This is a genomic window from Ruegeria sp. A4, from assembly GCF_056543025.1.
This window is the reverse complement of sequence record NZ_JBQGAW010000001.1, coordinates 1810412-1854333: the sequence shown is the minus strand read 5'-3', so window position 1 is coordinate 1854333 and position 43922 is coordinate 1810412. Positions and strand designations below refer to the sequence as shown.

The window sequence follows — 43922 nt, the reverse complement described above, 5'->3', positions numbered from 1 at the left end:
AGTTCTACTTCCGTACGACGGACGTGACCGGCACCGTGACCCTGGCCGAAGGCACCGAGATGGTCATGCCCGGCGACAACGTGTCGTTCGGTGTTGAGCTGATCGCGCCGATCGCGATGGAAAACGGCCTGCGTTTCGCGATCCGCGAAGGCGGCCGCACCGTCGGTGCCGGCGTCGTGTCGAAAATCATCGAGTAATTCGCGCAAGCGAATGATCAGACGGAAAGGGCGCCCCGCGGGGCGCCCTTTTTCAGTTTCGGAAACGCACACCGAGATGTTACCCTTTTCCGTATTGAAACATTGCAATTCGAAAGAGGTTATAAGATGCACGTAACGGCACGTTCACTCTGTCTTGCCGCAGCAATCGCGTTTTCATCCACCTCGGCATCGTCCCAACAAATCGCGGATCGCATTTATCTTGGCGGTCCAATCGTCACGATGAATGACGAAGGCCCCTCCGCCGAAGCGGTTGCAGTCAAAGACGGGCGTATTCTGGCCGTCGGATCGCTGTCTGATCTATCTGCGTATCAAGGTGATGGAACGGAAACCTTCGATCTGAACGGACGCGCGATGCTGCCGGGCTTTGTGGACAGCCACGGGCATGTTGTCATGGGAGGTTTGCAGGCACTGTCAGCCAACCTTCTCGCGCCGCCGGATGGAGATGTCGTTGATATCGCAAGCCTGCAATCAACACTGTCCAACTGGGCCGCTGAGAATGCGGAAGCCGTTGAGCAGGTGAAAATGATCGTTGGCTTTGGTTACGACAACGCGCAGCTGAAAGAGCTGCGTCACCCGACACGGCAAGAACTGGATATGGTGTCCCAAGACTTGCCGGTCATCATCATTCATCAATCCGGGCATTTGGGGGTCGCAAATTCAAAAGCTCTGGAGTTGGCAGGTATCACCGCCACCTCAGAAGCACCTCCGGGCGGTGTGATTCAGCGCGATGAAGCTGGTGAGCCTAACGGCGTTCTGGAAGAATACGCGTTCTTTTCGGTTCTTGTTCCCATGCTTGGAAATCTGGGTGAGAAAGGCTTGGCGGCATTCGCGAAGGCCGGAACAGAGCTTTGGGCTAAGTTTGGATATACAACCGGACAAGAAGGCCGATCGTCCGGTGAGATTGTCGAGGTTCTCAGGAAAGTTGCAGCCGAAGAAGGGCTGCCCATCGATGTGGTCGCGTTTCCAGACGTTTTGGAAGCTCGGGAGTTCATCGGAGAAAACACATCAGCAGACTACGAGAACCGGGTCCGGGTTGGGGGTTGCAAGCTGACAATCGACGGTTCACCGCAGGGTTTCACAGCCTTGCGGGATCGACCCTATTACAATCCGGTTGGAAATTATGCCGCCGGGTATGCCGGATATGCCGCCATAACGATGGAGCAGCTTCAGGACGCGGTGAACTGGTGTTATGAGAACGGCTTCCAGATCCTTGTGCATTCCAACGGCGAAGGAGCATCCGATATGCTGATTGCGGCCCTTGAAGAAGCGCAGATCAAGTATGGCGACCCAGGCAACCGCCCCGTTCTGATACACGGCCAGTTTCTGAGGGAGGATCAGGTTGCCAGTTTCAAACGGCTTGGCGTGTTCCCGTCGCTTTTCCCGATGCACACGTTCTATTGGGGCGATTGGCACCGGGATCATACTGTGGGACCGGTCAATGCCGACAACATCTCACCCACGGGATGGCTGCGAGAAAGGGACATGATGTTCGGCACACATCACGATGCCCCGGTCGCGTTTCCCGACAGTATGCGGGTTCTTGCCGCGACGGTCACTCGCCGCACCCGTTCGGGCGACATATTGGGGCCGCATCAAAGGGTGGACGTCATGACTGCACTTAAGGCCATGACTATTTGGCCTGCGTGGCAGCATTTTGAGGAAAACGAGAAGGGGTCGATTGAAGTCGGAAAAGTTGCAGACTTTGTGATCTTGTCTGACGATCCTACGACGGTCGACCCAGAGACCCTAGCCGAGCTCAAAGTGCTTGTAACCGTCAAAGGTGATGAGGTTGTTTACGAAGCTGAAGAAGGTGTCAGAGAGGGAAAGATGCGTTTTTCTCCATTTTCCAGTGACCCAGTTATTGCGCATCTTTTTATGCACGCGGTTTACCAAGGAATGAAGGTCGAAAGTCCATGGTTAACCAATGGCGTTTCTGGAGGTGAATAGAAGGTTTTCATTCTGGCATTTGCCTCTTGCAAAAACGCTCAGGTCGCTTTAGTACGCGCGAGTTCTCAATAAGAACATCAAGGCGGGGTGATTCCCGCCTTTTGGGTTCGATGAGGGTTGGCGATGCGCGTCTGTCCTCCTCTCAACTCCAACGCCTGAATAAAAGGCTGTTAATATGCAAAGCCAAAACATCCGTATTCGGCTGAAGGCATTTGACTATCGCGTTCTGGATGCCAGCACGCAAGAGATCGTCAACACTGCCAAGCGGACCGGCGCGAACGTGCGCGGACCGATCCCGCTGCCGAACAAGATCGAGAAGTTCACGGTTCTCCGTGGCCCTCACGTTGACAAGAAATCCCGCGACCAGTTCGAGATCCGCACTCACAAGCGTCTTCTCGACATCGTTGATCCGACCCCCCAGACCGTTGACGCGCTGATGAAGCTCGACCTCGCTGCTGGTGTGGACGTCGAGATCAAGTTGCAGTCGTAATCGGAGGGTATGAGAATGCGCTCTGGTATTATCGCAAAAAAAGTTGGCATGACCCGCCTGTTCATGGAAGACGGCAAGCAGATCCCTGTGACCGTTCTTCACCTGGACAACCTGCAGGTCGTTGCACAGCGGACCGCTGACAAAGATGGCTACACTGCCGTTCAGCTGGGCGCCGGTGCTGCCAAGGCAAAACGCACCTCGAAAGCCATGCGCGGTCACTATGCCGCTGCCAAGGTCGAGCCCAAGCGTAAGCTGGCCGAGTTCCGCGTCTCCGAAGATGGCCTGATCGAAGTGGGTGCCGAGATTTCGGCAGAACACTTCCTGGAAGGTCAGAAGGTTGACGTTTCGGGCACCTCGATCGGTAAAGGCTTTGCCGGTGCGATGAAGCGCCACAACTTCGGTGGTCTGCGCGCCTCGCACGGTGTTTCGATCAGCCACCGTTCGCACGGTTCGACCGGTCAGTGTCAGGACCCGGGCAAGGTGTTCAAAGGCAAGAAGATGGCCGGTCACATGGGTGCTGCCCGTGTAACGACCCAGAACCTGGAAGTCGTCAAAACCGACGCCGAGCGTGGTCTGGTCTTCATCAAAGGCGCCGTTCCCGGACCGAAATCGGGCTGGGTCACCGTCAAGGACGCCGTGAAGAAGAAAGCACCGGAAGGCCTGCCTTTCCCGGCTGCTGTGAAATCGGCTGCATCTGATGCACCTGCGGAAGAAGCTCCCGCGGAAGGTGGTGAAGCATGAAACTTGATGTAATCAAACTGGACGGCGGCAAAGCCGGCGACATCGAGCTGAACGCCGATCTGTTCGGTCTCGAGCCGCGTGCGGACATCCTGCACCGTGTGGTCCGTTGGCAGCGCAACAACGCGCAGGCCGGCACCCACAAGGTCAAGACCCGCTCGGAAACCAGCTACTCGACCAAGAAGATCTATCGCCAGAAGGGCACCGGTGGCGCACGCCATGGTGACCGCAACGCGCCGATCTTCCGCAAGGGTGGCATCTACAAGGGCCCGACCCCTCGTTCGCACGGCCACGACCTGCCGAAGAAGTTCCGCAAGCTTGGCCTGCGCCACGCTCTGTCGGCCAAAGCCAAAGCAGGTGAACTGGTTGTGATCGAGAACGCCGAAGCCGAAGGCAAGACCGCCGCTCTGGCCAAACAGGTTGCAAACCTGGGCTGGAAACGCGCTCTGGTCATCGACGGTGCGACCGTGAACGAAGGTTTCCTGAAGGCGTCGCGCAACATCGAAGGTCTGGATATCCTGCCGTCGATGGGTGCAAACGTTTATGACATCCTCAAGCGTGACACCCTGGTGCTCACCAAAGCGGCTGTCGAAGCACTGGAGGCTCGACTGAAATGAGCGCGAAGGCAGAACACTACGACGTGATCCGCAAGCCGATCATCACCGAAAAGTCGACCATGGCGTCCGAAAACGGCGCGGTTGTCTTCGAAGTGGCGATCGACAGCAACAAGCCGCAGATCAAAGAGGCCGTTGAGGCTCTGTTTGGTGTGAAGGTCAAAGCGGTGAACACCACCGTGACCAAAGGCAAGGTCAAGCGGTTCCGCGGCCAGTTGGGCAAGCGGAAAGACGTCAAGAAGGCCTATGTGACCCTGGAAGAGGGTAACACCATCGACGTGACCACCGGTCTCTGATCGGACCCGTCGTTTAGAAAATCAGAACCCCCGCGAGAGCGGGGGTTTTTTTTTGGCACAGACTGTGTACTCTGCGCCCTTAGCGGCTTCCTATTCAGCTTGCTTGCGCGCGGTTTCGATGAAGGCCTGCCAGCCATCCGACTTGCCAAAGGCGCGCATCTTTTCGTGCAGCAAGGGGCCGTAGATTTCCCACATACGTTTTCGCAGCTCTTTCCCCTTGTCGGTGATCTTCAGGACTTTACCCCGCCGGTCACCGTCAAAGGACACAAATGTGATCAGTCCTTCTGCAACCAGGCGCCTGCTCAAATGGGACAGGTTCGATTGCTCGAATATGGTGTCCTGAGCCAGCTCGTAGGGGCGCAGTTGGCCGCCGTGCCGCTCGAGGGACCAAAGGATATCGTACCATTTCAAAGGTGGCAGGCCAGCGTCTTTCAAGGCGGCACTGATTTCAAACTGGATGAGCCGTGTCGTCCGGTTCAGCTGGAGCCATGCAGGGGTGTCCACCCAGCATGGCGAATTCACCAAAGTCGAAGGTGTGCTGGATCTGAACGCGGATGATGTCGAGGCATCGACACTGAACGTGACGATCGACACAAACAGCCTGTCCTCGGGGTTTGGGCCTTTGGACGATCACCTTAAGTCAGCGGATTTTCTCGAGGTCGAAACCTATCCGGAAATCACTTTCGTCAGTACGAGAATTGAACGGACGGGCGACACCACGGCGGATGTGACCGGCGACCTCACCATTCATGGTGTAACCAAACCTGTAACTCTGAAAGCCACGCTGACTCACCAAGGCCCGCATCCGCTGGGCGGTGCCATTGAATACTATCAAGGCGACTGGGTGGCGTTCTCGGCAGAAGCTGAGATTGACCACACGGAGTTTGGTGTCGGACCATTCTCGACCGGGCCGATCACCATCCTCATCGACACCGAGATGAAGGCTGACGGGTAAGAATGGTAAGTCAGCCCGCTGGCGCTACATTAATGCTATGGCTGACTCAAAGAACACACCGCAGCATGGAAGAAAGCAGCACACATTGCTACGACGCTTGCTGGGTGGTTTCACGACCTCGGCAGTTCAAACTGATGAGGTCGCTTTCGTCTCTGATCCAACAGCTGAACGTGAGCAGGTGCTGGAGAAGATGCGCGCTTTTAACGGTGAGCCGTATTTCCAGATAGCAGATGAAAAGCTGGGGCTCTTGTCGGTATTTGATGATCTGAAATACGATCGGGCGGATGTGGACATGATCTCTCCGGCGATGCGTAAGCATGTTGTAACCAAGCTTGGTCCGTTGGGGTTTCGGCAGATTTCCGGTACGGTGCTGGAGCACGTGAAAGCCGACACGCGTGTACATATTCCAAAGTTCCACGCCCTCGGCGCGTCGCCCTTTGACATTACGCGCTACACAGACAAGCGCGCTCAGGATTATTGCTTGCTGACCCCGACGCAGGTGGCTTGCCAGTTCATCGATCACTATGTGTTGGACGACGCAGTGCAGCGGATCGAAGCGCTTGTTGAGAAGCACCCAATTAATCTGCTAAAGCTGGCGGATTATCTGGAAGGCAAACCCAAGCACCGTGCGTTTCGCGAGGTTCTCGGCCATATCAAGCTCAAACAGCGGATTGCAGTGGAGTCTGAACCACTCTGCCGCAGGCGGTCTTTGGGGTAGGGCGTCAGAAGGTCAGGGGTCAGGGAAACGTATGTTGCGGGAGCCCACGGTTGGAAACCGCCGTAGAGCCGGATTTTAGCTCCGTACAGCGGCATTGTGATCTTCAGTGGGCCTCTTATCCTGCTGTTACGCGTCTACTGGTCGTGCTGTGAGCCAACGCGTGATACAAAAAAAGGCGCCATTCGGCGCCTTTGTGTATTTCTGCGGATTATCCGCGATTAAGAGCAGTAAACATGTTTGTGCGCAATATCTGCAATGTCGCAGCGGCGGATGCCGATGTCATCCAGTTCGCGGTTGGTCAGGCTTTGCAGTTCGCGGTATGTGCGCTGATATTCAGCGGCCCGTTTGCGTGCGGTTTTGATCCGTTCGATCATGTCCATGATCCGGGTGCCGAAGTTGAAGCCGGTATTTGTCAGTGTTGCGGTTGTCATTTCTGTGTTCCTTTCTCAAATCAGGGCGAATTCCCTGACGTTACCTTTTGTGTTCCTTGTTTGGACAAGGCTGAGATAGGGTTAATAGTTATCGCTAACAATACAGGTTTGGGTCTAGCCGCTATGCGTTTTCGGTATGACAAAGGTTGATCCCAACGCAATACGGATCGCGCAAGACATTCGGAATATTATGTACTTGCGTCAGAAGCATTCAGAAACTGCTGTAACGGCGCTTCTCCTATTGAACGCAGGCCGTGTGGCAGTGCTAACGCCTTGTGATAAAGCTGTACGAAATGGCCTAATAACCGACTATTTCCTAATCTTCCCCTCGTATCGCTCTTTTTGTTCATTAACCAGAATCAGTTTGCCGTTGTTCACGACGTAAAGATCAAACCGGGGGTTTTGATATCCAATGCAACGCATTCCGTTGTCATAGAATTTGTATGAGTTTGCTTTCCATGTTTGGCCATCCCTTTTGTAGGAATAGGTTCCGTCGGAAAAATATGTTTCTGTGTCTTTGCCAGTGTAAACGACTTTGCGTCCCGCTAGGTTGTTTTGGAGCCAGGCTGCATTCACTCTCTGGTCGCCGTCTGAGAAATAGCTTTTCGAAAGTTTTGGAGCCTTGTTAGGGCAGGCTGCGTGCGCTGAGACACCAATGGCCGTCGCGCAGAGCGCGGATAGGAACAGTTTCATCTTTTCTCACTCTTTAATCAAAATGGATCAAAACGATACGTCAGACGCAGTTAAACGCAAGAAAAAACGCCCCTGAAAAATATCAGGGGCGTTTCATACTCTGCGAAGATTTAGCGCTTAGCCGCGCTCTTCGACGATCTCTACCAGATGCGGGATCTTGCGGATCATGCCGCGGACCGAAGGAGTATCTTCCAGCTCACGGGTTTTGTGCATCTTGTTCAGGCCCAGGCCGATCAGGGTTGCGCGCTGTTCAGCGGGGCGGCGGATCGGGGAACCGATCTGCTTGACGACGATGGTTTTTGCCATGGGTCGCTCTCCTTATGCTTCTGCTTCAGCAGCAGCCGGTGCTTCGTCCCGCTTGGGCAGGATGTCGGCAACCTTTTTGCCACGACGTGCGGCAACCGAACGCGGGCTCTGCTCTTTTTGCAGGCCGTTGATGGTGGCGCGGATCATGTTGTACGGGTTCTGCGAGCCCAGCGACTTGGACACAACGTCCTTGACGCCCAGCATTTCGAACACGGCACGCATCGGACCACCGGCGATGATACCAGTACCTTCAGGTGCGGTGCGCATAACCACTTTACCGGCGCCGTGACGGCCCTCGATGTCGTGGTGCAGGGTCCGACCTTCGCGCAGTTGCACGCGGATCATCTGACGCTTGGCTTGTTCGGTCGCCTTGCGGATGGCCTCGGGTACTTCTTTCGCTTTACCCTTGCCAAAGCCCACGCGGCCTTTCTGATCGCCGACAACCACCAGAGCGGCGAAGCCAAAGCGCTTACCACCTTTTACGGTTTTCGACACGCGGTTGATCGCAACCAGACGATCTGCAAATTCCGGTGCTTCCTCACGGTCGCGGCCACGGCCCCGACGGTTTTCACGTTCTGCCATTTGGCATCCCTTTTCTCATGTGGCGCATACGGCGCCGTTTCTTCAATCCAAGTGAGCCCCGACTGTTGCCGAGGCCCCCGGATCATCGGGGCGGATCGAAACCCGCCCGCAGGTCTTAGATCTTCAGACCACCTTCACGCGCGGCGTCGGCCAGAGCCTTCACTTTGCCGTGGAACAGGAAGCCACCACGATCGAAATAGGCCTCTTCGACGCCTGCCTTCTTGGCACGCTCTGCGATGGCCGCGCCGACTTTGGTCGCCGCATCGATGTTGTTTTTGCCAACAACGCCCAGATCCTTTTCCAGGGTCGAGGCCGAGGCCAGGGTCACGCCACGTACGTCGTCGATCAACTGAACAGAGATGTTCTTGTTCGAACGGTGTACCGACAGACGCGGACGACCCGCGTTGACCTTGCGAAGTTTGTTCCGAACGCGCAGGCGGCGCTTCAGAAACAGGGTTCTTTTGCTGTTTGCCATTGTGTTCGTCCTTACTTCTTCTTGCCTTCCTTGCGGAAGATGAACTCGCCCTTGTAGCGGATGCCTTTGCCTTTGTAAGGCTCGGGGCGGCGCCACTCGCGGATTTTCGCCGCGGTTTCGCCCACCAGCTGCTGGTCGATACCTTCCACAACGATTTCGGTCTGCTTCGGCGCGGTGATGGTGACACCTTCCGGAGCAGTGAAATCAACATCGTGGCTGTAGCCCAGGTTCAGTTTCAGGGTGTTGCCCTGCATCTGAGCCCGGTAACCAACACCCTGGATCTCCAGCTCTTTTTTGAAGCCGGTCGTCACACCGGTTACCAGGTTGGCAACCATGGTGCGGCTCATGCCCCACTGCTGGCGGGCACGCTTGGACATGCCACGGGGGTCGATCTTGACCACGTTGTCTTCAACCGACAGCGTCACGTCGTCGGTGGCGGTGAAGCTGCGGGTGCCTTTCGGACCTTTGACTTCGATGGTCTGGCCGGACACAGAGGCGGTAACGCCGCTGGGCAGCTCGACCGGTTTTTTACCAATACGAGACATTGCAGACCTCCTTAGAAGACGGTGCAGAGCACTTCGCCGCCAACATTGTTGGAGCGAGCGTTTGCGTCCGACATCACACCTTTCGGAGTGCTGACAATCGACACACCCAGACCCTGACGGACCTGCGGGATGTCATTGACGCCCATGTATACGCGACGGCCAGGCTTCGAGACCCGCTTCAGTTCGCGAATGACAGGGGTGCCTTCGTAGTACTTCAGGCTGATTTCGATGGCCGGATGACCGTTTTCACCGGTCGTCTTTTCATAGCCACGGATGTAGCCTTCGTCCGCCAGCACGTCCAGAACCCAACCGCGCAGCTTGGAAGCCGGGGTGGAAACGGTGGACTTGCCGCGCATTTGCGCGTTGCGGATACGGGTGAGCATATCGCCGATAGGATCATTCATATCTATGTCTCCCTTACCAGCTCGATTTCACCATGCCGGGGATCTGACCAGCAGAACCCAGCTCGCGCAGCGCGATACGGCTGACCTTCAGCTTACGGTAGTAAGCGTGGGGACGACCTGTCAGCTGACAGCGGTTGTGCAGACGTGTGGCCGAGCTGTTGCGCGGCAGCTTCGCCAGTTTCAGACGCGCTTTGAAGCGCTCTTCCATCGGCTTGCTCTCGTCATTCGCGATTTCTTTCAGCTCGGCACGCTTCGCGGCATATTTGGCCACCAGGCGTTCGCGCTTCTTTTCGCGTTCGATCATTGCTTTTTTAGCCATGTCTCAATCCTCCCGGCGCTTATGCGTTGAACGGCATGTTGAACGCTTTCAACAGTGCCTTTGCTTCAGCGTCGGTTTTCGCTGTGGTGGCAATTACGATATCCATGCCCCAGACCTCGTCGACCTTGTCGAAATCGATTTCCGGGAAAACGATGTGCTCTTTCATGCCCATGGCAAAGTTGCCCTGACCATCGAAAGAAGGCTTTACACCGCGGAAGTCACGAACGCGCGGCAGCGCGATGGTGATCAGACGATCCAGGAATTCGTACATCCGGTCACCACGCAGGGTCACTTTCGCGCCCAGCGGCATGTCCTCACGGACGCGGAAGCCCGCGATCGACTTCTTCGCCTTGGTTGCAACGGCCTTTTGACCGGCAATCGCAGTCAGATCCTCGACCGCAGCTTTCGCTTTCTTCGAGTCTTTGACGGCCTCGGCACCACAGCCGATGTTCAGAACGATCTTCTCCAGCTTGGGCAGCTGCATGTCGTTCTTGTAACCGAACTCTTCTTTCAGAGCGGCACGGATGGTTTCAACGTACTGAGTTTTCAGACGCGGGGTGTAGGTTGCGTTATCAAGCATCGATCACGTCCCCTGTGGTCTTGGCAAAGCGGACCTTCTTGTCACCTTCCATGCGGAAGCCAACGCGGGTCGCTTTGCCGTTCTTGTCCAGCAGTGCCAGGTTCGACAGGTCGATCGGGTTTGCCTGAGGCAGACGACCACCTTGCGAGTTTTGCGACTGGCGGGTGTGACGGATGGCGATGTTGATGCCATCAACAACAGCTTTTCCGGCTTTGGGGTCAACCGAGGAAATGGTGCCCTCTTTGCCCTTGTCCTTGCCGGCCAGCACGACGACCTTGTCGCCTTTGCGGAGTTTAGCAGCCATGATTACAGCACCTCCGGAGCCAGCGAGATGATTTTCATGAAGTTCTTGCCGCGCAGTTCACGAACAACGGGGCCAAAGATACGGGTACCGATCGGCTCGTTGTTGTTGTTCAGGATGACGGCGGCGTTGCGATCGAAACGGATCGCGGTGCCGTCTTCGCGACGGACTTCCTTGGCGGTGCGCACGACGACGGCCTTGCGGACGTCACCTTTCTTCACGCGGCCGCGCGGGATGGCTTCCTTCACCGAGACGACAATGATGTCGCCGACGGAGGCGTATTTACGCTTGGAACCACCCAGGACCTTGATGCACTGAACTCGGCGAGCGCCGGAGTTGTCAGCGACATCCAGATTGGTCTGCATCTGGATCATGTGGTTTCTCCCGACCTGTGGGGGCTGGTCTTGTTAATTCCCCCAGGGTTTCGACAAATGGAAAGGTCTGGGGGCTTACGCCTCCAGAACCTCCCAACGTTTCGTCTTCGATTTCGGCGCGCATTCGATGATGCGTACGGTGTCGCCGACCTTGAAGGCGTTCTTTTCGTCATGAGCCCGGTATTTCTTGGACTTACGAACGGTTTTGTGCAGCAGCGGGTGCTTGAAACGGCGTTCAACCGAAACAGTCACGGTCTGCTCGTTGGCGTCGCTGGTTACTACTCCGGACAGGATACGCTTGGGCATGGGATTACTCCTCCGATGCCGCGGCAGCGGCCTTTTCGTTCAGAATGGTTTTGACGCGGGCAGCATTGCGGCGGGCCGCTTTGATACCAGCCGTATTTTCCAGCTGACCGGTTGCCTGTTGAAAGCGCAGATTAAAGCTTTCTTTCTTCAGGTTGGCCAGTTCCTCGCGGAGCTGGTCCGGGGTCTTTTCACGCAGTTCTTGGGCGTTCATCGCCTTTTTCCTTTGCTCAAAACACCAGAAGGCCCCGTACACGGGTCACCTTGGACCTGGTGGATGAATGATAGACATGCGAATCGCCCGACAACGCCGGGCGAAACGCAGGATGCCGCCGTATAAGGGTTTAGGGAGTGGGGGGCAAGGGAAAGTTTCTCTGCCGATTTCAATGTGTGAATTGAATCAGCATCGGGCCATACCGGTCGCTGGAATGAACCGCAGAACATTGCCGCGACCTAAGGTGAAAATTTAGTGTTTCCCTCAGCAGGTTTGCCAACCTAACATCGGTCTGCCATTATTGCGACCATTAAAAAGTGAGGTGTTTTATGCAAAATTCTAAATTAGCTACATTCACATTCGCGGCCCTGATGTGTGCGTCCACTACAATAGCCGCCCCCGACGGCAAATGGACCCTGACCATCAATTCCAGCCGCCCTTGGCAGATGGATATTGCGGTCACAAACAACACACCGCAGGTGCTTGCCGCTCATGGGATCACACCGGAAGGCATTAAAGTCAGAAAGGTCACGGACGATCGGCTTCAATTCGACGCCATAATTTCCAAACAAGGCAGTTGCTCATCCGGAAGTGTGATGAAATTTGATCTCAAATTCAAAAATGGCGCCTATAAATCCGGGTCTGTGAATGGAAATTGCATTGGATTCCCCAAGTTCCGTGCGCGGGTCAGCGCAAAGTAGCAAGTCAGTGACTCAGACCCAGATGAAGCCGAAACCGGCATTGCTTTTTGTCCCGATTTCCTTCCTTCAGCGCGCGCTCGGCTCAATAGCCAAGTCTCGCCATGGTTCGGCGAGTGATTTCCTCGAAGGACCAAGCATCTGGCACGCGGGGCAGCCACAACTTTCCGTGCTCACCGCTAAGGAAAAGAGCCGTTCTTGACCCGCGGAAACCTTGGATACCTTCCAGCCTCAAGTCACTGACTACGCCTTCGGAATCCAAAACAACCACGCGTTGGGTAGTGATTACGTACACGGTTCTTCGGAACAGAAAGTGTATCACGACCCACGGGAACACCATGAGTGTCGGCGCAAAAAACGCAATCAGTATTGCATCTGCCAAAGAAGGCAATAATCGCGCCCGAACCGCGTAGACGGGTTGTTCGTTCTCTTCCAGAACGAGTGGTTCAATTTCATCAAAAAAGTCAGTCAATGCCGCGACGATTATCTAATAAACAGTGTATATGATGCGCTTTCATTCGGATGTGCTTTGGCTGTTCGCCCCCCTCAATCGCTCCACCGGAGCGATTGCCGCTGCGCGGACCGGGGCTCACTCCCACTTATAGTTGAAGCTGACAGATATCCGCTCTTCCTCGGCCATGTTCATCGGGACCTCGTGGCGCAGCCAGCTTTCCCAAAGCAGGACATCCCCCACCTGCGGTTTCATGTAGATGAATGGCTGCAAATCGCGCCGCCCACCTTTCAGACGCGTCGGCGCAGCCATCATGCGACCTGATCGCGGGTCTTCCAGTTTCAGCGCGCTCGCCCCCTCGGGCATCGCCACATAGGTCGTGCCCGAGATCACACTGTACGGGTGCAGGTGGCTGGAATGCATGCCACCCTCGGGCAGGATGTTGATCCACAGGTCTTCCAGCTTCAACGCGCCTTCGCCCAGATCGAACTCCAGATCTTTGGCGAAGGCCGCCACGTGCTGATCCAGTACCTTCACCAGTTCGGCGAAGATCGGGAAACGCCAGGGCAGATCGGTCAGCGAGGCATAGCTGGTGTAGCCGGGATAGCCGTTATCCTCACACCATTGCTGCCCGGCCTCGTCATCTTCGGCGATGACAAGGCACGAGTTTTCCAGCTCTTCCGCATCGATCCCGGGACCGAACTCGGACAAAGCTGCGCGATAAAGACGGGTTACGAAGAGTGATTCAATCTGTGCCATAGCGCCCTCTTAACCCAGCATCATCGCGATTGCGATGGCTCTTTTGCGAGGCTCTGCCTCGCGCTCCGGGATATTTTTTGCCAGATGAAATCCGGATCCCCTGCTTCATCTGGCCAAAAAAATCCCGGGGGAGTCGCGGCTTGCCGCGGCGGGGGCAGCGCCCCCAAAATGATAACCCCCGCCGGTTTCCCGACAGGGGTCAATTTTGTTACGAACGGGAAAAACCCGGATCGCTTACCAGTCTTCGCGAACCACGACGCGGGTCTTGATCGGCAGCTTCATCGCGGCCAGGCGCAGGGCCTCGCGGGCGATGTCGTCATTGACGCCGTCGATCTCGAACATCACGCGGCCGGGCTTGACCTTGCAAACCCAGCGGTCCACCGAACCCTTACCTTTACCCATACGAACTTCGATCGGCTTTGCAGTGACCGGAGTGTCGGGGAAGATACGGATCCAGACACGACCCTGACGTTTCATGTGACGGGTCATGGCACGACGTGCAGCTTCGATCTGACGTGCGGTGACGCGCTCGGGCTGCAGGGCTTTCAGACCGTAGGTGCCAAAGTTCAGATCAGAGCCGCCCTTGGCTTCTCCCTTGATCCGGCCTTTGTGCATCTTGCGGAATTTCGTACGCTTTGGTTGAAGCATCTCAAATCCTCCTTAGCGACGGCCGCCTGCACCGCGAGGTGCCGGACCATCCTGGAGTTCCTGTGCTTTACGGTCACGTGCCTGCGGATCGTGCTCCATGATCTCACCTTTGAAGATCCAGACCTTGATCCCGATAATCCCGTACGGGGTCATCGCTTCGGCATGTGCGTAATCGATGTCGGCACGCAGGGTGTGCAGAGGCACGCGGCCTTCGCGGTACCACTCGGTCCGTGCGATTTCGGCACCGCCCAGACGGCCAGCGACGTTCACCCGGATACCCAGGGCGCCCATGCGCATGGCGTTCTGAACCGAGCGCTTCATTGCGCGACGGAACGAAACACGACGTTCCAGCTGCTGAGCGATCGACTCGGCAACCAGCTGCGCGTCAAGCTCGGGCTTGCGCACTTCGACGATGTTCAGGTGCAGTTCGCTGTCGGTCATCTGGGCCAGCTTCTTGCGCAGAACTTCGATGTCTGCACCTTTCTTGCCGATGATAACACCCGGACGTGCGGTGTGGATCGTGACGCGGCACTTCTTGTGCGGACGTTCGATGATCACACGTGCAACACCGGCCTGCTTGCACTCTTTCTGGATGAACTCACGGATCTTGATGTCTTCCAGAAGAAGATCACCGTAATCCTTGGTGTCAGCGTACCAGCGGCTGTCCCAGGTGCGGTTGACCTGCAGGCGCATGCCGATCGGATTGACTTTATGTCCCATTAGGCTTGCTCCTCAACTTGACGCACCTTGATGGTGATCTCCGAGAACGGCTTCATGATCTTGCCGAAACGGCCGCGGGCACGCGGGCGACCGCGCTTCATGACCAGGTTCTTGCCAACCCAGGCTTCGGCGACGATCAGTTCGTCAACGTCCAGGTTGTGGTTGTTTTCGGCATTCGCGATTGCGGACTGCAGGCACTTCTTGACGTCCTGCGCGACACGCTTGTTCGAGAAAGTCAGGTCGGTCAGAGCCTTCTCGACTTTCTTGCCGCGGATCATTTGCGCAACCAGGTTCAGTTTCTGCGGGCTGGTGCGAAGCATGCGAGTTTTCGCCATTGCTTCGTTTTCAGCCACGCGGCGGGGGTTCTTTTCCTTGCCCATGACTTACTTCCGCTTCGCTTTTTTGTCTGCGGCGTGACCATAGTAGGTACGAGTTGGCGAGTATTCACCGAACTTCTGACCAATCATGTCTTCCGTGACGTTTACCGGGATATGCTTCTGGCCATTGTACACACCAAAGGTCAGACCCACGAATTGGGGCAGAATGGTGGAACGACGCGACCAGATCTTGATGACTTCGTTGCGGCCCGACTCGCGCGCTGCTTCGGCTTTTTTCAGCACATAAGCATCGACGAAAGGACCCTTCCAAACAGAGCGAGACATAGATTAACGTCCCTTCTTCTTGGCGTGCCGCGAGCGGATGATCAGCTTCTGGGACGCTTTGTTCTTGTTGCGGGTACGCTTACCCTTGGTGTCCTTACCCCACGGTGTAACCGGTGTACGGCCACCCGAGGTACGACCTTCACCACCACCGTGCGGGTGATCGATCGGGTTCATTGCAACACCACGAACCGACGGACGAACGCCTTTGTGGCGCATACGACCGGCTTTACCGAGGTTCTGGTTCGAGTTGTCGGGGTTGGACACGGCACCAACGGTGGCCATGCATTCCTGACGGACCATGCGCAGCTCGCCCGAGCTCAGACGGATCTGAGCGTAGCCGCCATCGCGACCAACGAACTGAGCGTAAGTACCGGCCGCACGTGCGATCTGACCGCCTTTGCCAGGCTTCATCTCGATATTGTGGACGATTGTACCAATGGGCATGCCCGAGAACGGCATTGCGTTGCCCGGCTTGATGTCGGCCTTGGCAGATGCCACGACTTTGTCACCAACAGCCAGACGCTGCGGAGCCAGGATATAGGCCTGCTCGCCGTCTTCGTATTTTACCAGTGCGATGAATGCGGTCCGGTTCGGGTCATATTCGATCCGCTCGACGGTTGCCGCGACATCAAATTTGTTCCGTTTGAAGTCAACGATCCGGTAGAGACGCTTTGCGCCACCGCCGCGGCGGCGTGAAGTGATCCGTCCGGTGTTGTTCCGGCCGCCCGATTTGGTCAAACCCTCTGTGAGAGACTTGACCGGACGTCCTTTCCAAAGCTCCGAACGGTCGATCAGCACCAGCCCGCGCTGGCCCGGCGTCGTCGGCTTGTACGACTTGAGTGCCATGCTTTCTGTCTTCCGTTTAGCAAGTGCGAGGGGGTTCCCCGCTATGTGAGAGGCCCCCGCAGGTGCCAAGGGTATAGGGCCCCGAAGGTCCCCGGTTCAAAATATCTAAGGCCCCGGAACGAATCCGAGGCCGCAAGATTGGGAGCGTTTAGCAGTGTTGGGGCCGGGTGACAAGAGAGAGTGTCAAACTTCTTCTGTGGCCGTGAAAACGACACGTAATCTTGACGCTGTTTTGAGGTTCGCATCTGCGTTTGTCGATTTTTTCAGGTATCTCGCGATGGTTTCAGTCGGCGAAGAAGGCCGCTCCGTTGCGTTCATCCAAAGGTTTTCAGCCCTGAGCGTTGCGAGAGATTGGTTGGAAGGTTATCCCTCTTCGCCTTTTAATCTACGAACACGACGCGAATGAATTTCTTCAAACGAAGAACCCAAAACAACATAAATGCAAGCCAGGCTATCGCGAAGATAATGGTGTTTGTTGCTTTCCAATCGATTCTTTTGGTGATGTCCTTGGGGTCAATCTCATACAAGTAACCGGAAAAAACGACCGTTTCCGGTGTATCGCATTTGGTATATGCCGTCTCGGCTGGGGGAAAGCCTTGGTCTTCCGGTGGAATAGGCATTCCGTCCAGAAATATTCCCCTTTCTTCCTCGAACCTTGCGATATTTTCGTTGTTGTCCAGAATGAGCAGCGAGTTTTGAGTGCAATTCGACAGAATGGAATAATCATTCTTGTTGATTTGGTCGTAAGACAGTGCGGTTCCGAGTAGGCTTATTCCTGTAATGAAACCAATCTGAAAAACCGCAAATTTGTTTATGCTTTCTTCTCGCAGGGATCGAAACAGAAGATAACCCATGAACACAGCAATATGAAAAACGATAACAAAATAAAGCACGGTGAATATTTCAAAAAATGGTCTGCTTTCGGACTTGAACAAAATGTAGAGAGAAACGAGCCCGCATATTAGACAGAACGACCGAGAGAACTTTAGCTGATGATCCATGTCGACCATGCTGTCATCGGACACCTCGGTCAGGTTTGTCGTCGTGGCCGAGTGCCCGGATGCTTTGGCGTTGTGCCGTACAACCTCGGGTGGGCGGTACAAAAAGGACAGCACGACCGTACAGGCAATCACGCAGTAAATTGGAATATGGTACATCCATCCAAATGGGCTCTCAAACAGGTTGTTCTGAGGTAACAGCAAGCACGTCAGAATTGCGACAGATACCAGCACATAGGGTGATTTGTTTGGCCGCAGATAGTCCAGAAATGGCATCAGGGGTGCAGCAAGTGCGGTGATGGGTTCTGCCATAACAATACTCAAACAAAAGAATTGCAATTAGAGTATCAAATTTGCCTGGCTTTGAGAATAACGGTAAAAAAACAGGCCGCTTGGTATTCCAAGAGCGGCCTGTTCTGGTCATCAATTTATTGCTCTGGGGCGTCTACCGCGCAAACTTTTTGTGCTTCAACCGCTTGGGCTCCAGCGCATCCGGCCCCAAACGGCGCTTTTTGTCCTCTTCGTAGTCTTCGAAGTTGCCCTCGAACCATTCCACATGGGCATCACCTTCAAAGGCCAGGATGTGCGTACAGATCCGGTCGAGGAAGAAACGATCGTGCGAGATCACCACGGCGCAGCCGGCGAAATCGACAAGGGCGTCTTCCAGCGCGCGCAGGGTTTCGACGTCCAGATCGTTGGTCGGTTCGTCGAGCAGCAGGACGTTGCCGCCCTCTTTCAGCAGGCGGGCCATGTGGACGCGGTTACGCTCACCCCCTGACAGCAGTGAAACCTTTTTCTGCTGGTCGCCGCCCTTGAAGTTGAAGGACGAGCAATAGGCGCGGGAATTGACCTGCGCGTCGCCCAGCTGAATGATCTCGGCGCCGCCGGTGATCGCCTCCCACACGGTGTCGTTGTCGTTGAGGTCGTCGCGCGACTGATCGACATAGGACAGCTGCACCGTGTCGCCGTATTCGATGGTGCCGGCATCTGGCTTTTCATGGCCGGTGAGCATTTTGAACAGGGTCGACTTACCGGCGCCGTTGGGGCCGATCACGCCGACGATGCCACCGGGCGGCAGGCTGAACGAGAGATCCTCGATCAGTTGCTTGTCGCCCATGTGCTTGGCCAGCCCATTGACGTCGATCACCTTGCTGCCAAGGCGCGGGCCGTTGGGGATGACGATCTGGGCGCGGGTCAGCTTTTCGCGTTCGGACTGTTCCGCCAGCTCGTTATAGGCGTTGATCCGGGCCTTGGATTTGGCCTGACGCGCCTTTTGACCCTGACGCATCCATTCCAGTTCGCGCTGAAGCGTCTTCTGCTTGGATTTGTCCTCGCGGGCCTCTTGCTCAAGCCGTTTGGCTTTCTGCTCCAGCCACGAGGAATAGTTGCCCTCGTACGGAATGCCACGGCCGCGGTCCAATTCGAGAATCCAACCGGTGATGTCATCCAGGAAATAACGGTCGTGGGTGACGATCAGGATGGTGCCTTTGTAGTCGATCAGGTGCTGTTGCAGCCAGGCGATGGTCTCGGCGTCCAGGTGGTTGGTCGGTTCGTCCAAGAGCAGCATGTCGGGCGCTTCCAGCAGCAGCTTGCACAGCGCCACGCGGCGTTTCTCACCGCCCGAAAGATTGGCGATGTCGGCGTCGTCCGGCGGGCAGCGCAGCGCCTCCATCGAGACATCGATCTGGCTGTCCAGATCCCACAGGTTTTCCGCGTCGATCGCGTCCTGAAGGGCGGTCATTTCCTCCATCAGCTCGTCCGAGTAGTTCTCGGCGATCTCCATCGCGATCTCGTTGAACCGGTCGACCTTGGCCTTTTTCCCGGCCACGCCCAGCATGACGTTTTCGCGAACGGTCAGGGATTCATCCAACTGCGGTTCCTGCGGCAGATAGCCGACCTTGGCGCCCTCGGCGGCCCATGCCTCGCCGGTGAAATCGGTATCCAGACCGGCCATGATCTTCATCAGCGTCGATTTACCGGCGCCGTTGACGCCGACGACACCGATTTTCACGCCGGGCAGAAAGCTGAGGTGGATGTTTTCAAAGCACTTCTTGCCACCGGGATAGGTCTTGGAGACACCCTGCATGTGGTAGACATATTGATAGGCGGCCATGTCGCGTCCTCTGGGTCGGAAAATTTGGTTGAAACGCTGGATATCCGAGCGGGACGGGCGGGGCAAGCTGGTGGTATTGTGAATTTCGTCTTTGGGTCGGGCGGCATAGTGTGGGTGCGTTGTAAATGGGGGTGTTATGTCGGAACTGGCCGAATTGAGTGCGGGTTGGGCGCAGCCCGGGTGCGTGACTTGGATCGGAGCGCGACCAGAGCGCAGGGCCGAGATGGTGTCACTTGAGGAATCCGTGATTGCTGAGGCCGGTCTGATCAGTGACCGCGCCCGCGTTGGCAAGCGAGCGGTGACTTTGATCCAGCAGGAGCATCTGGCGGCGATTGGGTCGTGCCTGGGGCAGGGGCCGGTTGCGCCTGAAATCCTACGGCGCAACCTGGTGGTTTCGGGGATCAATCTGACGGCGCTCAAAGGGCGCGAGGTGCAGGTGGGCGAGGCAATTTTGCGCCTCACCGTGATTTGTGCGCCGTGCAGCCGGATGGAAGAAGCGCTGGGCAAGGGTGGCTATTCCTCCGTGCGTGGGCACGGAGGATGGTGCGCCGAAGTCGTGCGACCCGGGCGGGTTCGGCTGGGTGATGTGGTGCAACCTGTTGATTGACAACGCCCCGCAGTTCTGAACATCAGCAGGGTATGAAGCGGTACGGCATACCCTATGCGCGACCTGGACAGGTCGTCGGTCTGTTCGGCGGGTCGTTTGATCCACCGCATCAGGGCCATGTGCACGTCACGCTTGAGGCAATGACGGCGTTCGGGCTGGATCGGGTTTGGTGGCTGGTATCGCCGGGCAATCCGTTGAAGGAACGCGGGCCCGCGCCCATAGGCAAGCGAATGGCGGCAGCGCGGAATGTGATGCAGCATCCGCGCGTCGAAGTTACGGACCTCGAGTCGCTCACAGGTACACGCGCCACTGCGGATACTCTGACAGCGTTGCAGCGATTGTATCCACAGGTGCGATTTGTCTGGCTGATGGGCGCGGACAATCTGGCGCAGTTTCACCGCTGGAAAGACTGGCGGGTGATCATGGACAGTGTCCCTGTCGGTGTGGTCGCACGGCCCGGCGACCGGATATCCGCCCGGATGTCCAGGGCGGCGCGGGTCTATGCCAAGTACAGGATCGACGGGCAGGCGCGGCATCTTTTGGGGCGGGCGCAAGCTCCGGCCTGGTGTTTCGTGAATGTGCCGATGGTTGATGTCAGTTCCACGGAAATTCGGACGCGCGGCGAATGGCGCGCGGAAGTGTTGCCGGAATAGCCTTGCCCGGCGCATAATCGCAGCGAGTGGTTGCGCGCATTTGATCTGTGGGATTTTATTCCAACTATGGCTGGTCGTTTTTCACGTCGTGTGTTTCTGGGAGGATTGGGGGCGTCTCTGATCCCGGCAGCTGGTATGGCACAGGCGCCGCTGGTCTCGCTCAGGCCGCGCGCGCGTGCGGCACTGTTGAGTGGCGCCGAGCGTTTGGTTGCGGCCGCAGGGTTGACGGGCGAAGTTGTTTTCGCCGTCGCGGATGTGGCGACCGGAAAGCCGCTGGAAGTTTTTGGTGAAGGTGCGGGCTTGCCCCCGGCCAGTGTCGGCAAGGCGATGACCGCGCTTTATGCGCTGGACGTTCTGGGGCCCGACCACCGGTTCGAAACCCGTTTGATCGCAGATGGGCCAATTGAAAACGGGATTTTGCATGGCGATCTGATACTGGCAGGCGGGGGTGACCCGCTGTTGGATACGGATGCGCTGGCCACGATGGCGGCCAACCTGCGCGAGGCCGGAATCACCGAGGTTCGAGGAGCCTTCAAGGTCTATGACGGGGCGCTGCCCTTCGTGTTCAGCATTGATCCTGGTCAGCCGGATCATGTGGGGTACAGCCCGGCGGTAAGTGGGATATCGTTGAATTTCAATCGGGTCCATTTCGAGTGGAAGCGTGCCGGTAAGGGTTACGATGTGACCATGGATGCACGCAGCGCACGATATGTGCCGGCAGTGGATGTGGCAGCCATGCGGGTCGAGAACCGCAGCTTGCCTATCTATACCTATCAGCCAAGTGCGCGGCAGGACCGCTGGACCGTGGCCAAGGGCGCGCTGGGCAATAGCGGGGCGCGCTGGCTGCCTGTGCGCAAACCCGCATTGTACGCGGGTGATGTGTTTCGTACTTTGGCCCGATCCAATGGAATCGTATTGAATCGGGTGCAAGTGACACGAGAGGCGCCAAAAGGCGTCGACCTTGTGGTGCATCGCAGCGATCCATTGAACAGTATTTTGCAGGGGATGCTGAAATATTCGACGAACCTGACGGCCGAGATGGTCGGACTGGCCGCAACCAAAGCGCGGGGCGTTGACCCGCGCAACCTGGCGGAGTCGGCGGCCGAGATGAACCGTTGGGCGTCTCAGAGCTTTGGCGTGAACGGGATCGCGATGGTCGATCATTCCGGTCTTGGCGATGCCTCGCGTATGGTGCCGGCGGATCTGGTCGCGGCCCTTGTCGCGGCCCGGAAAATGGGCGCATTGCGCCCATTGATGAAGCCTTTTACCTTGACGGATCGCAATGGGCGGCCGGTCAAGAACCACCCGATCAAGGTCGATGCCAAGACAGGCACATTGAACTTCGTATCTGGGTTGGGCGGTTTCCTGACAACTGCGGACGGGGTCGATCTGGCCTTTGCCATTTTTACGGCGGACGTGGCCCATCGCGCCAAGATTCCCCGCGCACAACGCGAACGGCCTGAGGGCGCGCGAAGCTGGAACCGCAGGTCGCGGAAACTGCAACGTGCCTTGCTGGAACGTTGGGGTTCGCTCTACGGAAGCTAAAACTCGCAGATTGCCAAGATCAGACCGTGTGGCGCGCGCGTGCCCCGCGTTCGATTGCGGCGGCATGCAGACGGTCGATATTCAGTTCGTACCGGATTTCTTCTAGCAGGCGCAGTTCCGTTTCGGCCAGCGAACCGTCGGCGGCTGCAACATCGCAAGCCAGCGCATAGGCCGTTTCGTTCAGACGCTCGGGCAGGTTTTCACGGATCAGGCCAAACAGCGCATCCAAACCGTCTTCCTGTTCGAACAGGTCAAAAACAATCTGTGATACACGACGGGTCCGATCGATGTCGTACCCGGCAAAGACCGGCAGCATGTTCACGGCGACCTCGATCTTGACCAGCTCGGCGGTTCGGATGTTTTCATCAGAGGCCGAGACTGCAACCATGATCGCCACAAGGCAATCTTGCGGGGACATCGGGTGGGGCACTTGCTCGGTCATGGGATGGTCCTGATTGGGGTCGTTCGAGGACGCACGATATGAGCGCAGCGGGTCAGGTTCAACACCTTGTTTCATCCATCCCGCGCGATCAGGTATTCATGACCATCATTCCGGAAATCAAAAGCGCGGCCCCCAGCCAGTAGCGCAGCCCAAGTGTTTCGCCGAAGAAGACGTGCGAGGCCAGTGGCACAAGAACGAAGCTGAGGGCCATGAAGGGGTAGGCCTGGGACAGAGTCAGATACCGCAGGACATACACCCACAGCACCGTAGCCGAGGCATAGATGGCAAAGGCTGTCAGAAGGAAAGGATCGAACAGCGCCTGGATGAGGCCCGCCAATCCGGTGGTTTCGCGCCCATCAATCCGGTTTCCTGCCAGTTTGAACAGAATCTGCCCGGCCGAGATCATAACTGGTGTGCACAGCAAACCAGCCCAGACCAGTGTCGTTGGGGCGGGTGGAGTCATCCTTGGTGCTCCGGTTCCGGTTTTTCCTCGGGGCGGTCTTCGCAATAGTAGATGTCGCGCCCCAGATCTTCGCAGACATGGATGTCCGGGCTGGGATGCACTGCGCGCAGAAAGCTGTGGGTGTAGGGGAAAAAGTTGAAATGTGGATTGAAGGTGTACCTGCTTTCGCGTTCACGCGGGACGACGATAATGACGCGCTTTCGCGCGACACGACGCAGTTCAGAGATTGCCTTACGGTAATCCAGAAGATGCTCGATCACGTGGGTGCAGATTACGGTGTCAAAGCTGTTGTCTTCGAACGGCAGTTCTTCGATCCGAGCTGCGACATAGTCGATATTGTCGATGGCAGCCGCATCATCGACGACGAAATCCACCCCTGTCAGTTGCGTGATGTCGGGCCGGGCGGCCTTTATGCGTTGCAAAAGAACTCCGGTGCCGCACCCGATATCGCAGATGCTTTGCCCGACGATATCCCTGGCTATCCGCTTGATGCAGGCTTCGGAATTGTCGGTGCCCTGATGCACGCGCGGATGATCGCGGTAGAGCTTTTCGTATTCGTCATCCGTCAGATAGGTTGCGCGTTCACGGAATTCGGCAAGGCGCGTGATATGGTCGCCCCAAACCCTGCATGCCAGCCAATGAAACGCGGCGCTGTCACGCAGGACAGGCGGCACGATATCTTCGAGTACAAAGCGTATACGGTTGGTGGTTTCGCGTCGCATCCCGTTTCCTCTGGTCCGGGGAACGCCCCCGTGTCGCCTTTGTCTAACACTGCCCGGTGAGCGTGCGAAACAACCGGGTCAAGTTTGCGCCCGCGCGCGTGTCTTTTTTGTTTCGGGGGAACAATCGGCCCACCATTGTGGCCTAAGCAACACTGGCCGGTGAAAATGCAGCGCAGATATCCCGGACAGAGTGTTTGCGGGCCAAGGAACGTTTCCCTACCTGCCCGAGGGCGACTGTTTTTTGGCGCAGTGTGTCGCGAATTGCGCCACTGCTTTATTGACTCATGCTGCACTGGCACAATAGGAGGGGCCGGTCCGGTTGCATGGGGTGACCGCGACACTTTCCCCGATGGAGCACATTGAAATGTCTGAACTGCGTGAAACCGCGATGTCGTCCAAGGCCTGGCCTTTTGAAGAGGCGCGCCGGTTGCTCAAACGCTATCAGAAGGGCGCTCCGGAAAAGGGGTATGTGCTGTTCGAAACCGGTTACGGCCCGTCTGGCTTGCCGCATATCGGAACGTTCGGCGAGGTCGCGCGGACCACGATGGTTAAGCGCGCGTTCGAGGCGCTTTCGGACATACCGACCAAGCTGATCTGTTTTTCGGACGATCTGGACGGGATGCGCAAAGTGCCTAGCAACGTGCCCAACCCGGAGGCGCTTGAAGAACATTTGCAGCGCCCGTTGACTTCGGTTCCCGATCCATTTGGCGAATACCCCAGCTTCGGCGAGCACAACAACGCGATGTTGCGCCGGTTCCTCGATACCTTCGGATTCGACTATGAGTTCTATTCTGCACGCGATTTCTATCGGTCAGGCCAGTTCGACGAGATCCTGAAGCGCGCGGTCGAGCGCTATGACGACATCATGGCCATCATGCTCAAAAGCCTTCGGGAAGAGCGCCAACAGACCTATTCGATTTTCCTGCCGATCCATCCGGAAACCGGGCGGGTTCTGTATGTGCCTATGAAGAAAGTGTGTGCAGAGACCTATACCGTCACATTCGATGACGAGGACGGCAAGGAATGGACCGTGCCCGTCACTGGCGGCAACGTGAAATTGCAATGGAAGCCTGATTTCGGGGCGCGCTGGGCAGCGCTGGGTGTCGATTTCGAGATGTACGGCAAGGAACATGCTACCAACGAAAAGATCTATGACGCGATCTGCCGTGCATTGGGCGGCCGCGCGCCCGAGCATTTTTCCTATGAACTGTTCCTGGATGAGAATGGCCAGAAGATCTCGAAATCGTCCGGCAATGGCGTGTCGATCGACGAATGGCTGACCTACGCGCCGACCGAAAGCCTGGCGTATTTCATGTATCAAAAGCCCAAAACAGCCAAGCGGATGCACTTCGACGTGATCCCGAAGGCTTATGACGAATATCATCAACAGTTGCGCGCCTATCCGGGGCAGGACCTGAAAGCTCAGCTGAACAATCCGGTCTGGCACATTCACGGTGGCGACGTTCCCGAATCGACCCTGATCGTACCGTTTGCGATGTTGCTGAACCTGGCGTCGGTTTCGGGCGCAGAAGACAAGGAGACGCTGTGGGGCTTTATTCGCCGCTATTCGCCGGAAGCAACGGCTGAAAGCCATCCCGATCTGGATCAGGCCGCGGGCTTTGCGGTTCGCTACTTCAACGATTTCGTCAAACCAACGCGCAAACATCGCGCACCCACGGATCAGGAGCGTGAGGCGCTGGAAGCGCTGAAAGCCGCGCTTGAGGCTTATGATGGCCCGACCGAGGACGAGGCGCTGCAATCTGTGGTCTATTCCATCGGGCGTGAGCGGTTCGACCCCATGCGCGGTTGGTTCACTGCGTTGTACGAAGTGCTTCTGGGTGCATCGCAGGGCCCGCGTTTTGGCGGCTTTATCGCGCTGTACGGTGTGCCTGAAACAATTGCCCTGATCGACAAGGCGCTGGCCGGAGAGCTGGTCTGATTTGACCTGATCCCGTATGGGGCTACTCTTTTTTGCAGGAGGTGGCCCCATGCGTCGATTTTTGCTTGCTGTATCCCTGAGTGTTGGGCTGGGGTCGGGCGCATTTGCGCAAAACGCAGAGATCGAAGCAAACATTTCGGCGCAGATACAGGCCTTCAAGGCGGATGATTTTGCCACGGCCTTCACCTTTGCAAGCCCCAGCATCCAGCGCCTTTTTCAAAACCCCGACAATTTCGGAGCAATGGTGCGCAATGGGTATCCGATGGTCTGGCGTCCTTCCGACATACGTTTTCTGGAGTTGCGTGAAATTGCAGGAGCCTTGTGGCAGAAGGTGATGATCACCGATGCAAACGGGCGTGTGCACATACTGGACTATCAGATGATCCCTCTGGAGGACGGTTGGAAAATCAACGGCGTCCAATTGTTGGGCAACGCTGACCCTGCGGCCTGAGGCAACACCACCGTCACGGTGATATGAACCGTGGTTAACTCTCTTTCGGTATTCAGACTGACGCGTTCGGGGCGGACCTGGACACGGGGTTTGGACGCGTCGCCAGATTGGTGCGGCGCGATTTAGAAAGGGTTTTCAATGAACAAGGCAATCACTGACGGCATCGTCTTCATGCCGCCTCAATTCGCGAATGGCCTGACCGTTTGGTCTGCGGGGGACGGAACGCCCGGCTCGCCCACATATGGCGGATCCGGCACGGGGGTTTTCGTGCCTGCGGATGCCGATTTTGGTGGTTGTCTGGAGATCCTGAAAGTCCAAACCACCCAACAGCTTCGGTATATGGGCCAGACGCCGATTTTGCCCGGTTGCTATTTGCAGATCAAAGCGCGGGTCAAGGCGATCAGCGGTCCTTTGCCGTCGGTGCGCATAGCGGCCTGGGCAGGGGGCGCAGGTGACACGCATGTGGCAGGTGTCGTGGAGCAGGGACCCGCAACACAGTTGTCGAGCTATGGAAGCGTGCACGAAGTAATGGCGATTGTCGGAACCGGCAAACGCCCGGGCGTGGACATGCCTTGGGGGCTGGCCGCCCTGTATGGCCATTTCGGTCTGGATATTGAGGGCGCGAATGGGGCGCTGGTGCGTGTCGACGACCTGGAGATTACGGATGTCACCGGTGTCTTCCTGCGTGAGATGATCAGTGTTGTGGATGTGCGCGACTATGGGGCCATCGGCGACGGTGTGACGGACGATTCAGCTGCGTTTGAAGCGGCCGATCAGGCGGCGGGTGGCCGTCGGGTTTACGTTCCGCAAGGGACTTATCATCTGGCCGAAAACACCAGTATGACCTCCGAAATGGACTTTGAAGGCACAGTTACCATGCCGGATGACAAGATGCTGTTGCTGACAAAGGATTTCCATCTGCCGGCTTACATTTCGGCTTTCGGAGACGAAGAACTGGCGTTCAAAAAAGCGTTTCAGGCCCTTCTGAACAATTCGGATCATGACTCGCTGGATTTGGGTGGTCGCAAGATTTCCGTCACCGCGCCGATCGACATGGCCGCAGCGGTTCCCAACAAGCAGAGTGGTTTTTCAACCCGTCGCGTGATCCGGAATGGTCAGTTTGACGTCAAAAGCAGTTCGGCTTGGGATACGGAAACGTTCACCTCGACTGCGACCTATGATCCGTCGGACAAAACGCGTCTGACCAATGTCGCGAATGTTGCCAACATTCCCGTCGGGTCCTACGTTGCCGGCAGCGGAGTCGGGCGTGAAATCTATGTACGGTCAAAGAACGTCGGTGCGGGTGAGATCACACTGAGCGCGCCTCTTGTGGGGGCGTCGGGGACCCAGTCTTTCACGTTCTATTCATTCAAGTACCTGCTGGATTTCAGCGGCTTCAGCACGCTTCGAAAATTCGGCATGGAGCAGATCGAATTTCAATGCAACAGCCGATGCAGCGGAATTCGCTTGGCGGCCGCCGGCAGTACATTTTCGTTGAACGACTGTTTTATTAGCCGCCCGAAAGACCGGGGGATCACGTCGACCGGAACGGGGTGCAAGGGCATGTTGATCGACAATTGCCAGTTCCTGTCAGCAGAAGAAGCCCTTGCCGTTTCGGACCGATATTCCATTGCGTTGAACACCAATTCAAACGATGTAAAGCTGCGCCACAACCGAGCCGTGCGCTTCAGACATTTCGCTGTTCTGGGCGGTGACAACAACATGATTCTGGGCAACCATGTCTTTCAGGGCGATAGCATCCCGCAAGGTGTGCGTACGGCCGGTTTGATCATGATCGGCACCTACAACAGTTCCACTATCGCCGAGAATTATGTCGACAACTGTTTCATCGAATGGACGAATGAACGCGACCCGTCGCCGACATACACGAGTGGTTTTTCGTTCAGTGCAATGAGCATCACGGACAACATCTTTTATTCCAGTCAGGCCCCGTCCTGGTTCAGTTTCATCGTCATTCGCCCCTATGGGCCCGGGCATTTTCTCAATGGCCTGGTCGTGACCGGCAACAAGTTCCGTGCCACGAGCGGTGAAATCTTTCGAGCGGAACGGGTGGATACAAGCTTTGCCGACTTGAACAAAGACAGGCACACGAACGTTACCTTCCAGAACAATACGTATCATGGCGTAACCAGGAAATCCGCAAACCCGTTGAGGGTTCGCTATACGCAGAACTCGGTGTCCAATCTTTGGCCTGTTTCGGCAAACGGGCAGTTGCCTTTCGGCGGCAAGGCACGAAGCTGCGATGGGGTTGCGACGATCGGTGTGCTTTCAGGGGTGTTCAACAACCATGTCTTCAGTGCGCCTCATGTTGAGGTCGAACAGGGGGCGACAGGCGACATTTTTCTGTTGCGTTGGCCAGAGCATGTGAAAGGTACGGCCTCGGTTCTGATGCGCATGGAACGTTAAAAGGCTGTCTGGCCACCCCGAAAAGGGTGGCCATTTCACTCTGATCTGACCGTAAATGACTGACCCGGTTTGCAAGGTCGGCAGGAAATAGGCGACGTTTCATTTTGATGTGTTAGGCTTGGGACAGAAAGTGGAGAATCCCGATGCTGAAAATCGCCAAAAACGCCAGTGTTCAAACAGTTATCACGACCTTTGAAATGACGCCCGGCACCTGTCAGGACCTTCTGGAAGCTTTGACGGATGCCTATGCCGAGTTCATTTCAAAGCAGCCAGGTTTCGTTTCCGCCGGGCTGCACGTCAATGACGCACAAACCCGAATAGCAAACTATTCGCAATGGGAACGCCGCGAAGATTTCCTTGCCATGCTGCGCACGCCTGAAATGCGCGATCGCAACCGCAAGATAAACGAACTCTGCAAAAGCTTTGAGCCGGTCATGTACGACGTCGCTGAGACATTCGGCAGTTCCTGACCTGAATCAAAGCCTGCAATTCATATCTGTTTCAAAGTTAGCCTGCAAAAATGGAGGCTCACATCATGTATCACAACATTCTGGTCCCCATCTCGTTCGATGCTGAAAGAGATACATCCGGGCCTTTGAAGCTGGCCCAGATTCTGGCCACGCCAGACGCGCAGGTGACATTGTTGCATGTGGTCGAGCATATTCCCAACTATGCAATCTCGTATATGCCGTCCGAATATCTGACAGAGGCGCGTAAGGCGATTCAGACAGAACTGGATGAACTGGCATCGCAGCTGCCGAATGCCAAGGGTTTGGTGATCGAAGGACATTCCGGCCGGACCATTCTGGATTGGGCCGAGGCGAACAAGCCCGATCTGATCATAATTGCGTCCCACCGGCCGGGGATGCAGGACCTGCTTCTGGGCTCTACCGCGTCTCATGTCGTTCGTCATGCGGGATGTGCCGTGCATGTGGTCCGCTGATGGCTAGAAATCCTGTGCGGTAAGGCGGCAGGCCTTGCCAAATCCGGCGTTCAAAAGGCCGTCCTGAATGGCGAACCGGACCAGTCCGAAATCGGCGAAATCGATATAGAGTTTCGCTTTGGGCCGTCGCGCCAAGTACCGGTCGCGCAAGTCACCATAGCCTGCCACGTCCCGGTGAACTGGCTGAGCGATCACGTGCAATGTCAGGCGCGGATGGGTCAGCGGGTCGCCCTTGTCTGCGGGCTCTCCGATCAGAAGGGCGCAGTTAGGGCAAGTGCTCAGCGCGCGCGTGTGTTCCGCAAGGGTTGAAATCAGAGAGACAGGGCAACCTGCTTCATCCGTGGCCAGCGCGATCCGCGAGACAGACGGCAACCCGGTTTCAGGGTGTAGAAAGGCCAGTGCGGCAAATTTGGCCTGAAAGAGAAGGTCTTGTGCTTGCAAGCGCGCTGCTGCGTCGGGCGTGTGATAAGGATCGGATAGGGTCACGATATCGGTTCGGCAGCAAAAAAATCGGGCAGATGACGGTTCCCTGTCATTTTAAGTGCCTGAAATGGATTGCGCCATTTGTTTTACCTCAGCGATATGGGATTGCCTCGGCTTTGCCACAAATCGACGTTACAGATCAGACAATGCTGTTCAAGAAACCCTCGCAGGATACTCCCGATCCGAAGCCGCGGCCGTCCAGACGACACCGGCGCGCAGAGGCGACGCGCAGGCACGCGCTGTCTCCGCTACGCATACTGGTCATGGTTCTGTTGTTGCCGCTGACCACCGTGCTGATCGCCACGGGTGTTTTTCTGCGCCTGTCCGAATTTGAGCGGGAAGAGGCGGTGATCCACCTGATCGCATTGGCAGGGTGTGATGCAACGCAGTCGCTGGGGGTGGGGCCGTTTTACGAGGGGCAGGCGGGTTATCACAAGCGCAATGACCCGGATGGCGACGGGGTCGCCTGTGGCGCTGCCAGCGTGCCGCAGGCAACTGCGCCGCCAGTTCACAACAATCCCGAACCGCAACAGCGGTCTCTTGGAACGGCCAAGTTCGTGCGCCCCTAACGGTTGTAATCGCGAAGTCCGGAAAACCTGCTCGGGCCGGGGCCGGTTGCTTGTGTCATCCCGCTTGACCCAAGCGAACGGGCGTCATGTCACAGAGGGATGGCAATGCAGCGGATCAACCCCATCTCATATGGATGACAAAACAGGAGATCGTATGATGCAATGCCCGATTGACGGAACTCAACTGGTCATCACGGACAGAAACGGGGTTGAAATCGACTATTGTCCGCAATGCCGAGGTGTCTGGCTGGATCGGGGCGAACTGGACAAGATCATCGAGCGGTCAACAGCGTATTCTTCGCCACAACCCGGCTACGATGACCGGGCGGATCACGGCTATCGCAAGAAAAAGAAGCGTGGCGGCTTTCTGGAAGATCTGTTCGATTTCTGACCCGGTCAGGACAGCTGAGCCCCGGCACATTCGCGGAAAATGCGAACCTGGGGCGCTGCACCGTCCAGGGGAAATTCACTCACCCTGTCCTGCGTAAACGCATAGGCGGTCAGGTTGTATTCCAGCCCGTCCAGCACGTTTCCAAATCCGGTATCGGTAACCGTCAGCATCGATGCACCGTCGGACAGAACATGATGCGGAGTGGCGATTTCGATGGGGTTCGGCCCCTCGAACCGCATCGCGAACCATGGGGTATTGGTCCAACCTTCGGTCTTGCGGGTAACGGACAGGGTATAGAGCGGTTTTGCCGGGTCATAGGTCAGGAATATCTCTGCCGTGTCCGTCATGTGTGACAGGGTGCAGATCTGGCCCACCGTTGCTTCCCACGCGGCGGCGGGTGTGCCGAGGATCAATGATAACAGGACAACGCGCATGGGGCGGAGTCTAGCGGCCGAAAGGTCCGGGGCAAGGGCTGCGTCAGCCTTTCATCGCATTCAGCAGTTCCAGCAACCCCTTGCGGTCGTCATCATCGGCATAATCGCCCGCGGCCAACCGTTCAGCGATGCGCAGGCGCAGGCGCTCGTGCTGGATGCGCACCTCTTCGCCTGCGGTTTCGGCCAGGGTCTTCATGATAACCGCCACCGCCTGCTGACGCTTGGTGGTGGGGTTGGCGATGTAGTCGACCAGGCTTTGTTGCCCGGAATCGAGGATATTTTCGGCCAGCGCCCGCAACTGCTCGCCATTCGGCAGCAGCGGGACGGGGGCGTCTTGGGGCGGCAGGATCTCGGGCGCGCTGCGCGGGGGTTCAGCCAGGGCGTTGGCGCCATCGACGAAGGCCTCGGTGATCATCCGGGTGATCTTGATCGCGCGCGGGTCCTTGAACAGGGTCGAGGCGATGGCCACGCCGTAATCGGTATAGACCCACGGATTGACCCGCCGCCCGCCGCGGCCTTTGGGCTTTGAAATCACATTCCGTGATATCAAATCCGCCACCTCGGCGTCGGTCAGTTGAAAGCGGTAGCCCTCGAACAGGTCCTTGTTGCGCGCCACCGCCTGATTGAAGGCGCTGACGGATTTTCCGTAGAACCGCGCCAGATCCTCGGCCAGCACCACACGGGTACCGCGCACCCGGTGAATGGCGCTTTGGACCTCATGCGTGGAGGGTAGGGTGTTCGTCATGGCAACCGTTTGGAATCACAATTTGTGATTTCAAACGTGGAGGAGGGGGAGGTGGGTGGCAAGGGTGGAGTGTCGGGCGCTTGGTCTCTTGAGGCACGTCGGCGTACGATGAGTATGGGCTCCTAACGCTAGCTATCGATAGGCGAGCCGCTTCAACGCGCCTTCGTAAAGCTCAATCAATATTTTCATATCGTCGACGTCCTTGAAGAAGGATTGAGAGTCTATTCCATTTTCTGGCATCAAACCCAGTGCCTCTCGAACATGACGAATCCTGCCTTTGCCCACCTGCTTGGTCCAGCCAGGAAACCCTAACACACACACACGTCTGATTTCTTTAGTCTTACGTTCTTTTCTAAAGAAAGTCCCCGGCCTTTGTGTCACCCACTCCCAGCGCATGACGTTGATTTGGTTGTTATTTGGGTTCTCCAGCCAAGCGTCATATCTTTTGAGTATCTTGTCCAATTCTCTGTACGTAATAATATACTGCTGCCGATCAATCTTGCGCGTATTTTGCCTTATCCAGTGCGAAAGAAAGCGTACCTCGGGATCCGTATCTTTCTTTTTGAGATCCCGATACCTTGGAAACTTTGAAAGCTCGTTGTTCGCCACATTCACGGTCATATCTTCCAGCGCTTTTTCGGGCACTGTGATGATTAAACCGTTCTGGTAGAGGTAGTGAACGGTACTGAGGTAAGCGGTTCTTTTGTTGGCGTCGTGAAACGGATGGTTTTGGATCAACCCGTACAAAATTGTCGCAGCTTTTTCAGGAATAGTATTCCATTTTACTTCTCCGTTGAAGCCAACGAACTGCCTACTCAATGCAGACATCAACAATCCAATACTTTTGGGTCCAAAGCCTCCGACCCCTTCGCCTTCTCCCTGTTTCAAGAAGAAGTCGACAATCGAAAAATGAGCTTTTAGAACAGCTGATGGGCTTAAGTCACTCTGCCCAATATTTTCTTCAAATTCAGAAACTTCTTCAATTGCTCGATCGTATAAGAAGTGCAGCTCAGGTAGTAGTTCGTCTTTAAAGTCTAACAACGTTATCTTCTCATTTTCTTGAGCGGCCACTAACCTATTTCCCCCTCAGGTTGTCAATCCCCGCAAGAATTAGTTTGGAAACTACCGCTTCCGTCGCTTCACATTCCCACCCCGTTGCCCCGGTCGTCCAGCCGTAGACCGCCCGCGCGACTTCACCGCGGCTTCGGAGGCTTTCTCGACCGCCCATTGGCGCGCCATCGGGTCGTCGGCGACGGCCAGGTCGACCGCTTCCAGACGTTTGATCTCATCCCGGATGTTCGCGGCCTCTTCGAACTCTAGGTTCTCGGCCGCCTTGCGCATCTTCTCGCGCAGCCCGTCCAGATGGGCCTCGAGGTTGGCGCCGTGCATCGGCTTGTCGATGGTGGCGGTGACGCGGTTCATGTCGACGTCGCCTTCGTAGAGACCGGCCAGAACGTCCTCGACATTCTTCTTCACCGTCTCGGGGGTGATGCCGTGTTCCTCGTTATAGGCGATCTGCTTGGCGCGGCGGCGGTTGGTTTCCTCCAGCGCGCGCTCCATCGAACCGGTGATCTTGTCGGCATACATGATCACGCGGCCCTCGGCGTTGCGCGCGGCGCGGCCGATGGTCTGGATCAGCGAGGTCTCGGACCGCAGGAAGCCCTCTTTATCCGCGTCCAGAATGGCGACCAGCCCGCATTCGGGGATGTCGAGCCCCTCGCGCAGCAGGTTGATGCCCACCAGCACGTCGAATGCGCCCAGCCGCAGGTCGCGCAGGATCTCTATCCGTTCCAGCGTGTCGATGTCCGAGTGCATGTAGCGGACCTTGATGCCCTGTTCGTGCATGTATTCGGTCAGGTCTTCGGCCATGCGTTTGGTCAGTGTGGTGACCAGCGTGCGATAGCCCTTGGCGGCGACCTTGCGCACCTCGTCCAGCAGGTCGTCCACTTGCATCTCGACGGGGCGAATTTCGACTTCGGGGTCCAAAAGGCCCGTGGGGCGGATCACCTGTTCGGTGAAAACACCGCCGGTCTGTTCGATCTCCCACTTCGCCGGGGTGGCGCTGACGAAGACGGATTGCGGGCGCATGGCGTCCCATTCCTCGAACTTCAAAGGCCGGTTGTCCATGCAGGACGGCAGACGGAACCCGTGTTCGGCCAGCGTGAACTTGCGGCGATAGTCGCCCCGATACATGCCGCCGATTTGCGGGACGCTGACGTGGCTTTCATCGGCAAAGACGATGGCATTGTCGGGGATGAATTCGAACAGGGTCGGGGGCGGCTCGCCCGGCGCGCGGCCGGTCAGATAGCGCGAGTAGTTCTCGATCCCGTTGCAGACGCCGGTGGCCTCGAGCATCTCCAGATCGAAATTGGTGCGCTGCTCCAGCCGCTGCGCCTCGAGCAGCTTGCCTTCGCCCACCAGTTGATCCAGCCGCTGGCGCAGTTCCTTTTTGATGCCGATGATGGCCTGCTGCATCGTCGGTTTCGGCGTGACATAGTGCGAGTTCGCATAGACGCGCACCTGTTCCATCGTCGCGGCGCGCTCGCCGGTCAGCGGGTCGAATTCGGTGATGCTTTCCAGTTCCTCACCGAAGAACGAGAATTTCCAGGCGCGGTCCTCAAGGTGGGCGGGCCAGATTTCAAGGCTGTCGCCCCGCACCCGGAATGACCCGCGCTGAAATGCCTGATCGTTGCGGCGGTATTGCTGGGCCACCAGATCGGCCATCACCTGCCGCTGCTCGTATTCGTGCCCGACCTTCAGATCCTGTGTCATCGCCCCGTAGGTCTCGACCGAGCCGATGCCATAGATGCACGAGACCGAGGCGACGATGATCACGTCGTCACGTTCCAGCAGCGCCCGCGTGGCCGAGTGGCGCATCCGGTCGATCTGTTCGTTGATCTGCGATTCCTTCTCGATATACGTGTCAGATCGCGCGACATAGGCCTCGGGCTGGTAGTAGTCGTAGTAGGAGACGAAATATTCGACCGCGTTTTCCGGGAAAAACCCCTTGAACTCACCATATAGCTGCGCCGCCAATGTCTTGTTGGGGGCGAGGATGATGGCCGGGCGCTGGGTTTCCTCGATCACCTTGGCCATGGTGAAGGTTTTGCCCGTACCGGTCGCCCCCAACAGAACCTGATCGCGCTCTCCATCCAGAATGCCGCTTGCAAGTTCCTTGATTGCGGTTGGCTGGTCTCCTGCGGGGGCGAACTCCGTATGCATGACAAACCGTTTGCCGCCTTCCAGTTTCAGGCGGGCCCGAACATCTTCGGTTGTCATTTGGGTCTTGTCGGAATGGGCGTATGGCATGGGCAGGCTCCGGATCAGGCCCTTACATTTGTTCTTATTTTGTCCAACTGCAAGGGCTGATCCGGTACAAATCCCCAAGTTTCAACACTGGGCAGATACGCATCCGGATTGTGATCCGAGCCAACCTTGCCGGCCAACGCGGCAAGCTCGCCTTCGAGAGCCTTCGTCATCATCGGTTGGCCGGCGATCACGGCATGGGCTTCGGTCGAGGGCATCGCCCGGTTGTGTCCGGGGTTCGCGTCGACGCCCAGAATGCACTCACGATGGATCATCCGCTTATCCTTCGGCTGATTTGTCGAAGATCATAGTTGGCCCTGATGACAGTTTCTGTCATTGGCTTGCGTCGACAATCCGCGACAATTGTTATCTTGTCCCGGGCTGCGCTCTGACGCATAAACAGGTCCAGCCAAGTGAGTACGGAGAGGCGACATGCGCGCACGGATTTACCAGCCTGCAAGGAATGCGATGACTTCAGGGATGGCCAAGACACGCAAGTGGGTTCTGGAATATGCTCCCGCTTCGGCACGTGAGGTTGATCCGCTGATGGGCTGGACATCATCCAATGATACGCAAACCCAGATACGCCTGAAATTCGACACCAAGAAAGAGGCGATGGATTATGCCAGGGACAATGGCATCGATGCGCAAGTCAGCGAGCCGCACAAGCGCAAACCCAACCTGCGCGCACGCGGCTACGGAGAAAACTTCGCCACTGACCGCCGTGGCCCCTGGACTCACTGAATGATCGAAATTCGCGAGGCCGACCCGACCTCGGACGTGTTGCGCCCGATTGTGGAAGCTCATTTCGCTCACAGCGAATCGGCCGGCCCTGCGGAAAGCAACCATACGATGAGCGCAGAAACATTGGCCGGACCGGGCATTCGATTCTGTGCGATTTACGACGATCAGCAGGCGTTGGGCTGCGGCGCCTTGAAGCTGTTGCCCGATGGCACGGCCGAGGTGAAGTCGGTGCATATCCTCGCACAGGAACGGGGGCGCGGACTGGCGCGTGTCATAATGACTCATCTGGCCGATCTGGCGCGCGCAGAAGGCGTCGAAGCTTTGGTTTTGGAAACCGGGGCAGAGCATCTTCCAGAGTATGATGCCGCCCGCAAGCTCTACGAAGCGTTGGGCTATTCCTATTGCGGACCGATCTTTGGGTACAGTGACGATCCGAACAGCGCATTCATGCGCTTGGCTCTTGAACCCCGCTCGTAAAAACCGCAAGAAGGGTGCAGCGGTCCCTTAGCTCAACTGGATAGAGCAGCTGACTTCTAATCAGCAGGTTGAGGGTTCGAGTCCTTCAGGGATCGCCATTCTCGAAATTCGATTTCGATGAACACGTCAGGCCGCAATGCGGGCTGTTTCTTCGCGGTTGTTGGGTAAGGTATGAAGGGCTGGACGAGGGGGTCATGCCAGCCCTTCTAAGGGGTCACAGAGTGGTAGTGTGTGTTCCTTAACCAAACATTAACCTGATTCACCATGTTCCGAAATTGGGGGATTCCCGTAGGACGGCGAATGCGCGGATTTCAGCGTGTGAGTTGCAGCTGGCGGATCGGGATCCGGGACCATATCGCGATTTCTTCAGCGTGATTTGGTGCCTGGGCCGTAAAAGCGCCAAGGTTGTGAAAAAAATATTGCAACCGGTTGCAAATAGAATCATTGTTGCGCGCAACAACAAGATTCGGGAGATCTGTATGTTGAACGTCGGATTGTTGGGTGCCGGGCGCATAGGGCGTGTTCATGCGCAGGCGATTGCATCGCATCCGGGCAGCAAACTCATTGCTGTTTCCGATGCCTTGCCCGAGGCTGCGGCCAGCCTTGCCAGCGATCATGGGGCAGCGGCGCGCAGTTCCGACGAGATCATTGCGGATCCGGAAATTGGCGCGGTTCTGATTGCAACTCCAACAGATACGCATTCTGACCTGATTGAAGCAGCGACAGGCGCAGGAAAAGCCGTTCTGTGTGAAAAGCCCGTTGATTTGGACCTGAAGCGCGCCTCGGATTGTCTGAATACCGTCGCGGAACGCGGCAAGCCGGTCATGATAGGGTTCAATCGGCGATTTGATCCCAATTTTGCGACCTTGAAGGCGGGGTTGGATGCGGGTGAGATCGGCAAGGCAGAGCTCTTGTCGATCACCTCGTTTGACCCGGCGCCACCACCGGTCAGCTACGTAAAGGTGTCTGGCGGCTTGTTTCGGGACATGATGATCCATGATTTTGACATGGCGAACTTCCTGATGGGGGACGTTCCCGAAACAATCTCGGCGGTTGGGTCTTCGCTTGTGGATGCTGAAATCGGCGCCGCGGGTGATGTGGATACAGCGGCAGTTACAATGACTTACGCGGATGGCCGCATCGCGGTCATCAAGAATTCGCGGCGCGCGGCCTATGGCTATGACCAGCGGGTCGAACTGCTGGGGTCCGAGGGGTTGCTACAGGCTCAGAACATGCTGGAAAACACTGTCGTCAAGTCAACCGCGGACGGCGTCGTGGGTGCCAAGCCGACCTATTTCTTCCTGGAACGCTACATGCCTGCATACCGCGTGGAATGGGCCGCATTTGTCGACGCTGTTGAAAGTGGGTCCGAAGTTCCGGTCACGCTGAAGGACGGTGTTGCAGCGCTGGCGATGGCCGAGGCCGCAACCCTGTCGGCGCGGGCAGGAAAACCGGTACGGGTGGAAGAAATTTTGAAACCGGTTGCAAAATGATCGAAATTCTTCAAACTAACATCAGCTCGGCCCAGCGCCGCAGCCACTGAGATTCGGCACAGCCGGATGATCGGGGCTGGTACCCCGACAGAAGATCAGACTGAACCATTGGGAGGAAACTGAAATGAAGAAATTCGTTAAAGGCGCGCTTGCTGCGGGGGCACTGGCCTTGGCCACACCTGCTTTTGCGCAGGAAATCGTGGTCGTGTCGCATGGCCAGGCCAATGACGCATTCTGGAACGTCGTGAAGAACGGCGTTGAGCAGGCCGGAAAAGATGTCGGTGTCAACGTGGAATATCGTGCACCTGAAACCTTTGACATGGTTGCCATGTCGCAGCTGATCGACGCCGCCGTGAACCAGGAGCCCGACGGGCTGATCGTCTCGATCCCGGATGCCGACGCGCTTGGCCCCTCGATCGAACGTGCGGTTGCCGCCGGTATCCCGGTGATCTCGATCAACTCGGGTGCGGAAGTGGCCAAGGAACTGGGTGCTTTGCTGCATGTGGGTCAGGACGAATATGATGCGGGCAAGGCGGCTGGTGAAAAGCTGGCCTCGATGGGTGGAACCAATGCGATCTGTGTCAACCACGAGGTCGGCAACGTATCACTTGACCTGCGCTGTGAAGGCTTCACCGAAGGGTTCGGCGGTAAAGTAACCGTTCTGCCGACCTCGAACGATCCGTCCGAGATCGAGTCCAAAGTTGCCGCCGCGCTGGCCGCTGACGAAAGCGTCGATACCGTTATGGCGCTGGGCGCAAGCTCGGCCGGCGAGCCTTCGGTCGCTGCGGCCAAAGCCTCGGGGCGGGATTTGAATGTTGCCTCTTTCGACCTGTCGGCCAACTTCCTCCAGTCAATCGTGGATGGTGACGCGGCCTTTGCCATCGACCAGCAGCAGTACCTTCAGGGCTACCTGTCGGTGAACTTCATGGGTCTGCACGCCAAATACGGCCTGATGCCGGGCGGCGACGTGCCTTCGGGTCCAAACCTGATCACGCAGGACAAGGCCGCACAGGTCATCGAACTGTCCGCGCAAGGTATCCGCTGATTTCGGCGCGGCTCGACAAACAACAGGATCGGCGCCAACGCGCCGGTCTCACCGAATTGGGAGGAAACCATGAGTGAATCAGCGCCCGTCCTGTCGGACGAAAGGGTCAAGAAAGAACCATTCCTGACCAAACTGATGAAAAGACCCGAGCTGGGCGCCATTGCAGGCGCGGTTCTGGTATTCGTGTTCTTTGCGATTACCGCAGATGAATCGATGTTCACTCTGGCCGGTGTCATGAACTTCATGACCCCCGCGGCACAGTTGGGTATCCTGGCGATCGGTGCGGCACTGCTGATGATCGGTGGAGAGTTCGACCTGTCGATTGGATCGATGGTCGCGTTCTCGGGGCTGTTTTTCGGCGTCTGCGTCGTGACCTGGCAATTGCCGCTGATCTTTGCCATCCCGATGACATTCGTATTTGCGGCCTGTGTCGGTGCGATTAACGGCAACATCGTGATCCGCTCGGGCCTGCCTTCGTTCATTGTAACGCTGGCGTTTCTGTTCATCCTTCGTGGCCTGTCACTGGTGGGTCTGAAAATGGCGACAGGCGGTTCGACCCAGTTGCGCGGTGTGCGCGACGCGGTCGAAAACGACTGGCTGGCCCCGTTCTTTTCGGGCGAAGCATTCGGCAGCCTGTTCGCATGGCTGGCCGCCAACGGCATGATCGATACATTCAAAAGCGGCGCGCCCAAGGTCCCGGGAATTCCGGTCGAAATCCTGTGGTTCATCGTCATTACACTGGCGGCAACCTACGTGCTGCTGCGCACCCCGGTGGGGAACTGGATTTTCGCCTCGGGTGGGGACAGCACGGCTGCATCCAATTCAGGTGTTCCGGTGAATCGCGTCAAGGTTTCACTGTTCATGCTGACGGCCTGCTGCGCCGCCCTTGTGGCGATCATTACCGTCATGGACGCGGGCTCGACCGATGCGCGGCGGGGGTTCCAGAAAGAATTCGAGGCGATCATCGCTGCGGTGATCGGCGGCTGCCTGCTGACCGGCGGGTACGGCTCGGCCATCGGGGCTTTCTTCGGCTCGATCATCTTTGGAATGGTCGTCATCGGACTGACCTATACCGACTTTGATCAGGATTGGTTCCAGGTCTTCCTGGGGGCCATGCTGTTGATTGCCGTTCTGTTCAACAACGCGATCCGCAAGCGCGTAACCGGGGAGCGCTGATATGACCGAAGACACCAAGTTCCACCATGGCGATGCCGTCGACGATCAGGCGCCCATCGTTCAGATGAAAGACATCGAAAAGCACTTTGGCAATATCATCGCGCTTGCTGGCGTCAGCTTTGACGTCAAGCCCGGGGAATGCCATTGCCTGCTGGGCGACAACGGCGCGGGCAAGTCCACCTTCATCAAGACCATGTCCGGGGTGCACAAACCCACCAAGGGCGAGATTTTGTTCGAAGGTCAGCCGCTGCATTTCGACACGCCGCGTGACGCGATGGAAGCGGGCATCGCGACCGTGTTTCAGGATCTTGCGATGATCCCGCTGATGAGCGTAACGCGCAATTTCTTCATGGGGCGCGAACCCACCAAGGGCAAAGGGTTGTTCAAGCGGTTCGATGTGGATCATGCAAACGAAGTCTGCATGGAAGAGATGCGCAAGATGGGCATCAATCTGCGCGCGCCGGATCAGGCGGTTGGGACATTGTCCGGCGGCGAACGTCAGACGGTGGCCATCGCGCGGGCGGTGTATTTCGGTGCCAAGATCCTGATCCTCGACGAACCGACCTCGGCGCTTGGTGTGCGTCAGACGTCGAATGTTCTTGCCACGATCGACCGGGTGCGCAGCCAGGGTGTCGGCGTGGTTTTCATCAGCCACAACGTGCGCCATGCGCTGGCGGTGGGTGATCGTTTTACCGTACTGAACCGCGGCAAAACTCTGGGCACTGCCAAACGCGGTGAAATCACACCCGAAGAGTTGCAGGACCTGATGGCCGGCGGTCAGGAAATGGCCGAGCTTGAGGGATCGCTGGGCGGTACTGTCTAAAGCAAAACGCTCGGATGCCCTCACGGGGGCATCCATCGGGCGGTGGCACCTGACGCCACTCTGATTTCAGGCTCTGACAAAAGGCCTGACACCTTCGAAAATGAGAAAACCCGCGGACCGCCGATGGCGGCTCCGAGTTGAAAGGGATCATGATGAGCAAAACAGTCCGATTGACCGCGGCGCAGGCTCTGGTGCGCTATCTCGGGGCGCAGATGAACGAGGCCGGAGAGCCGTTCATCGCAGGTGTGTGGGCGATCTTCGGCCATGGCAACGTGGCAGGTCTGGGCGAGGCGCTGCATGGGGTGAAAGACCGTCTTCCCACCTATCGCGGTCACAACGAACAGACCATGGCACACAGCGCGATTGCTTATGCCAAGCAGTTGGGCCGGCGGCGCGCCATGGCGGTGACGTCATCAATCGGACCGGGGGCCACCAACATGGTTACGGCCGCTGCTCTGGCCCACGTGAACCGTCTGCCTGTTCTGTTGCTGCCCGGCGATGTATTTGCGACGCGTGGCCCCGATCCGGTTTTGCAGCAACCCGAAGTGTTCTCGGATGGAACCATCAGTGCGAATGATTGTTTCAGATCGGTCAGCCGGTATTTCGACCGCATCACCCGCCCGGAACATCTGCTGACGGCTCTGCCGCGCGCCTTCCGCACGATGACGGACCCGGCGGATTGCGGCCCGGCGACGCTGGCCTTTTGTCAGGATGTGCAGGCCGAAGCATATGACTATCCCGAAAGCTTCTTTGAGCCACGCGTTTGGTATCAGCGCCGCATTCGCCCGGATGAGGGGGAACTGGCGCGCGCCGTCGCCGCGATCAAGGCCGCCAAGCGCCCCGTTATCGTTGCTGGCGGAGGTGTGCATTATTCGGACGCAACCGCCACATTGCAGCGTTTTGCCGAGGCACACAATGTCCCCGTGGCCGAGACACAGGCCGGCAAGTCCGCATTGGCCTGGGATCATCCGCTCAACCTTGGCCCTGTTGGTGTGACCGGGGGCGAACCTGCCAACGACATCTGCGCAAAGGCGGATCTTGTGCTGGGCGTCGGCACCCGGTTTCAGGACTTCACCACCGGGTCATGGGGTTTGTTCGCGAACCCCGAGCGCGAGTTGATTAGCTTGAACACTGCCGCCTATGACGCCGAAAAGCACGGAGCGATGCCGTTGCAGGCCGACGCTCGGGTTGGTCTGGATGAGCTCAGAGAAGCGCTGGGCGGCCATCGCGCGCCGGATCTGCCTGCGGCATTGAAATCTGATTGGTTTGGCAAAGTTGATGCGCTGACGGATGCCCCGACGGACAGCAATGCGCTGCCCACGGATATGCAGGTGATCGGCGCCGTGCAGCGGGCCGCCAAGGAAAACACTGTTGCGATGTGCGCTGCCGGCACGATGCCGGGTGAGCTGCACAAGCTTTGGAAGGCACCACGCCCCGGTGCCTATCACATGGAATATGGTTTCAGCTGCATGGGGTACGAGATCGCTGGTGCCATGGGCATCAAGATGGCCCAGCCCGACCGCGACGTGATCTGCTTTACCGGTGATGGCACTTATATGATGGCCAACTCGGAAATGGCGACGGCGGCGATGATGGGGATTTCGTTCACCGTTGTCGTCACGGACAACCGCGGGTTTGGTTGCATCAACCGTCTGCAAATGGGGACAGGCGGGGCCGAGTTCAACAACCTTCTCGACCACACTGTGCATGAGACAAAATCAGCCATCGATTTTGCCGCCCATGCGGCAGCGATGGGGGCGACTTCGGTCAAGGTCAGTTCGATTGCCGAACTTGAAGACGCGCTGGCCAAACGCGATGAGGTCAAAGGCCCCTATGTCGTGGTGATCGACACCGATCCCTACCCATCGACCGAATATGGCGGAACCTGGTGGGAAGTGGCGGTGCCCGAGGTCAGCACCCGCCCCGAAGTGAATGAAAAGCGCGCGGCCTATGAAGCCGCCATCAAGGAAAGAAACACGAAATGAGCGTGAAGATCGGCATCTCTCCGATTGCCTGGCAGAATGACGACCTGCCGGACCTGACCGCAGCTTACACGATGGAGCAGGCGCTGAAAGAAGCGCGCGAGATCGGCTATACAGGTGTCGAACGAGGCCAGAGGATGCCCGCCGACACCGAAGGGTTGCGGGCCTATCTGGACGCAAATGACATCGCGCTGTGCGGGGGGTGGTGCTCGGGCAGCACGCTGGTCAACGACCTGCACGCCGAGATCGCCGTGGTGCGTGAACAGGTCGAACAATTCGTTGCGCTGAACAGCCCGTGCATCGTCTATGCCGAATGTTCCAATACCGTCCAGGGACAGATCGGAACGCCTGTCAATGATCGCCCCAAACTGTCGCGGGATGAGGTTCTGGCCTATGCGGGCAGGCTGACCGAACTTGCCAAGTGGATGGCAGATCAGGGCATGCCCATGGCCTATCACCATCACATGGGCACGATCATCGAAAGCGAAGATGAGGTGAACTGGCTGATGGAGGGGTCAGGCCCCGAATTGAGCCTGTGTTTCGATACGGGCCATCTGCTGTTTGGTGGCGGCGATGTGATGGCCACGCTGAACCGTTGGGGCGATCGGGTGCATCACGTGCATTTCAAGGATATCCGCCCTGAAATCGTACAGGACACGCGTGA

Annotated in this window: 59 protein-coding genes and 1 tRNA gene (1 of these 60 cut by a window edge); 28 read left to right on the top strand and 32 right to left on the bottom strand. The window is 57.2% G+C overall.

All coding sequences use genetic code 11. The features are described from left to right. The 6 genes from ACR0E2_RS09255 to ACR0E2_RS09230 form a co-directional block, all read left to right on the top strand. On the top strand, window positions 1–197 hold a 197-nt coding region (locus ACR0E2_RS09255; RefSeq protein ID WP_480446161.1), incomplete at its 5' end, for an EF-Tu C-terminal domain-related protein. Between the two features lie 126 nt (window positions 198–323). Then, window positions 324–2165: an amidohydrolase gene (locus tag ACR0E2_RS09250; RefSeq protein WP_480446160.1), complete on the top strand. Its 1842-nt coding sequence runs from the start codon at window positions 324–326 to the stop codon at window positions 2163–2165. Between the two features lie 175 nt (window positions 2166–2340). After that, window positions 2341–2655 (top strand): 30S ribosomal protein S10, encoded by a 315-nt coding sequence (rpsJ, locus tag ACR0E2_RS09245; protein ID WP_008756422.1) that lies wholly within the window; start codon window positions 2341–2343, stop codon window positions 2653–2655. A 15-nt stretch (window positions 2656–2670) separates the two neighbouring features. Then, window positions 2671–3396, top strand: coding sequence for a 50S ribosomal protein L3 (gene rplC, locus ACR0E2_RS09240; protein WP_152459170.1), 726 nt, complete (start codon window positions 2671–2673; stop codon window positions 3394–3396). Further along, on the top strand, window positions 3393–4010 hold the full coding sequence (gene rplD / locus ACR0E2_RS09235) for a 50S ribosomal protein L4 (RefSeq protein ID WP_155148664.1): 618 nt from the start codon (window positions 3393–3395) through the stop codon (window positions 4008–4010). The genes rplC and rplD overlap by 4 nt, the downstream gene beginning before the upstream one ends. Beyond that, window positions 4007–4303, top strand: coding sequence for a 50S ribosomal protein L23 (locus ACR0E2_RS09230; protein WP_068348029.1), 297 nt, complete (start codon window positions 4007–4009; stop codon window positions 4301–4303). Before rplD ends, ACR0E2_RS09230 begins: the two co-directional genes overlap by 4 nt. Before the next feature lie 90 nt (window positions 4304–4393). Here ACR0E2_RS09230 and ACR0E2_RS09225 read toward each other — a convergent pair whose 3' ends face one another. After that, window positions 4394–4738, bottom strand: coding sequence for a MarR family winged helix-turn-helix transcriptional regulator (locus ACR0E2_RS09225; protein WP_480446159.1), 345 nt, complete (start codon window positions 4736–4738; stop codon window positions 4394–4396). A gap of 22 nt (window positions 4739–4760) precedes the next feature. Here ACR0E2_RS09225 and ACR0E2_RS09220 point away from each other — a divergent pair, with 22 nt between their 5' ends. Then, on the top strand, window positions 4761–5258 hold the full coding sequence (locus ACR0E2_RS09220) for a YceI family protein (protein ID WP_480446158.1): 498 nt from the start codon (window positions 4761–4763) through the stop codon (window positions 5256–5258). 37 nt (window positions 5259–5295) lie between these two features. Beyond that, window positions 5296–5976 (top strand): hypothetical protein, encoded by a 681-nt coding sequence (locus tag ACR0E2_RS09215; protein ID WP_480446157.1) that lies wholly within the window; start codon window positions 5296–5298, stop codon window positions 5974–5976. 218 nt (window positions 5977–6194) lie between these two features. On the opposite strand, the gene ACR0E2_RS09210 is transcribed toward ACR0E2_RS09215, so the two are convergent. From ACR0E2_RS09210 to rpmC, 13 genes are all read right to left on the bottom strand, one after another. Then, complete coding sequence (locus tag ACR0E2_RS09210; RefSeq protein ID WP_224859333.1) at window positions 6195–6356, bottom strand: DUF1127 domain-containing protein; 162 nt, start codon at window positions 6354–6356, stop codon at window positions 6195–6197. Between the two features lie 360 nt (window positions 6357–6716). Then, the gene (locus ACR0E2_RS09205; RefSeq protein WP_480446156.1) at window positions 6717–7100 is read right to left on the bottom strand and encodes a hypothetical protein; all 384 of its coding nucleotides are present in this window, start codon (window positions 7098–7100) and stop codon (window positions 6717–6719) included. Between the two features lie 117 nt (window positions 7101–7217). Further along, a complete protein-coding gene (gene rpmD / locus ACR0E2_RS09200) occupies window positions 7218–7406 on the bottom strand; it encodes a 50S ribosomal protein L30 (RefSeq protein WP_050605831.1) in 189 nt (62 codons plus the stop codon). Window positions 7407–7418: 12 nt separating this feature from the next. Then, window positions 7419–7988, bottom strand: a complete 570-nt coding sequence (gene rpsE / locus ACR0E2_RS09195; protein ID WP_155148691.1) for a 30S ribosomal protein S5 — start codon at window positions 7986–7988, stop codon at window positions 7419–7421. 115 nt (window positions 7989–8103) lie between these two features. Then, window positions 8104–8463: a 50S ribosomal protein L18 gene (gene rplR, locus ACR0E2_RS09190; RefSeq protein ID WP_152459162.1), complete on the bottom strand. Its 360-nt coding sequence runs from the start codon at window positions 8461–8463 to the stop codon at window positions 8104–8106. 11 nt (window positions 8464–8474) lie between these two features. After that, entirely contained in the window at window positions 8475–9008 is a 534-nt protein-coding gene (gene rplF, locus ACR0E2_RS09185) for a 50S ribosomal protein L6 (protein WP_170467582.1), read from the bottom strand. An 11-nt stretch (window positions 9009–9019) separates the two neighbouring features. Beyond that, entirely contained in the window at window positions 9020–9412 is a 393-nt protein-coding gene (rpsH, locus tag ACR0E2_RS09180) for a 30S ribosomal protein S8 (RefSeq protein WP_068340741.1), read from the bottom strand. Between the two features lie 13 nt (window positions 9413–9425). Next, window positions 9426–9731 (bottom strand): 30S ribosomal protein S14, encoded by a 306-nt coding sequence (gene rpsN, locus ACR0E2_RS09175; protein WP_010437098.1) that lies wholly within the window; start codon window positions 9729–9731, stop codon window positions 9426–9428. A 19-nt stretch (window positions 9732–9750) separates the two neighbouring features. Next, window positions 9751–10311, bottom strand: a complete 561-nt coding sequence (rplE, locus tag ACR0E2_RS09170; RefSeq protein ID WP_152459160.1) for a 50S ribosomal protein L5 — start codon at window positions 10309–10311, stop codon at window positions 9751–9753. Continuing rightward, on the bottom strand, window positions 10304–10615 hold the full coding sequence (rplX, locus tag ACR0E2_RS09165; RefSeq protein WP_152459159.1) for a 50S ribosomal protein L24: 312 nt from the start codon (window positions 10613–10615) through the stop codon (window positions 10304–10306). Before rplX ends, rplE begins: the two co-directional genes overlap by 8 nt. Before the next feature lie 2 nt (window positions 10616–10617). After that, window positions 10618–10986 carry a 50S ribosomal protein L14 gene (gene rplN / locus ACR0E2_RS09160; protein WP_039523372.1) on the bottom strand — a complete coding sequence of 123 codons (369 nt, stop codon included), beginning with the start codon at window positions 10984–10986 and terminating at the stop codon, window positions 10618–10620. 75 nt (window positions 10987–11061) lie between these two features. After that, window positions 11062–11292 carry a 30S ribosomal protein S17 gene (gene rpsQ / locus ACR0E2_RS09155; RefSeq protein WP_152459158.1) on the bottom strand — a complete coding sequence of 77 codons (231 nt, stop codon included), beginning with the start codon at window positions 11290–11292 and terminating at the stop codon, window positions 11062–11064. A gap of 4 nt (window positions 11293–11296) precedes the next feature. Beyond that, entirely contained in the window at window positions 11297–11503 is a 207-nt protein-coding gene (rpmC, locus tag ACR0E2_RS09150; protein ID WP_093965352.1) for a 50S ribosomal protein L29, read from the bottom strand. A gap of 329 nt (window positions 11504–11832) precedes the next feature. Between rpmC and ACR0E2_RS09145 the strand changes: the two genes are divergently transcribed. Beyond that, on the top strand, window positions 11833–12204 hold the full coding sequence (locus ACR0E2_RS09145) for a hypothetical protein (RefSeq protein WP_480446155.1): 372 nt from the start codon (window positions 11833–11835) through the stop codon (window positions 12202–12204). A gap of 82 nt (window positions 12205–12286) precedes the next feature. Here ACR0E2_RS09145 and ACR0E2_RS09140 read toward each other — a convergent pair whose 3' ends face one another. From ACR0E2_RS09140 to ettA, 9 genes are all read right to left on the bottom strand, one after another. Next, window positions 12287–12673, bottom strand: coding sequence for a hypothetical protein (locus tag ACR0E2_RS09140; RefSeq protein ID WP_480446154.1), 387 nt, complete (start codon window positions 12671–12673; stop codon window positions 12287–12289). A 117-nt stretch (window positions 12674–12790) separates the two neighbouring features. Continuing rightward, window positions 12791–13411, bottom strand: coding sequence for a 2OG-Fe(II) oxygenase family protein (locus ACR0E2_RS09135; RefSeq protein WP_480446153.1), 621 nt, complete (start codon window positions 13409–13411; stop codon window positions 12791–12793). Between the two features lie 234 nt (window positions 13412–13645). Beyond that, on the bottom strand, window positions 13646–14059 hold the full coding sequence (gene rplP / locus ACR0E2_RS09130) for a 50S ribosomal protein L16 (RefSeq protein ID WP_117872242.1): 414 nt from the start codon (window positions 14057–14059) through the stop codon (window positions 13646–13648). Window positions 14060–14071: 12 nt separating this feature from the next. Continuing rightward, window positions 14072–14779, bottom strand: coding sequence for a 30S ribosomal protein S3 (gene rpsC, locus ACR0E2_RS09125; RefSeq protein WP_171229110.1), 708 nt, complete (start codon window positions 14777–14779; stop codon window positions 14072–14074). Continuing rightward, window positions 14779–15159: a 50S ribosomal protein L22 gene (rplV, locus tag ACR0E2_RS09120; RefSeq protein ID WP_039538267.1), complete on the bottom strand. Its 381-nt coding sequence runs from the start codon at window positions 15157–15159 to the stop codon at window positions 14779–14781. The genes rpsC and rplV overlap by 1 nt, the downstream gene beginning before the upstream one ends. 3 nt (window positions 15160–15162) lie before the next feature. Then, the gene (rpsS, locus tag ACR0E2_RS09115) at window positions 15163–15441 is read right to left on the bottom strand and encodes a 30S ribosomal protein S19 (protein ID WP_068348022.1); all 279 of its coding nucleotides are present in this window, start codon (window positions 15439–15441) and stop codon (window positions 15163–15165) included. Between the two features lie 3 nt (window positions 15442–15444). Next, window positions 15445–16287 (bottom strand): 50S ribosomal protein L2, encoded by an 843-nt coding sequence (rplB, locus tag ACR0E2_RS09110; RefSeq protein ID WP_008757664.1) that lies wholly within the window; start codon window positions 16285–16287, stop codon window positions 15445–15447. A 380-nt stretch (window positions 16288–16667) separates the two neighbouring features. Beyond that, window positions 16668–17597, bottom strand: coding sequence for a hypothetical protein (locus tag ACR0E2_RS09105; protein WP_480446152.1), 930 nt, complete (start codon window positions 17595–17597; stop codon window positions 16668–16670). A gap of 133 nt (window positions 17598–17730) precedes the next feature. Beyond that, entirely contained in the window at window positions 17731–19398 is a 1668-nt protein-coding gene (ettA, locus tag ACR0E2_RS09100; RefSeq protein ID WP_480446151.1) for an energy-dependent translational throttle protein EttA, read from the bottom strand. A 136-nt stretch (window positions 19399–19534) separates the two neighbouring features. Here ettA and ACR0E2_RS09095 point away from each other — a divergent pair, with 136 nt between their 5' ends. The 3 genes from ACR0E2_RS09095 to dacB all read left to right on the top strand — a co-directional run bounded on the left by ACR0E2_RS09095 (window position 19535) and on the right by dacB (window position 22203). Beyond that, a complete protein-coding gene (locus tag ACR0E2_RS09095; protein ID WP_480446150.1) occupies window positions 19535–20005 on the top strand; it encodes an MOSC domain-containing protein in 471 nt (156 codons plus the stop codon). A gap of 32 nt (window positions 20006–20037) precedes the next feature. Then, a complete protein-coding gene (locus ACR0E2_RS09090; RefSeq protein WP_480446149.1) occupies window positions 20038–20658 on the top strand; it encodes a nicotinate-nucleotide adenylyltransferase in 621 nt (206 codons plus the stop codon). 66 nt (window positions 20659–20724) lie between these two features. Then, window positions 20725–22203, top strand: coding sequence for a D-alanyl-D-alanine carboxypeptidase/D-alanyl-D-alanine endopeptidase (dacB, locus tag ACR0E2_RS09085; protein ID WP_480446148.1), 1479 nt, complete (start codon window positions 20725–20727; stop codon window positions 22201–22203). Between the two features lie 19 nt (window positions 22204–22222). On the opposite strand, the gene ACR0E2_RS09080 is transcribed toward dacB, so the two are convergent. The 3 genes from ACR0E2_RS09080 to ACR0E2_RS09070 form a co-directional block, all read right to left on the bottom strand. Beyond that, window positions 22223–22645, bottom strand: coding sequence for a tellurite resistance TerB family protein (locus tag ACR0E2_RS09080; protein ID WP_152459150.1), 423 nt, complete (start codon window positions 22643–22645; stop codon window positions 22223–22225). Between the two features lie 88 nt (window positions 22646–22733). After that, window positions 22734–23108, bottom strand: coding sequence for an EamA family transporter (locus ACR0E2_RS09075; RefSeq protein ID WP_480446147.1), 375 nt, complete (start codon window positions 23106–23108; stop codon window positions 22734–22736). Then, complete coding sequence (locus ACR0E2_RS09070) at window positions 23105–23830, bottom strand: class I SAM-dependent methyltransferase (RefSeq protein ID WP_480446146.1); 726 nt, start codon at window positions 23828–23830, stop codon at window positions 23105–23107. Before ACR0E2_RS09070 ends, ACR0E2_RS09075 begins: the two co-directional genes overlap by 4 nt. Window positions 23831–24194: 364 nt before the next feature. Here ACR0E2_RS09070 and ACR0E2_RS09065 point away from each other — a divergent pair, with 364 nt between their 5' ends. From ACR0E2_RS09065 to ACR0E2_RS09045, 5 genes are all read left to right on the top strand, one after another. After that, entirely contained in the window at window positions 24195–25769 is a 1575-nt protein-coding gene (locus ACR0E2_RS09065; RefSeq protein ID WP_171329120.1) for a lysine--tRNA ligase, read from the top strand. A 49-nt stretch (window positions 25770–25818) separates the two neighbouring features. Further along, on the top strand, window positions 25819–26220 hold the full coding sequence (locus ACR0E2_RS09060) for a DUF4864 domain-containing protein (protein ID WP_224859253.1): 402 nt from the start codon (window positions 25819–25821) through the stop codon (window positions 26218–26220). 138 nt (window positions 26221–26358) lie between these two features. Next, window positions 26359–28647: a glycosyl hydrolase family 28-related protein gene (locus tag ACR0E2_RS09055; protein WP_480446145.1), complete on the top strand. Its 2289-nt coding sequence runs from the start codon at window positions 26359–26361 to the stop codon at window positions 28645–28647. 143 nt (window positions 28648–28790) lie between these two features. Continuing rightward, window positions 28791–29117 carry an antibiotic biosynthesis monooxygenase family protein gene (locus ACR0E2_RS09050; protein ID WP_152459145.1) on the top strand — a complete coding sequence of 109 codons (327 nt, stop codon included), beginning with the start codon at window positions 28791–28793 and terminating at the stop codon, window positions 29115–29117. Window positions 29118–29182: 65 nt separating this feature from the next. Continuing rightward, window positions 29183–29590 (top strand): universal stress protein, encoded by a 408-nt coding sequence (locus tag ACR0E2_RS09045; protein ID WP_152459144.1) that lies wholly within the window; start codon window positions 29183–29185, stop codon window positions 29588–29590. Between the two features lie 3 nt (window positions 29591–29593). Here the strand turns inward: ACR0E2_RS09045 and ACR0E2_RS09040 are convergent, their stop codons facing one another. Further along, window positions 29594–30076 carry a HugZ family pyridoxamine 5'-phosphate oxidase gene (locus ACR0E2_RS09040; protein ID WP_480446144.1) on the bottom strand — a complete coding sequence of 161 codons (483 nt, stop codon included), beginning with the start codon at window positions 30074–30076 and terminating at the stop codon, window positions 29594–29596. 143 nt (window positions 30077–30219) lie between these two features. Here ACR0E2_RS09040 and ACR0E2_RS09035 point away from each other — a divergent pair, with 143 nt between their 5' ends. Together ACR0E2_RS09035 and ACR0E2_RS09030 are read left to right on the top strand one after the other, a co-directional pair. Further along, the gene (locus ACR0E2_RS09035) at window positions 30220–30642 is read left to right on the top strand and encodes an excalibur calcium-binding domain-containing protein (protein ID WP_480446143.1); all 423 of its coding nucleotides are present in this window, start codon (window positions 30220–30222) and stop codon (window positions 30640–30642) included. A 157-nt stretch (window positions 30643–30799) separates the two neighbouring features. Continuing rightward, window positions 30800–31033, top strand: coding sequence for a TFIIB-type zinc ribbon-containing protein (locus ACR0E2_RS09030; RefSeq protein ID WP_480446191.1), 234 nt, complete (start codon window positions 30800–30802; stop codon window positions 31031–31033). 5 nt (window positions 31034–31038) lie between these two features. Here the strand turns inward: ACR0E2_RS09030 and ACR0E2_RS09025 are convergent, their stop codons facing one another. From ACR0E2_RS09025 to ACR0E2_RS09005, 5 genes are all read right to left on the bottom strand, one after another. Further along, window positions 31039–31467, bottom strand: a complete 429-nt coding sequence (locus ACR0E2_RS09025) for a hypothetical protein (protein WP_480446142.1) — start codon at window positions 31465–31467, stop codon at window positions 31039–31041. Between the two features lie 43 nt (window positions 31468–31510). Continuing rightward, the gene (locus tag ACR0E2_RS09020; protein WP_480446141.1) at window positions 31511–32212 is read right to left on the bottom strand and encodes an ORF6N domain-containing protein; all 702 of its coding nucleotides are present in this window, start codon (window positions 32210–32212) and stop codon (window positions 31511–31513) included. A 132-nt stretch (window positions 32213–32344) separates the two neighbouring features. Beyond that, window positions 32345–33283, bottom strand: coding sequence for a type II toxin-antitoxin system death-on-curing family toxin (locus ACR0E2_RS09015; RefSeq protein ID WP_480446140.1), 939 nt, complete (start codon window positions 33281–33283; stop codon window positions 32345–32347). A gap of 51 nt (window positions 33284–33334) precedes the next feature. Next, on the bottom strand, window positions 33335–35521 hold the full coding sequence (uvrB, locus tag ACR0E2_RS09010) for an excinuclease ABC subunit UvrB (RefSeq protein ID WP_480446139.1): 2187 nt from the start codon (window positions 35519–35521) through the stop codon (window positions 33335–33337). 14 nt (window positions 35522–35535) lie between these two features. Continuing rightward, window positions 35536–35793, bottom strand: coding sequence for a hypothetical protein (locus ACR0E2_RS09005; protein WP_171229095.1), 258 nt, complete (start codon window positions 35791–35793; stop codon window positions 35536–35538). A gap of 157 nt (window positions 35794–35950) precedes the next feature. Between ACR0E2_RS09005 and ACR0E2_RS09000 the strand changes: the two genes are divergently transcribed. The 9 genes from ACR0E2_RS09000 to iolE all read left to right on the top strand — a co-directional run. Continuing rightward, complete coding sequence (locus ACR0E2_RS09000; protein ID WP_152459136.1) at window positions 35951–36262, top strand: ETC complex I subunit; 312 nt, start codon at window positions 35951–35953, stop codon at window positions 36260–36262. Then, window positions 36263–36739 (top strand): GNAT family N-acetyltransferase, encoded by a 477-nt coding sequence (locus ACR0E2_RS08995; protein WP_480446138.1) that lies wholly within the window; start codon window positions 36263–36265, stop codon window positions 36737–36739. A 21-nt stretch (window positions 36740–36760) separates the two neighbouring features. Then, window positions 36761–36837: transfer RNA gene (locus ACR0E2_RS08990), tRNA-Arg, on the top strand. Between the two features lie 381 nt (window positions 36838–37218). After that, window positions 37219–38232 carry an inositol 2-dehydrogenase gene (iolG, locus tag ACR0E2_RS08985; RefSeq protein WP_480446137.1) on the top strand — a complete coding sequence of 338 codons (1014 nt, stop codon included), beginning with the start codon at window positions 37219–37221 and terminating at the stop codon, window positions 38230–38232. Window positions 38233–38356: 124 nt separating this feature from the next. Then, window positions 38357–39277: a sugar ABC transporter substrate-binding protein gene (locus ACR0E2_RS08980; RefSeq protein WP_171638033.1), complete on the top strand. Its 921-nt coding sequence runs from the start codon at window positions 38357–38359 to the stop codon at window positions 39275–39277. Between the two features lie 69 nt (window positions 39278–39346). Further along, the gene (locus ACR0E2_RS08975; RefSeq protein ID WP_152459132.1) at window positions 39347–40453 is read left to right on the top strand and encodes an ABC transporter permease; all 1107 of its coding nucleotides are present in this window, start codon (window positions 39347–39349) and stop codon (window positions 40451–40453) included. Between the two features lies 1 nt (window position 40454). Next, a complete protein-coding gene (locus ACR0E2_RS08970; protein ID WP_480446136.1) occupies window positions 40455–41276 on the top strand; it encodes an ATP-binding cassette domain-containing protein in 822 nt (273 codons plus the stop codon). Between the two features lie 152 nt (window positions 41277–41428). Then, window positions 41429–43261, top strand: coding sequence for a 3D-(3,5/4)-trihydroxycyclohexane-1,2-dione acylhydrolase (decyclizing) (iolD, locus tag ACR0E2_RS08965; protein WP_480446135.1), 1833 nt, complete (start codon window positions 41429–41431; stop codon window positions 43259–43261). Then, on the top strand, window positions 43258–43922 hold the 5' portion of the coding sequence (iolE, locus tag ACR0E2_RS08960) for a myo-inosose-2 dehydratase (RefSeq protein WP_480446134.1). 235 nt of this gene lie beyond the right edge of the window; the window shows 665 of its 900 coding nt (coding positions 1–665); the start codon lies at window positions 43258–43260; its stop codon lies beyond the right edge, outside the window. The genes iolD and iolE overlap by 4 nt, the downstream gene beginning before the upstream one ends.

Bases quoted from the DNA above. Each gene is read 5' to 3' on its own strand.
- ACR0E2_RS09250 (WP_480446160.1), top strand. From the start codon at position 324: ATGCACGTAACGGCACGTTCACTCTGTCTTGCCGCAGCAATCGCGTTT.
- rpsJ (WP_008756422.1), top strand. From the start codon at position 2,341: ATGCAAAGCCAAAACATCCGTATTCGGCTGAAGGCATTTGACTATCGC.
- rplC (WP_152459170.1), top strand. From the start codon at position 2,671: ATGCGCTCTGGTATTATCGCAAAAAAAGTTGGCATGACCCGCCTGTTC.
- rplD (WP_155148664.1), top strand. From the start codon at position 3,393: ATGAAACTTGATGTAATCAAACTGGACGGCGGCAAAGCCGGCGACATC.
- ACR0E2_RS09230 (WP_068348029.1), top strand. From the start codon at position 4,007: ATGAGCGCGAAGGCAGAACACTACGACGTGATCCGCAAGCCGATCATC.
- ACR0E2_RS09220 (WP_480446158.1), top strand. From the start codon at position 4,761: ATGAGCCGTGTCGTCCGGTTCAGCTGGAGCCATGCAGGGGTGTCCACC.
- ACR0E2_RS09215 (WP_480446157.1), top strand. From the start codon at position 5,296: ATGGCTGACTCAAAGAACACACCGCAGCATGGAAGAAAGCAGCACACA.
- ACR0E2_RS09210 (WP_224859333.1), bottom strand. From the start codon at position 6,356: ATGGACATGATCGAACGGATCAAAACCGCACGCAAACGGGCCGCTGAA.
- ACR0E2_RS09205 (WP_480446156.1), bottom strand. From the start codon at position 7,100: ATGAAACTGTTCCTATCCGCGCTCTGCGCGACGGCCATTGGTGTCTCA.
- rpmD (WP_050605831.1), bottom strand. From the start codon at position 7,406: ATGGCAAAAACCATCGTCGTCAAGCAGATCGGTTCCCCGATCCGCCGC.
- rpsE (WP_155148691.1), bottom strand. From the start codon at position 7,988: ATGGCAGAACGTGAAAACCGTCGGGGCCGTGGCCGCGACCGTGAGGAA.
- rplR (WP_152459162.1), bottom strand. From the start codon at position 8,463: ATGGCAAACAGCAAAAGAACCCTGTTTCTGAAGCGCCGCCTGCGCGTT.
- rplF (WP_170467582.1), bottom strand. From the start codon at position 9,008: ATGTCTCGTATTGGTAAAAAACCGGTCGAGCTGCCCAGCGGCGTTACC.
- rpsH (WP_068340741.1), bottom strand. From the start codon at position 9,412: ATGAATGATCCTATCGGCGATATGCTCACCCGTATCCGCAACGCGCAA.
- rpsN (WP_010437098.1), bottom strand. From the start codon at position 9,731: ATGGCTAAAAAAGCAATGATCGAACGCGAAAAGAAGCGCGAACGCCTG.
- rplE (WP_152459160.1), bottom strand. From the start codon at position 10,311: ATGCTTGATAACGCAACCTACACCCCGCGTCTGAAAACTCAGTACGTT.
- rplX (WP_152459159.1), bottom strand. From the start codon at position 10,615: ATGGCTGCTAAACTCCGCAAAGGCGACAAGGTCGTCGTGCTGGCCGGC.
- rplN (WP_039523372.1), bottom strand. From the start codon at position 10,986: ATGATCCAGATGCAGACCAATCTGGATGTCGCTGACAACTCCGGCGCT.
- rpsQ (WP_152459158.1), bottom strand. From the start codon at position 11,292: ATGCCCAAGCGTATCCTGTCCGGAGTAGTAACCAGCGACGCCAACGAG.
- rpmC (WP_093965352.1), bottom strand. From the start codon at position 11,503: ATGAACGCCCAAGAACTGCGTGAAAAGACCCCGGACCAGCTCCGCGAG.
- ACR0E2_RS09145 (WP_480446155.1), top strand. From the start codon at position 11,833: ATGCAAAATTCTAAATTAGCTACATTCACATTCGCGGCCCTGATGTGT.
- ACR0E2_RS09135 (WP_480446153.1), bottom strand. From the start codon at position 13,411: ATGGCACAGATTGAATCACTCTTCGTAACCCGTCTTTATCGCGCAGCT.
- rplP (WP_117872242.1), bottom strand. From the start codon at position 14,059: ATGCTTCAACCAAAGCGTACGAAATTCCGCAAGATGCACAAAGGCCGG.
- rpsC (WP_171229110.1), bottom strand. From the start codon at position 14,779: ATGGGACATAAAGTCAATCCGATCGGCATGCGCCTGCAGGTCAACCGC.
- rplV (WP_039538267.1), bottom strand. From the start codon at position 15,159: ATGGGCAAGGAAAAGAACCCCCGCCGCGTGGCTGAAAACGAAGCAATG.
- rpsS (WP_068348022.1), bottom strand. From the start codon at position 15,441: ATGTCTCGCTCTGTTTGGAAGGGTCCTTTCGTCGATGCTTATGTGCTG.
- rplB (WP_008757664.1), bottom strand. From the start codon at position 16,287: ATGGCACTCAAGTCGTACAAGCCGACGACGCCGGGCCAGCGCGGGCTG.
- ACR0E2_RS09105 (WP_480446152.1), bottom strand. From the start codon at position 17,597: ATGGCAGAACCCATCACCGCACTTGCTGCACCCCTGATGCCATTTCTG.
- ettA (WP_480446151.1), bottom strand. From the start codon at position 19,398: ATGGCCGCCTATCAATATGTCTACCACATGCAGGGTGTCTCCAAGACC.
- ACR0E2_RS09095 (WP_480446150.1), top strand. From the start codon at position 19,535: ATGTCGGAACTGGCCGAATTGAGTGCGGGTTGGGCGCAGCCCGGGTGC.
- ACR0E2_RS09090 (WP_480446149.1), top strand. From the start codon at position 20,038: ATGAAGCGGTACGGCATACCCTATGCGCGACCTGGACAGGTCGTCGGT.
- dacB (WP_480446148.1), top strand. From the start codon at position 20,725: ATGGCTGGTCGTTTTTCACGTCGTGTGTTTCTGGGAGGATTGGGGGCG.
- ACR0E2_RS09080 (WP_152459150.1), bottom strand. From the start codon at position 22,645: ATGACCGAGCAAGTGCCCCACCCGATGTCCCCGCAAGATTGCCTTGTG.
- ACR0E2_RS09075 (WP_480446147.1), bottom strand. From the start codon at position 23,108: ATGACTCCACCCGCCCCAACGACACTGGTCTGGGCTGGTTTGCTGTGC.
- ACR0E2_RS09070 (WP_480446146.1), bottom strand. From the start codon at position 23,830: ATGCGACGCGAAACCACCAACCGTATACGCTTTGTACTCGAAGATATC.
- ACR0E2_RS09065 (WP_171329120.1), top strand. From the start codon at position 24,195: ATGTCTGAACTGCGTGAAACCGCGATGTCGTCCAAGGCCTGGCCTTTT.
- ACR0E2_RS09060 (WP_224859253.1), top strand. From the start codon at position 25,819: ATGCGTCGATTTTTGCTTGCTGTATCCCTGAGTGTTGGGCTGGGGTCG.
- ACR0E2_RS09055 (WP_480446145.1), top strand. From the start codon at position 26,359: ATGAACAAGGCAATCACTGACGGCATCGTCTTCATGCCGCCTCAATTC.
- ACR0E2_RS09050 (WP_152459145.1), top strand. From the start codon at position 28,791: ATGCTGAAAATCGCCAAAAACGCCAGTGTTCAAACAGTTATCACGACC.
- ACR0E2_RS09045 (WP_152459144.1), top strand. From the start codon at position 29,183: ATGTATCACAACATTCTGGTCCCCATCTCGTTCGATGCTGAAAGAGAT.
- ACR0E2_RS09035 (WP_480446143.1), top strand. From the start codon at position 30,220: ATGCTGTTCAAGAAACCCTCGCAGGATACTCCCGATCCGAAGCCGCGG.
- ACR0E2_RS09030 (WP_480446191.1), top strand. From the start codon at position 30,800: ATGCAATGCCCGATTGACGGAACTCAACTGGTCATCACGGACAGAAAC.
- ACR0E2_RS09025 (WP_480446142.1), bottom strand. From the start codon at position 31,467: ATGCGCGTTGTCCTGTTATCATTGATCCTCGGCACACCCGCCGCCGCG.
- ACR0E2_RS09020 (WP_480446141.1), bottom strand. From the start codon at position 32,212: ATGACGAACACCCTACCCTCCACGCATGAGGTCCAAAGCGCCATTCAC.
- uvrB (WP_480446139.1), bottom strand. From the start codon at position 35,521: ATGCCATACGCCCATTCCGACAAGACCCAAATGACAACCGAAGATGTT.
- ACR0E2_RS09005 (WP_171229095.1), bottom strand. From the start codon at position 35,793: ATGATCCATCGTGAGTGCATTCTGGGCGTCGACGCGAACCCCGGACAC.
- ACR0E2_RS09000 (WP_152459136.1), top strand. From the start codon at position 35,951: ATGCGCGCACGGATTTACCAGCCTGCAAGGAATGCGATGACTTCAGGG.
- ACR0E2_RS08995 (WP_480446138.1), top strand. From the start codon at position 36,263: ATGATCGAAATTCGCGAGGCCGACCCGACCTCGGACGTGTTGCGCCCG.
- iolG (WP_480446137.1), top strand. From the start codon at position 37,219: ATGTTGAACGTCGGATTGTTGGGTGCCGGGCGCATAGGGCGTGTTCAT.
- ACR0E2_RS08980 (WP_171638033.1), top strand. From the start codon at position 38,357: ATGAAGAAATTCGTTAAAGGCGCGCTTGCTGCGGGGGCACTGGCCTTG.
- ACR0E2_RS08975 (WP_152459132.1), top strand. From the start codon at position 39,347: ATGAGTGAATCAGCGCCCGTCCTGTCGGACGAAAGGGTCAAGAAAGAA.
- ACR0E2_RS08970 (WP_480446136.1), top strand. From the start codon at position 40,455: ATGACCGAAGACACCAAGTTCCACCATGGCGATGCCGTCGACGATCAG.
- iolD (WP_480446135.1), top strand. From the start codon at position 41,429: ATGAGCAAAACAGTCCGATTGACCGCGGCGCAGGCTCTGGTGCGCTAT.